Source organism: Gordonia sp. DT219 (genome assembly GCF_049847065.1).
Classification (GTDB): domain Bacteria; phylum Actinomycetota; class Actinomycetes; order Mycobacteriales; family Mycobacteriaceae; genus Gordonia.
In genome coordinates, this window is the sequence record NZ_JBNCNR010000023.1 from 1 (window position 1) to 55179 (window position 55179).

Genomic DNA, 55179 nt, shown 5'->3' on the forward strand with positions numbered 1-55179 from the left:
ACATATTTTTTGGTGGCTGATGATGGTCGGGTGTTTGCGGTGTCGTCGGGGGAGCCGCCGGCGGATGCGGTGGCCAGATTGTTGACGAACCGTTGAGCGCGTTGCGGATTCACGCCGCGGACAGAACAGTCCACCTGTTCGACGGTGATGACGTGGTCAGGCAGAGCGGCGCTCGCCGGGACTCACTCGTCCGGTAACAGACCGAGCCGGTCGGCGGTCTCGAGGATCGCGGTCTCGAGCCGCGAATGATGGGCGCGGGCGACGTCGAGCACGGTGGCGACGTCACGGGCGGCGAAGCCGTCGAGCATCGCCGCATGGTCGTCGTTGAGCAGCTGCTGCGTCGCCGCGCCGACGCTGCGCATCATCTGGAACGGCTCGGTCAGATTCCATGTCGACTCGAACATCGACAACAGACGCGGCATCCCGCACGGGGTGGTGAGACTGACGTGGAATTGCCGTGAGATGTCGTGAAACGACTTGCCGTCCTGCCACTTCGTCGCGGTCAACAGCTGCTGGTGCCAGTCGCGGGCACGGGCGAGGTCGGCGTCGTCGACACGTTCCACCGCCTGTGCGAGCGCGGCCTGTTCGAGAACGCCCCGCACGAAGTAGATCTCCTTGAGTTCGTCGGTCGACAGTGAGCTGACCCGGTACCCGGAATTGCGTTGGTGGACAACGAGTCCTTCTCCGACCAGGGTTTTGAGCGCCTCCCGCACCGGGATCGGACTCACGCGAAAGGCATCGGCGACCTCGCCCGGCGGTATGCCGGTACCCGGCGGCGCGCCGCCGGAGAGGATCAGCCGGCGCAACTCCTCCTCGATGTTGGCGTGGTCGTGTAACGAGCGCACCTCGACGAGTTTGGCGACCAGCGGGTTGGGGCGGCGACGGTTCATGACGTCTCCGAACCGTATTCGAAAGAGATACCTGTATCGCAGCCGAATTCGGCTTCGCGTGCCAGCCGCACCGACTCGGCGTGCGCGACGGCCGCCGACGGATGGCGGCGCACCCAGTCGGCGACGGATTCGGTCAGCCGCTGCTGATTATCACGTTTGACGATCTCATGGCCCTCGTCACCGAACATCAACAATTCGGCGACCCGGCCCCGCGAACGCAGCTCGTTCACGATCTGCTGGGACTCGCTGACCGGCACATTGGTGTCGTGGGCGCCGTGGATCACCAGCAGTGGTGCGCGCACCTCGTCGATCCGATGGATCGGCGACAGGTCACGCAGCAGCTCCCGATCCGATTCCGGATGACCGTATTTGGTGTAGGCCGCGACCGCGATCCACGGTTCGGTGTTGCGGAAGAACGACTCGAGATCGCTCATCCCGCAGATCGCGATGCCTGCGGCGAACAGTGTGGGGTGAAAGGTCAGGCACGCCAACGTCAGATACCCGCCGTAGGATCGGCCGGACGCGTAGAGGGCATCGGCATCGGCGATGCCGGAGTCGACCAGATATGCCGCGCAGTCGGCGGCGTCGTCGATGCCCGCGTACCGGCCGTAGCGGTCGTCGGCGTGGGAGAACAACCGTCCGTAACCCGACGACCCACGCACATTGGGCGCGAACACCCCGATCCCGGCATCGACGAGCGGTCCGAACAGGAACTGGTAGTCCGGCCGGGTCTGCGACTCGGGACCGCCGTGGAAATACAGCAGGTATGGCGTGGGCAGTCCGTCGGACTCTCCCGGCGCGTGCGGCGGGCGGAACAGCCAGCCCGACAACGGCATTCCGTCGCGGGCAGAGAACTCATGCAGCTCCGGACGCAGTGTGTGCGACGGTCCGGAGCCGGTCACCACGTCGTCACGCACCGGCATGACCTCGCGGGTCACGGTGTTGACCAGATGCACCATCGGCGAGCGCTGCGGACTCGACACGGTCACCGCGATCAAGGTGCCCGCAGCGCTGATCGACAACTGCGCGGCGACGTCGCCGGGCAGCGGGATCGGGTCGTGCAGTGTCTGGTCGGGCAGTGTCATGATCTGTAACTCGCTGTGGCCGTCGACATTCCACAGCATCGCGATCGTCGACTGGTCATGGGAGACCGCGAAGGCGTCCAGTCCACTGCCGGCACGCTCCGCCAGCACCCGGAACCGTGTGCCGGTGGCGGCCACCTCGACGCCGAGCAGACGCGGATACTTCGCATCGAAGTCGCTGCGGACCACCGCCTGGACCGAATCGAGGTCGCGGCGCGAGTCCTGCGGCGGATCGACGAACACCAGCGACGGATGATCGAAGCCCTGATCGAGGATGTAGCCGTCGTCGGTGACCGAGCCCGGATCGTTGGGCAGCAGGGTCGTCATCTCGATTTCGGGTTCGCCGTCGAGGGCGTCGTCGCCGGTGTGTACGCGGCGCCGCAGCAGCAGCATGTCGTGGTAGCCGCGCGGACCGACCCGCAGCAGCGTCGCACCCTTCCACGAGTCGACGAGGGCGCCGCCGACCCGGACGTCGAGGGTCTGGGTGGCGCCGGTGCCCGGGTGGACGCGCAGCGAATGCGCGGTGCCGTCGGTGGCGGTCGCGGTGATGAGAACCCAGTCGGCGTCCCAGCCGACGAGGGTGACGGTGCCGAACGACAGTCCCGCGCCCGGGGTGTAGGGATTGCCATCGGGCCGGAGCCCGGCGACACGGTGCGCCGTGTCGTCGCCGGGGTCGGTCGTCACCACCCACACCTGATGGCGTTCGCCGCCGCTGGGCGCGAGCTCGACCGCGAGCCACTGACCGTCACTGGAATGTTCGACCTTGCGGACCGGACCGGTCGCGGGTACCCGGACCCAGCGCAGCTCGCCGACGCCCTCGGTCGTCAGAACCCGTTGCGCGGCACGGGGATACCCGACTCCGTCGTCGACGATGTAGGCGAAGGCGGACCCGTCCGGGGACACCGACGGGCCATAGGTGTGCCACCCGGTCTCATCGAAGCGCACCGAGAACGCCGGCTCGGGGATGCCGCCCGTCGTGGCATCGCGCGCGTCGGCGCCGGTCGGAACGGGCGGGGTCACGGTGCGGTGAGGCCTTCCATGCTCTGCAACCACATCTCCAGCATCGCGACCTGCCACAGTTCGTTGCCGTCGAGGGTGGTGCGAATCCCGTTGGGGTCGGCGAACAATCGGTCGAGCGCGGCCGGCCGGTACAACCCACGGTCCTTCGCCGACTGCGTGTGCAGCGCGTCGCCGACCAGATCGAAGACCGGCCCCTCGAGGTGGCGGATACCGGGCACCGGGAAGTAGCCCTTGGTGCGGTCGATGATCGCCGACGGCAGCAGGGCCCGGCTCGCCTGCTTGAGCACGCCCTTGCCGCCGTGGGCGAGTTTGAGGTCGGGTGGGCAGGTGGCGGCGAGCTCGACGAACTCGTGGTCGAGAAACGGCACGCGTGCCTCCAGGCCCCAGGCCATCGTCATCGTGTCCACCCGTTTCACCGGGTCGTCGACGAGCATGATGGTGGTGTCGGTGCGCAGTGCGGCGTCGACGGCTGTTTCGGCGCCCGGTGCGGACTGATGCGCGTGCACGAACTCCCAGCTCGGGTCGTAGTCGTTGTCGCCCAACAGGTATGGGTCGGCGAGGATCGCGGTGATGTCCGCGTGCGACCGGTCGAAGAAGACCTCCCGATAGGCCTTGGTGGTCTCCGGCCGGGCGATGTCCCGCAGTGGCGGGTACCAGGAGTAGCCGCCGAGTATCTCGTCGGCACCCTGGCCGGACTGTACGACCTTGATCGACTTGCTGACCTCCTGGGAGAGCAGGTAGAACGCGACGCAATCGTGGCTGACCATCGGTTCGCTCATCGCGGCGATGGTGTCCGGGACCGCGGGCAGCAGCCGGTCGGTGCCGATGTGGATCTTGTGATGATCGGTACCGAAGGTGTCGGCGACCAGATCCGAGTACGCATATTCGTCCCCGGATTCGCCTGCCGCCGCATCGAATCCGATGCTGAAGGTGGCGAGGTCGGCCTGCCCCTGTTCGGCCAGCAACGCCACCACCAACGAGGAGTCGATACCGCCGGAGAGCAGGACCCCGACGGGCACGTCGGCGACCATCCGACGCCGCACGGATGTGCGCAGCGAGTCCATCAGCTCGTGCCCCCAGCGCTGCGCGTCCCAGTCGGCACGGTCGGGATGCGGGGCGAAAACCGGCTCCCAATAACGGTGTTCGGTGCTGCGCCCGTCGCGGGTGATGGTGCGCACGGTCGCCGGCGGCAGTTTGCGGATGCCGTTGTACATGGTGTGCGGAGCCGGCACCACCGCGTGGAAACTGAAGTAATGGTGCAGCGCAACGCGATCGATGGTGGTGTCGACGTCACCGGCCCGTAAGAGCGCCTGCACCGACGACGCGAACCGCAATCGGCCCGGCGTCTCGGCCAGGTAGAGCGGTTTGATACCCAACCGGTCGCGCGCCAGAGTGACCGTCCCCGAATCGGTGTCGGTGATGGCAAAGGCGAACATCCCGATCAGATGGTCGACGCAGTCGGCGCCCCACGCGTGGAAGGCCTTCAGGATGACCTCGGAATCGGCGTGCGAGAAGAAGCGGTATCCCTTGCCCTCCAGCTCGGTGCGCAACTGCTCGTAGTTGTAGATGCAGCCGTTGAACACGAGTGCCAGTCCCAGTTCGGGATCGATCATCGGCTGACCGCCGCGCTCGGAGAGGTCGATGATCTGGAGACGCCGATGCCCCAAGGCCACACTGCCTTTGACGAACAGGCCCCCGGCGTCCGGACCGCGCCGGGTCATCGCGCAGGTCATCGCGTCGACGGCGGCGACGTCGGGCGCCCGTCCGTCGAAGCGGATCTCGCCGCAGACTCCACACATGCGATCTGTCCTTCCGTCGACCTGGTCCTGGCATCGACACTGCCGGGCCGGCGAGTGAGGCGGATGACGTCTGCGCCCAGCCTAGGAGCTTCGACGCGCCGCGTCAGTGCGAACCGTGTGTCAGCGTGGCGTCACCCAGGTGGTGATGTCGGCGTGGACGACCTCGGTGCCGTCCGTGTCGAGGATGCGGATCGACACGACGACGTCGGTGCCGGTGGTGATGGCCGCGGTGTCGAGGGGCTCGGCGAGGCTCGCCTCGGCGGTCAGCCGGGTCGTGGCCTCGGCCAGGTACTGGGTGGACATTGCCTTGGGCAGCCAGCGATGTGAGGTCGGCAGCGTCGCCTCCATCAGCATGCCCATCGCCGCCTCGGCGAGGTTGCAGGCGGCGATCGCGTGGAAGGTGCCGATGTGGTTGTACACGCCGAACCATTTGGGGGCGCTGACCCGGCAGAAACCCGGCTCCATCCGTTCGACCAGGGGCAGCACGGTGCCGAAGTAGGGCACCCGCGCGACCATACCCAGCGAGAACAAGGCGTGGCCGAGAACGTTGTCCGGAAGCCGGCGGCGCAGGGCGTACGTCGCGGTCACTCCGGCAGCGGGTGCTTTGTCTGTCGTCATGGGCTCCGACGATAACCGCCCGGCCCCGGGCCGGGGCACACCTGGAATCGGTAGACGTGTGGTCGCGGTTTCCGCGACCGATGTCTACCGATTCGAGGATTCGTCGATTCGAACGATCGGCGCCGCCGTTATCGGTGGTCCGTGACGGCGGAGACGATAGGCTGCCAACATCAACGACGTCACAGTGCCGCGGGCGTCGGCATCGGGCGGGAGGTCGAGCGTGACATTCGGGAACCAGGGCGGGCCGGGTGAAGGTCAGAATCCGAATCAGGGTTTCGGGGCGCCGGGCTCCGGTCAGCCGGGATACGGCCAACAACCTAACTATGGTCAGCAACCGGGCTACGGCCAACAACCGGGCTACGGCCAACAACCGGGCTACGGCCAACAACCGGGCTACGGCCAACAACCGGGCTACGGCCAGCCGGGGCAGCCTCAGCCGGGATCGGGCCAACCGGGTTTCGGCGGACCGGCCGGGTCGCCGTTCGGCGCCCCGCCGGCCCCCGCGTCGAACTCGCTGGCGTCGCGGATCACCGCACCGCGATCGGGCCGCCCGATGCCGACGCTGATCATCGGCGCCGTGCTGGCGTTCTTCGGGTTGCTGATGGTGATCTTCAGCTTCCTGACATGGGCCACTGCCGAGTTGGACATCAACGAGTCGATCCCGGGGGCAGGGGCCATCAAGGGTTCGGTATCGGCATCGGTGACCGGACTCGGTTCGGAGTCGACCAATAACGATATTGACGTCTCGGGACTCCCCTCGCAGTACCAGAATCAGTTCAATCAGGAGTTCGAGAAGGAACTGAACTCCGGCGACAGCGGTGACGGCACCGCTGCGCCCGGAGTGTGGACGATCGTGTTCGGTGTGCTGCTGATCATCGGTGCGGTTCCGCTGATCCTGCGCAGATTCCCCGCGATCGCATCGATCGGTGCGGTGGTCATCGGGCTCGCCTCACTGATCGCGGTCGCGGTATTTCTCTCCGACCCCGGAGCTGCGGTCTCGGCCGACGGCAAGAGCCCGGCCGACGCGTCGACCGCCGGCGGGCCGGCCCCCGACGTATCCGCCGGATACGGCCTGTGGATCGTCTTCCTCGCAACCCTCGCCGCGCTGATCGCGGCCATCGCCGGGGTGGTGCTGTCCACGCTGCCGACATCCTCCGCGCCCGTGGCCGGCGGATTCGGCGGCGGTCCGATCGGCGGACAGCCCGCATTCGGTTCGACGCCAGGTCAGCAACCCGGCTTCGGTTCAGCTCCTGGCCAACAGCCCGGCTACGGTTCGGCTCCCGGCCAGCAGCCCGGTTTCGGGTCGGCGCCGGGTCAGCAGTGGCCGGGCCAACAGCCTGGTTACGGGTCGGGCCCCGGTCAGCAGTGGCCCGGTCAGCAGTAACCCAGGGCGGCAACTGAGGAGAACGCGGTCCGAGCATGTCGACGCCCACGGTGTACCACCTGCGCCGACAAGCCCGGGCCGCGTTCTAGCACGCCGGATGATCGGGCAGTGATCGGCGGATTTGAATCCCCACCCCGACCTGGTGCATACTTGTCGGGTTGCCTGGAACGGCGGACGCAGGAAAGCCTGCGTCCATCCCCCGGGTACATGACTCCCAGGCCCGGAAATCGGGGACTGGGCGTGTAACGCGTGGCCGTTCCCGGTTCACGGACTCGACACGCCCGACCGCGGGTGCCGGAGCAAATCGGCTCGTCCCCAGTGGCGAGCCAACGTACAACGACAGATGAACAGCGTCGATCCCGACTCTCACGCGGTGATCTATGTGCCCGCGGGCGGCCTGCGCCGGCCCAGGTGCGCGGTGTTTGTCTGTCGAGAACAACTGACGGAAGAGGACACAGCGTGGCGGGACAGAAGATCCGCATCAGGCTCAAGGCCTATGACCACGAGGCGATCGACGCTTCGGCGCGCAAGATCGTGGAAACCGTGACCCGTACCGGGGCACGCGTGGTCGGCCCGGTGCCGTTGCCGACCGAGAAGAACGTGTACTGCGTCATCCGTTCGCCGCATAAGTACAAGGACAGCCGCGAACACTTCGAGATGCGTACCCATAAGCGACTCATCGACATCCTCGACCCGACGCCGAAGACGGTTGACGCGCTGATGCGCATCGACCTGCCGGCCAGCGTCGACGTCAACATCCAGTAGGGCGGGGGCGAAGAGAATCATGAGTAATCAGAAGAGCATTGCAAACCAAGGTGCCACACGCGGGATCCTGGGCACCAAACTCGGCATGACCCAGGTATTCGACGAGAACAACCGCGTCGTTCCGGTCACCGTCATCCAAGCGGGCCCGAATGTCGTGACCCAGCTGCGGACTGCAGAGCGCGACGGTTACACCGCCGTGCAGGTCGCCTACGGCGCCATCGATCCGCGCAAGGTCTCCAAGCCCGTCACCGGCCAGTACGCCAAGGCGGGGGTCACCCCGCGCCGGCATCTGGCCGAGATCCGGGTGGCCGACGTCAGCGCACTCGAGATCGGTCAGGAACTGACCGCCGAGATCTTCGCCGACGGCGCGCTGGTGGATGTCACCGGTACGTCCAAGGGCAAGGGCTTCGCCGGTCCGATGAAGCGTCACGGCTTCTCCGGTCTCGGCGCCAGCCACGGCGTGCACCGTGTGCACCGCGCACCGGGTTCGATCGGTGGCTGCGCCACCCCGGGCCGCGTGTTCAAGGGCATGCGGATGGCTGGACGTATGGGTAACGACAAGGTGACCACACAGAATCTCGTCGTCCACAAGGTGGACGCCGAGGCCGGTCTGCTGCTGATCAAGGGAGCGATCCCGGGTCGCAGGGGCGGCATCGTGGTGGTTCGCGACGCCGTCAAGGGCAACACAGTGAAGGGTGGTGCGCAGCAATGAGCACCGAGACAGTGACCACACAGAGCACAACCAAGCTGACGCTGGACGTCAAGACCGCCGACGGCTCGACCAACGGAACCGTTGATCTGCCCGCCGAGCTGTTCGACGCCCCCGCCAACATCGCGCTGATGCATCAGGTCGTGGTGGCCCAGCAGGCCGCCGCACGCCAGGGCACGCACTCCACCAAGACCCGCGGCGAAGTCCGCGGTGGTGGAGCAAAGCCGTACCGGCAGAAGGGCACCGGCCGCGCCCGTCAGGGTTCGACCCGCGCACCTCAGTTCGCCGGTGGTGGCACCGTGCACGGTCCGCAGCCGCGCGACTACAGCCAGCGCACCCCCAAGAAGATGAAGGCGGCCGCGCTGCGCGGCGCGCTGAGTGATCGTGCTCGTAACGAGCGCATCCACGTCATCACCGAACTGGTTGCCGGACAGGCTCCTTCGACCAAATCGGCCCGCCAGTTCCTGGATATCCTCTCGGATCGCCGCAAGTTCCTGGTGGTGCTGGGACGTGAGGACCTGACCGCGTGGAAGAGCGTGGCGAACCTCGACAACGTGCTGCCGATCGCCGCCGATCAGCTCAACACCTACGACGTCCTCGACGCCGACGAGGTGGTGTTCAGCGTGGAGACGCTGGCTGCGTTCATCGCCGGCAACACCAAGACCACTGACAACGCAGAGGAGGCGTGAGCATGGCTATCCAGGCCAACCCGCGCGACATCATCCTGGCGCCGGTGATCTCGGAGAAGTCCTACGGGCTCATGGAGGAGAACGTGTACACCTTCCTGGTGCACCCGGACTCCAACAAGACGCAGATCAAAATCGCCATCGAGCAGATCTTCGACGTGAGCGTCGACAGCGTCAACACCGCGAACCGGCAGGGCAAGCGCAAGCGGACCCGCTTCGGCTACGGCCAGCGCCGCTCCACCAAGCGCGCCTTCGTGACGCTGACCGCCGACAGCAAGCCCATCGAGATCTTCGGAGGCTCGGTCAGCTGACCGGGACTCTTGGAATAGAGGGACTTTCACATGGCTATTCGTAAATACAAGCCGACGACCCCGGGTCGTCGCGGATCCAGTGGCGCGGATTTCTCCGAGGTCACCCGCGATCATCCGGAGAAGTCGCTGGTCCGTCCGCTGCACGGCCGCGGTGGCCGTAACGCGCACGGTCGGATCACCACCCGCCACAAGGGCGGCGGTCACAAGCGCGCCTACCGTCTGATCGACTTCCGTCGCAACGACAAGGACGGCGTCAACGCCAAGGTCGCCCACATCGAGTACGACCCGAACCGCACTGCGCGGATCGCGTTGCTGCACTACATCGATGGCGAGAAGCGCTACATCATCGCGCCGCGTGGACTCAAGCAGGGCGACGTGGTGGAGAGCGGCGCGGCCGCCGACATCAAGCCCGGCAACAACCTGCCGCTGCGTAACATCCCGACCGGTACCCAGGTCCACGCCGTGGAGCTGCGACCGGGCGGTGGGGCCAAGATGGCCCGCAGCGCCGGTGCCTCGATCCAGCTGCTGGGCAAGGAGGGCGCCTACGCGACCCTGCGTATGCCCTCCGGCGAGATCCGCCGCGTCGACGTGCGCTGCCGCGCCACCGTCGGCGAGGTGGGTAACGCCGAACAGTCCAACATCAACTGGGGCAAGGCCGGCCGTATGCGCTGGAAGGGCAAGCGCCCCACCGTCCGTGGTGTTGTGATGAACCCGGTCGACCACCCGCATGGTGGCGGCGAGGGCAAGACCTCCGGTGGTCGCCACCCGGTCAGCCCGTGGGGTAAGCCCGAGGGCCGTACCCGCAAGAACAAGGCCAGCGACAAGCTGATCGTCCGCCGCCGGCGTACCGGCAAGAACAAACGATAAGAAACAGGAGGAGGTAGAAGAATGCCACGCAGCCTCAAAAAGGGCCCGTTCGTCGACGACCATCTCCTGAAGAAGGTCGATGTTCAGAACGAGAAGGGCACCAAGCAGGTCATCAAGACCTGGTCGCGCCGTTCGACCATCATCCCCGACTTCATCGGTCACACCTTCGCCGTCCACGACGGTCGCAAGCATGTCCCGGTGTTCGTCTCGGACAACATGGTCGGGCACAAGCTGGGCGAGTTCGCGCCCACCCGCACCTTCAAGGGTCACATCAAGGATGACCGGAAAGCGAAGCGCCGGTAAGCCATGACTACTCAAACCGAGAACCCCACAGCGAAGGCGACCGCGAAGTTCGTTCGCGTGACGCCGATGAAGGCGCGTCGTGTGATCGACCTGATCCGCGGCAAGAACGTCGACGAGGCCCTCGACATCCTGCGGTTCGCTCCGCAGTCGGCCTCCGAGACGGTGTACAAGGTCCTCGCCAGTGCGGTGGCCAACGCCGAGAACAATCTGGACCTCGATCGACGGAGCCTGGTCGTTGCGACCGCGTTCGCCGATGAGGGTCCGACCATGAAGCGGTTCCAGCCGCGTGCCCAGGGCCGCGCCTTCCGTATCCGCAAGCGCACCAGCCACATCACCGTGGTCGTGGAGAGCTTGCCGGAGCAGGCCGGTGCCACTCGCGGACGCTCGCGTCAGCCGAAGAAGAAGGGAGCCTAGCAGTGGGCCAGAAAATCAACCCGCACGGCTTCCGTCTGGGCATCACCACCGACTGGAACAGCCGTTGGTACGCAGACAAGCAGTACGCGGAGTACGTGAAAGAGGATGTCGCCATCCGCAAGCTCCTGTCCACCGGACTCGAGCGTGCAGGCATCGCGAAGGTGGAGATCGAGCGCACCCGGGACCGGGTTCGCGTCGACATCCACACCGCACGTCCGGGCATCGTCATCGGTCGCCGTGGCGCCGAGGCCGACCGCATCCGTGGTGAGCTGGAGAAGTTGACCGGCAAGCAGGTGCAGTTGAACATCCTCGAGGTCAAGAACCCCGAGTCCGAGGCCCAGCTGGTGGCCCAGGGTGTCGCCGAGCAGCTCAGCAACCGCGTGGCGTTCCGTCGCGCGATGCGTAAGGCGATCCAGTCGGCGATGCGTCAGCCCAACGTCAAGGGCATCCGGGTGCAGTGCTCGGGCCGCCTTGGCGGTGCGGAGATGAGCCGCAGCGAGTTCTATCGCGAAGGTCGGGTGCCGCTGCATACGCTGCGCGCCGACATCGACTACGGACTGCACGAGGCGAAGACGACCTTCGGCCGCATCGGCGTGAAGGTGTGGATCTACAAGGGCGACATCGTCGGTGGCAAGCGTGAACTGTCGGCAGCGGCTCCGGCCGCCGAGGACCGTCGTGCGCGCCGGCCGAGCCGGCCCCGCCGCAGCGGTGCCTCGGGCACCACTGCCACGAGCACCGATGCCGGTCGCGCCGCGGAGTCTTCCGGCGGCGAGGCCGCAGTCGGAGCATCCGCCGGTGCAGAGAAGCAGGAGGGCTAGCAATGTTGATCCCACGGCGGGTCAAACACCGCAAGCAGCATCACCCGAGCCTGAAGGGTCAGGCATCGGGCGGCACCAAGGTGACGTTCGGTGATTTCGGCATCCAGGCACTGGAGAGCGCCTACATCACCAACCGTCAGATCGAGTCCGCTCGTATCGCCATCAACCGGCACATCAAGCGTGGCGGCAAGGTGTGGATCAACATCTTCCCGGACCGTCCGCTCACCAAGAAGCCGGCCGAGACCCGCATGGGTTCGGGTAAGGGTTCGCCCGAGTGGTGGGTGGCCCCGGTCAAGCCGGGCCGCGTGCTGTTCGAGATGACCTACCCGAATGAGGAGACCGCTCGCGAGGCCCTGCGTCGCGCGCAGCACAAGCTCCCGATCAAGACCCGAATCGTGACCAGAGAGGAGCAGTTCTGATGGGACTCGGAGTTGCCGCAGCCGAACTGCGTGACCTCAGTGACAACGATCTGGTCGACCGCTTGAAAGAGTCGAAGGAAGAGCTCTTCAACCTTCGTTTCCAGATGGCCACCGGCCAGCTCGACAACAATCGCCGTCTGCGGACCGTGCGTCGCGAGATCGCGCGCGTCTACACCGTGATGCGCGAGCGCGAGCTGGGTCTGGCGTCGGGACCGGATGGTGATGACGCATGAGTGAGGACCAGAAGGTGACCGATACCAAGGTACGTGCCAGCCGCAAGGAGCGGATCGGCTACGTCGTCAGTGACAAGATGCAGAAGACCATTGTGGTCGAGCTGGAAAGTCGTTCGCGGCATCCGCTGTACGGCAAGATCATCCGGACCACGAGCAAGGTCAAGGCGCACGACGAGAACGGCGTTGCCGGCGTCGGCGACCGCGTGCGGATCATGGAGACCCGCCCGTTGTCGGCGACCAAGCACTGGCGCCTCGTCGAGGTGCTGGAGAAGGCCAAGTAAGCCTGCTCGAAACGCAATGATATCTGTCCGCGGCCCGCTTCCCCTATGGGAGGCGGGCCGCAGACATATGTCGGGACCGGACGGACTGTCTGCAGCCGGGCAGTCCGGAACCGACCGACCGTGCGACCACGCCCGCGTCAGGCCGTGGCGATGAACCCGATCAGCATGACGACGCTGAACAGCAGACCGAGAACACCGACGGCGATGCCGGCGATCGCCAGGCCCCGTTTGTTCGTCGTCGGGGCCGTCCCGGGCGCCTGCTGCGCACGCGAGAGTCTCAGACTGCTGGTGCCGAAGTAGATCGCCACACCGCCCAATATGATTCCGCCGACGCCGAACAGGCAGCTGCCGACGAAGGACACCAGCGCGCAGATCAGCGACCACAACGCCTGATTGTCTGCACGACGGTTGGGCGCCGGCGGATACGCCGCAGGCGCACCGTAGGACGTGACCGCATACGACGCCGCCGGATAGGGCGGTGAGTACGGCGGTGGTGGATTGTGGCGCCCCGGTGAACTGGGTGGCGGGGTGTTCGCGGGCCGGGTGTTCGGGGGCGGGGCGTAGGGGGGCGGGGTGACACCCGGCGATGCCGGGGGCAGGGCCGAGTGTCCGGCCGTTTTCGACTTGGCGAGTGGGACCGGCGTCCCCGGGTCGGCGGCCGGCGCATGCGGCGATGAAGCGGAGCCGACCGGCGCAGGTGTGACGGTGGGCGCGGCCGGCGTGGTGGTGAGCGCGGCGTCGAGGTCGGCGGCGAACTCCGAGCACGTGCGATAGCGGCGAGCCGGGTCCTTTTCCAGCGCGCGCCCGAGTACCTGGTCCACCCGGCGCGACAGGTCGGGCCGGCGAGTCGTGATGGGCGGTGGCGGCTCGCTCATCTGTTGACGGATCAATGCGGCGACATTGGTGTTGGCGAATGGGGTTGCGCCGCTGAGTAACTGGTAGGCCGTACAGGCCAGCGAGTACTCGTCGGCGCGGCCGTCGAGTTTCTCGGCGGCCAGCTGCTCGGGCGAGGAGTACGCGAACGACCCGACGGTCAGGTTGGTGGCGGTCAACCGCGTCTCCTCGAGGATCGGACGCGCGATACCGAAGTCCGCGAGCAGCACGCGGCGGCGCTTCGTCGGTCCGGTGGCCTCGGTGAGGAGGACGTTGGCCGGTTTGACGTCACGGTGCAGAAGGTTCTGGGCGTGCGCGTGATCGAGGGCGTCGGCGACCGCGGTGACGATGTGGGCGACTTCGGCGCCGGGTAGGCCACCCGGGCGAGACGACAGGAGCTCGGCGCCGTCCTGTCCCTCGACGTAGCGCATGGTGATCCACAACTGGCCGTCGGACTCGCCGCGGTCGTAGACGTCGACGACGTTGGGGTGATCGAGACCGGCCGCGAGATCGGCCTCACGGGTGAAGCGACGGCGGAACGCCTCGTCGGAGGAGAGGTTCGCCGGCAGCACCTTGAGCGCGTCGCGGCGGGGCAGGCGCGGATGCCGGGCCAGATACACCTCGCCCATCCCGCCCGCACCGAGCACCCGAATGATCCGATATCCGGCGAACTCCTGACCAACTGTCAACGCCACGCCGCAAGTGTAGTGGGAGAGTGCGACATCTCCGGCGCCCGGCGCAAGAGCGCACGCCGATCAGGGGACGCCGGGCCGATCAGTCGGTGTGCCCGGCCACCCAGTCGATGACCTCCTCGGTCACCGGACGCGTGTCGGCGTCGAACTCGTGGTGCTTTTCCACAAACGCCGCGACCATCGGGCAGACAGCGACGATCACCTTGCCCTGCGCGCGCGTATCCGCGAGCGCCTCGGCGATGAGGATCGTCGCCAGCCCGCGTCCGCCGAACTTCTCGGCCACCTCGGTGTGGAAGAAGATGCGTTCGGTCGCGCCGTCGTGTTCCCGCTCGCGATAGACGGTGACGCCGGCGATCTGCTCGTCGACGCTGATCTGGTAACGCAGCGTGTCGGGAACGTGGGAGACGTCGGCGGTGGCGCCGGTTTTGTCGAGGGGCATGGGACCGAGGGTAGGGCAGATTCCGCGGGCCGGATCGGCGTGCGTGTCGCGGGGTGAACCCGTCAGTGGTATCGCTGAACCAGCGAGCCCCGGGAACTATCGGGCGGTGGCTGCGCGGCGATATCCGCGCAGCGCCGGAACGAGGCAGACCGCGATGATCGCGACCGACCAGATCGCCACCTTGACGAAGTTGTGTGCCACGGGTCCGCCGTCGGCCAACGACCGCATCACTTCGATCGTCGGTGTCATGGGTTGGTTGGCGACGATGGGCTGTAGCCATCCCGGGTAGGCCTCGATGGGGGAGAAGCCCGAGTTGAAGAACATCAAAACGCTGGAGATCAACGACAGCAGGGGGACCAGCGGCGCGGCCGGTCCAGCGCTCACTGCCAGGGCGAGGACGAGTGTCGCGTACGCGACACCGAACATCAGGGTGACGGCGACGATGCCGACGACCGAGGCGATGCCGCCGGTGATCCGGAAGCCCGTCGCCGTCCCTATCGCGAGCAGGAGCGCGGTCACGACGACGATGCGGACCACCTCGCTACCAAGACGCGAGGTGAGGTCGGCGGCGCGATGGATCGGTAAGACGTAGAGCCTGGTGAGAAGTCCGGTACCGCGTTCGGAGTTCAGACGCACGCCGGCGGCGACCGACCCGAACATCGCACTGACGAGGATGACCAGCGGCACGGTCGAGTAGGAGCTGTCCTGCCCGGTCGCCCCGCCGATGGCGTCGCCGAGCACCACCTTGAACATGAGCAGCGTGAGCACGGGAACCACGACGAGCTGGATGAGCATGCCCTTGTCGCCGACCATCACCGACACCTGACGCCACGTCAGGGCGCCGCTCTGCGTCGCCCACGCGCGCAACGACCGCTCGGATCGAGGGACCGTGACCGGCATCTGGGTGGTCATCGGCCCGCCTTTCTGGCCCCGAGTGCACCGAGTACCACCGCGGCGGCGGCCAGGCCGACGCACCACGACACCGTCGGCATGAGTATCGCCCGGGTGGCGCTGCCGTCGCCGAGTGCACGCATCGACGCCGCGAACTGCGAGATCGGCTGATTGCGCACGAAAGGTGCGATCCACTCGGGGAACTGGCTCTCGGGGACGAATCCCGTCGACATCATGCCGAGGATGAGGATGGGCAGTGAGAGTGCCTGACTCGTCGCCTCGGGACTGTCCGACAACAACCCGATCGCGTCGGCGATCGCCGCGATCACGAGTCCGACGACGAGGGCGACGGCGAACAGTCCGATGGTGTCGAGAACAGAGCCGTGCGCACGCCATCCCATCACGAGACTTGTCGCGGTGGCGCAGACGATCGACAGCACCAACAACAGTCCGTTGGTGCCGAGACGTGCGGTCACCGGAATCCATGAGCGCATGGGGAGGGTGCGGAACCGGGTGTGCACGCCCTTCGTCGCATCGTTCGCGGCGCGCATCGCGGCGGCGGACGCGACGAATCCCACCGACTGCAGCGCGATGATCGGCATCAGGAACTGTGCGTAGTCCATCCCGGGATCGGCGTTCATGATGGAGCGAAGGGGCAGATAGAAGCACACCGCGAGCAGGACGGGCGCGACGAACGCGAAGATGAACTCGCCGTTGCCGACGATACCGGCGACGCCGCGCCCGACGAGTACCCAGAGTTGCGTCAGGGCGCGAGGATGCGGCTCGGTACCCGACTGGGGGTCGGTATCGATCGCGGTGAGTCCCGTCGGCACCGCCTCGGTCATGCGCTGGCGCTTCCGTCGGAATGGTGTACGGCGTCGGCGTCGGCTGGGTCGTCGGCCGGGGCGTCGGGACCGGTGAGCGCCAGGAATGCCTCATCGAGGCTTGGGAGACGTAAAGTGATGTCGGACAACCGGATTCCCGCGAGCGTGGTGCGACGAACGATCTCGGCCAAGGTGTCGGCGCCCTCTGGAGCCGGCACCGACACGGCAACCGCCTCGACGTCGCGACCGGTCGTGTCGTCCGTGGGTGTGTCTGCGCGTGTGGCACCGAGGTCGCCGAGGCAGGCGCGTAGCGCTTCGAGTTCCTCCGGTGCGGTGGGAGTCACCTGATAACGCGATGCGCCGGTCGCCGCCTTGAGTTCTGACGCGGTTCCCGAGGCGATCACCCGTCCCTTGTCGATCACCACGATGTGGTCGGAGAGGAAGTCGGCCTCCTCGAGGTACTGGGTGGTCAACAAGATGGTGACGCCCTGATCGCGAAGCGCGGCGACGAGTCGCCAGACGTCCTGTCGGCTGCGCGGATCGAGACCCGTGGTCGGTTCGTCGAGAAACACCACCTCGGGCCTGGTGACCAGGCCACATGCGATGTCGATTCGACGCCGCATGCCACCCGAATACTTTCCGACGCGACGTTCGGCGGCGTCGGTGAGACCGAAGTCGACGAGCAGTTCGTCGGCACGATCGCGCGCCGCCCGCTTGGTCAGCCCCATCAGCCTGCCGAACAGGACCAGGTTGGCCCGGCCGCTGAGCGATTCGTCGAGCGCAGCGAACTGGCCGGTCAGCATGATGGACCGTCTGACCGCCGCGGCGTCGGCCACGACGTCGTGACCGGCGACGGTGGCCGACCCGTCATCTGGCTTGAGCAATGTGCACAGCATGTTGACCGTCGTGGTCTTTCCCGCACCGTTGGGCCCCAGGAGTGCGAGGATCGAGCCCTTGTCGACGCTGAACGTGACATCGTCGACGGCGATGTGCTCTCCGAAGCGTTTGTGCAGGCCATTCGCGGCGATTGCGATCTCGGAGGCGGCGCGGTGCCGAGCACGCGAGGTCGGGGCAACCGGTCGGCGGAACGGGTGTGCCATCCGGCACTCCTCTCCCCTGATGACTCGTCTGGACCGGTGGCGTGACCTGCAACCACACGGCGCGACCTGATCGACACTCGAGGCGACTTGTCCACTACGGACTGCCGGATCGACCAAAATGATCCGGTTACCGCATTGAGCGCAGAGTACATCCGGACCGTCGACACGATCCACTATTGCGCAAATCGATTCCTGGATGCGAGAAAAAGTATCCCGTTCGAGGGACATCTGTAACGACCTGGTGCGGATGCGCGATGAACGTCGAGGGTGGCGATTTTGTCAGCGTATCCGGCCCCGGTAATCATTTCTGAAGTACTACCTTTGATTGAATTATCGAGCGTTTGGTTCCGCGCAATTGGGCCCTTGAGTGAGACTGGGTCCGGTAATAGGATCGGTTCGAGGCCGGGCTGGCCATGGCCAGTCGACGCAGTCAGTTGGAATCGCGCCGAGTCGCCGACGACCCGGGAGTGAGGATATGCGCCAACAGCACCAGGTGGTCGATCGTGGTGATGTGGACACCAGTGGTTCGCCGATCGAGCTGACGGCCGCCCAGCGTGGCATGTGGTTCGCGGAAAGTCTTTCTGCCGACTACTCGGTCACCGTCGCGCAGTACGTCGACGTCCGCGATGGCGAGCGGCCCCTCGATGACGAGCTGCTTCGCCGGGTGATCCTGGAGGTCGGCCGCGAAACCGAGATGGCGTTCACGAGGATCGTCGAGACCGACGGTGTCCCCATGCAGGTTGTTGACCAATCGATCGACAACGATGTCGAGTTTGTCGATTTTCGAGACGAAACGAATCCAGTTGCTTCGGCTCGCGAATGGATGAATTCCGATTACCGCGTCGGCATGGATCTGCTGTCGGATCGGCTTGTGGTATCCGCACTGCTTCGGGTCGCTGACGATCGCATTTTCTGGTACGTCCGTGCGCATCACATAGCGCTCGACGGATATGCCGCGCTCACCATCGTTTACGAGATCCTGAATCGTTACAACGCGGCGGTCACCGGCGTCGAATATGTCCCGAAACCAGGGGCGAAGCTCGACGAACTGGTCGCCGACGACCAGAAGTATCTGACCAGCACCCGTCGGGCGGCCGACCGCGAATACTGGGCAGCCCGCGTCCACGATCTCCCTGAGCGCGTGACTCTCGCCCAACAACCGGCCGCGGTACCGCTGTCGCCCTGCAATGCGGTCGCCGCGGCCGAGATCGACGCCGCGCGCCAGCAGACCATCGGTCGGCTCGCCGCGTCTCTCAACAGTTCGGCAGCAGTGCTCCTGAGCGCGGGATTCTCGGCATTCCTGGCCCGGATGGCCGGCACCGACGACGTGGTGCTCAGCTTGCCGGTGACCGGACGTGCCACGGCGCGGATCAAGCGCGCGGCGGGCATGCTCTCGAACATGCTGCCGGTGCGATTCCGTGACGTGACCCGATTGTCGATGCGCGGTCTCGTGGAACAGGCGCAACTCGAGTTCACCGGTGTACTTCGGCATCAGCGCTACCGATTCGAGGACATCCGCATCGATGCGGGCCTGCAGGACGCCAACACCGCGTCGTTCGGGCCGATCGTGAACATGATGTTCTTCGACAAGCCCATCGAGTTGGCCGGCGCGACCGTCGACTATCACATCCTGTCCTCGGGAATCCTCGAAGATCTGCGGCTCAACCTCTATCAGGCGAGCCCCGGCGCTCGGATCGGCGTCGACCTGCACGGCAACCCGAACCTCTACGACGAGGCCGACCTGAGCCGGCACCTCGAGCGCTTCCTCGCGTTCCTCGACCGGGTCTTCGCGCAGTTGGACACGCCGATCGGTGACATCGATCTGCTGCTGCCCGGTGAGCGTGCGGATCTGCTCGGGCTCGGCGTGGGTCCGCTGCGGCCACTCCCGATGCCGTCGGCTCATCTGCTCGATGGTTTCGGGGCCGCGGTCAGCGAGACTCCGACGGCCATAGCCGTCGAGTTCGGTGATCGCCGGTGGACCTATCGGGAGTTCGACGAGTTGCGCTGGCGCATGGCGGCGACCTTGCGTTCGGCGGGGGTCGGCGAAGGCGATCGTGTCGTCGTCACCCTCGACCGTGGTCCCGCCCAGGTGGTCGCGATCTACGCGGTGCTCACGCTCGGTGCGGCGTACGTACCCGTCGACCCCGCGCAACCCGATCAACGCCGGATGCTGATCGCGGAGACCGTCGACGCACGAGTGGTGATCGACGACGAATACCTCATCGCCACAGCTTTCGATCCCGACGACGTCGCGTCGGGCCCCGACGGGCACGGGGAGTCGACCAGAACGACGGCCGGCGGCGGTTCGGCAGCCGCATACGTCATCTTCACCTCCGGTTCGACCGGCGTGCCCAAGGGTGTTCAGGTCGGTCACGAGGCCGTGCTGAACCGGCTCGCGTGGATGCAGGACAACTACGGCCTCGCGACCGACGATGTGGTGCTCTACAAGACGCCGTTCACCTTCGACGTCTCGGTGTGGGAACTGCTCTGGGCGCTCGGGCAGGGCGCGCGACTGGTGATAGCCGAGCCCGGGGGCCATCGTGATCCGGCATATCTGCGCGAGCTGATCATCTCGCGCGGGATCAGCGTGTTGCACTTTGTTCCGTCGATGCTCGACGTGTACACCGAGGTGCTGGCGAACGAGGGCCACACGACGCTCCTGCCCTCGGCGGTGCGGTACGTGTTCACCTCGGGGGAGGCACTCCCGCGACATCTCGCCGAGAGGGTGATCGAGGGTTCCGAGGCCGATCTGGTCAATCTCTACGGCCCTACCGAGGCCGCGGTGGACGTCACCGAGTACCCGGTCGGCAACGACGACGGCCCGGTCCCGATCGGCGGCCCCGTTGCCAACACCAGGGTCCACGTACTCGACGGTGCATTGGCCCCGGCGCCGGTCGGGGTGGCAGGTGAGCTCTATCTCGCCGGTATCCAGCTCGCGGACGGCTACGTGGGGCGTCGCGGGTTGACCTCCGAGCGGTTCGTCGCCGATCCGTCGGGTCCGGCGGGCACACGGATGTACCGCACGGGCGATCTGGTCAGATGGACGCAGGACGGCACCCTGCACTATCTGGGGCGCACAGACTTCCAGGTCAAGATCCGCGGACAACGCGTCGAACCGGGCGAGATCGAAGCCGTGCTCGATGCCATGCCGGGTGTCGAGGCGAGCGCGGTGGTGCCGCGTACCGATCTCGCGGCCGGACCCGTGCTCGTCGCCTACCTTCGATCCGGCAGCACGGAGGTCGCCGATGCCGCGGAGGTCACCGAGAGTGCGGCACTGGCGTGGTGCCGGCAGCATCTGCCCTCACACATGGTGCCGGTTGCGGCGATGCGGCTCGAGCAGTTCCCGTTGAATTCGTCGGGCAAACTCGACCGCAAGCGTTTGCCGACCCCGGAACCCAACCGCTCGGTCGAGTACGTCGCGCCGCGAACGCCGATCGAACTCGCACTCACCTCGTTGCTCACCGAGTTGCTCGGCGTTGAGCGGATCGGCTTGCGCGACAACATCTTCGCGTTGGGTGGCGATTCGCTGCTTGCGGCACGTCTCGTGTCGCGGGCACGTAGCGACCGAGATCTCCGGGTCGATCTGACCACGGTCTTCTCGGCTGTCGATGTCGGCGGGATCGCCGAGCGGACCGAGTTCGGGGACGCGCCGGAGCGGGTCGAGCTGCGTCGAGTCGAGCGGCAGGGCGTCATCCCGCTGTCACACGCACAGACACGACTGTGGTTCGTCAACCGGATGGACTCCGGCGCCGCCACCTACAACATGCCCGGTGCCGTCCGACTCGGTCACGAGGTGGATGTCGACGCATTGCACGCGTCGATCGAATCACTGGTGGAACGTCATGAGACGCTGCGAACCCGATTCGGATCGCACCTCGGCGAGCCCGTGCAGGAGATTCTGACGACCCGCGAGGCGATGGAGTTCCTCGACACCGAGGTGTTCGACGCCGTCGATCGTCTCGACGAGCTGATCGCCGCCGAGGCGGCACGTGGGTTCGATCTCGTGCACGAGATCCCCTTCCGGATCCGCATTCTGCGTGATCGTGACGGATACGTCGTCGTCACCGTTCTGCACCACATCGCGGGTGACGGCTTCTCGCTGCAGCCGTTGATCCGCGACCTCATGGTCGGCTACACGAGCCTGCGCGACGGCAAGGGCCCCGGACTCGATCCGCTGGAGGTGCAGTACGCCGATTTCGCGATCTGGCAGCGCGCACTGCTCGGCGAGCTGGAGTCGCCCACACCGCGCGCGGCCGAGGGATTGGCGTTCTGGCGTGCCGAACTCGCCGACATGCCCGACCTGCTGATGCTTCCCACCGATCGGCCCCGGCCGCATGTGGCCACCGGAGCGGGCGGCTACGTCGACGCCGATCTCGACGCCGACATCGCGATGAGCATCCGGGGTCTTGCGCGAGACCACGGCGTCACGCCGTTCACCGTGGTGCACACGGCGCTGGCGATCCTGCTGTCGCGGTGGGGGGAGGTCGACGAGGTGTCGATCGGCACTGCCGTGGCGGGCCGAGACGAACCGGCCACCGCGCAGCTGGTCGGGATGTTCGTCAACACGGTGGTGTTGCGCACGGCGGTGTCGCCGACAGACACGGTGGCCGATCTGCTGGGCCGCGCCCACGGGACCCGAACCCGCGCCGTGCGGCACGCCGACATACCGTTCGAATGGATCGTCGACGCCCTCAGCCCGGAGCGTTCCGCCTCGCACACCCCGCTGTTCCAGGTCGCGCTGACGATGCATCCGGGGCACGCGAGCACCCTGCACCATTTCGACGAGTCGGCACGACTCCTCGACGCGCGAGTGCCTTCGGCGAAGTTCGACCTGTCGATCACGGTGACCGATCAGGCCGACGCGGGGGGCTATCACCTCGAATTCTCCTACGCGACCGATATTTTCGAGCACCGCACCGCCGAACGTGTTGCCGCGCAACTGGAGTTGGTGCTACGCGCCATGGTGCAGGCGCCGGTCCGCACCGTCGGCACCATCGACATCGTCGCCGACGAGGATCGTGGCGAACTGATCTCCGGGGGCGAGGGGTTCGCCGCACCTGCGCTGCTACGTGACCTCTTCGGTGCGGGTGCACAAGTGGCCGACCCCCACTCTCTTGCCATCGCCGGGTCCTCGGAGATCACGTGGTCGATGCTCTCGGCCCGATCCAACCAACTGGCGCGTGAACTCGTGTCGACCGGTGTCGGTCCCGGTGACATCGTCGCGATCTGCATTCCGCGCTCACATCAGTCGGTGATCTCGATGCTCGCGGTCGCCGCATCGGGTGCGGCATTTGTCAGCATCGACCCGACCTTGCCCGCCGCGCGTATCGCCGAGATGCTCGCCGACAGTGGAGCAACGGTCGGGTTGAGCGTCACCGATCACGCTTCGCGCCTCCTGGACAGCGCGACATGGCTGGTGATCGGTCACGAGGACACGGAATTCCGGCTGGCAGGCCACAGCGGTGCGCCGCTGCGGCCCGAGGAACTCGTGCGTACACCGCGACTCGACGACCTGGCGTACCTGATCTACACGTCCGGCTCGACGGGGCGGCCCAAGGCGGCTGCGCTGAGTCACCGAGGACTGTCGAACGTCGTCGCCAACCAGCGATCGATTCTGCAGCTGACCGAGGAGTCGCGTGTATTGCACGTGGCGTCACCGAGTTTCGACGCATCGATCTTCGAGATCGTGATGGCGCTCGGTCAGGGCGCGCGACTGGTGATCAGTCCCGCCGGGGTGTTCGGGGGCGACGAGCTGGCCTCCCTGATCCGGGATCAAGGAGTGACCCACGCGGTGATGACCCCGTCGGCACTGGGCACCATCGAGCCGGCGGCCGTGCCGAAGCTGCGGCGGGTCATCAGTGTCGGGGAGGCGTGCCCGCCGGACCTGATGCGACGCTGGGCGCGGGCCGGACGACGGTTCCACAACCTCTACGGGCCCACGGAGGCCAGCATCTGGGCGACCGCGGCCGGCCCGATGACCGAGCACGACGAGGTCTCGATCGGTGGCTCCATCCCCGGTGTCGGTGCCGTGGTACTCGACCGTGCGCTGCGGCCGGTACCCACCGGCGTCCCGGGCGAGCTGTATCTGCGTGGCGTGCAACTCGCCCGTGGATACCATCGCCGCAGCGACCTGACAGCATTGCGATTCGTCGCCGACCCGCATGCACCCGGTGAGCGGATGTATCGCACCGGTGATCGCGTGATCCGCACCGTCCGTGGCGATCTGCGCTACCTCGGACGTACCGATTTCCAGCTCAAGATCCGGGGTCTGCGTATCGAACCGGGCGAGGTCGAGGCCGCGATCGTCGATCACCCGCTCGTCGCCGACGCGGTATGCCTCGGCGTGCGCGCACCCAACGGCGACGACGTGTTGGTGGCCTACGCGACTCTGGCCGAGGGAGCGAGCGCTGATCCCGCACACGTCCTCGAGCATGCGGCCACCCGGCTGGCGGGCTACATGGTGCCCCACACACTGGTCGTGGTCGACGAGTTCCGGCTCACCACCTCGGGGAAGATCGACCGAAAGTCATTGCCCGCGGTGGATTTCGGTACCGCAGCGCCGTACCGGCAACCGGGGTCCCAACTGGAGATGGTGGTCGCAGGCGTCTTCGGTCAGGTCCTCGGACTCGAACGCGTGTCCGCCGATGCCGACTTCTTCCACCTCGGCGGCAGTTCGCTCTCGGCGACCAAGGTCACCGCTCGTCTGGCAGCACTGTTGGACCGCGAGGTTCCGGTGAAGCTGCTCTTCGAGCGTCCGACGGTGTCCGCACTCGCCGCGGCGTTGACGTCGGGACCCACCGGCCACGGGGTGCCGGCGCTCCACGCGCGCAGCCGCACCGAACTGGTGCACGTGTCCGGCATGCAACGCGGACTCTGGCTGATCAACAGAGCCGAACCCGAATCCGCGGCATACAACGTCGCGATGGCGCTGCGGCTGTCCGGTGACCTCGACGTTCCCGCACTTACCCGCGCCACGATCGACCTGGGCCGACGTCACGAGGCGCTACGCACGGTCTACCCGATGATCAACGGTGAACCGGTGCAGGTGATCATGCCCGCCGACGCGCTCGACAGCGAGGTGACGCTCGAGGTCCGCGACTCGGACGGGTCGCGCAGCAGTGAGATCGCCCAGATCACCGGCGCGGCCTTCGACATCAGCGTGCGCCCCCCGGTTCGCGTGGTGCTGTTGCGGGTGTCGGCCGACGAGCACGTCCTGGTCTTCGTGGTCCACCACATCAGCGCCGACGGTGCGTCGATGATGCCGCTTGCACGCGACCTCATGGCGGCCTACGCCGCCCGGCACGGTGGAGCCGAGCCGGCCTGGAAGCCCCTGCAGGTGCAGTACGCCGACTTCAGCATGTGGCTCTCCGAACGACTCGCCATGGTCGACGACGGGGTGTCCGAACAGGAACGCCAACTGAACTACTGGGAACAACGGCTGTCGGGCCTGCCGGAGATCCTCGAGCTCCCGGCGAGCAAGCCGCGCCCGAAGATCCCCGACTTCGACGGCGCCGCAGTCGATTTCGAGATCCCTTCGGACGTGGTCGGCAAGCTCGACGAGATCTCCCGTAAGCACCACACGACCCAGTTCATGGTCACGCACGCGGTCTTCGCGGTGTTGCTCGCACGATTGTCGGGTCGCGACGACATCGTCATCGGCACCCCGTTCGCCGGTCGTGGTGAGCCGCTGGTCGAGGACGTCGTCGGGATGTTCGTGAACACCCTTGCGCTTCGTACCCGGGTGGACGGGGCCGAATCGTTTCTCGAGTTGCTCGATCGCGTCCGGGGTGACGATCTCGCCGACATGTCGCACGCTGCAATCCCTTTCGATGAGGTCGTCGCGCGGCTCATGTCCCGGCCGCCCACCGCACACAACCCGGTCTTCCAGGTGATGCTCGCGTACCAGAACGTCGAGTTCCCCGTCCTGCGACTCGACGGGCTCACCGTGGAACCCGTTCCCGAAGAACTGACGTCGGCAAAAGTCGACCTGGCGCTGACACTTTTCCCCGGTGATCCGGAGCGCGAGGCCAGGGGCGGTGCGCTGCGTGCGCAATTCGTCTACGCGACGGCTCTTTTCGATGAGGAGACGGTGAGCCGGATGGCGGCTCGGTACGTCCGGCTGCTCGCTGAACTCGTCGACGACCCGGAGCGGGCCGTGGGTGACGCCGCCATGGCCATCGACGCCGACCATGCCCACGATCGCACCGATCACGACGAGCAGATTTCGTTGTTCGACCTCATCGCCGCGGCCGCGACCTGTGATCCGGGCGCGTCGATCCTGCCCGATATGTGTGGGGTGAGTTTCGGTGATCTGAGCGCCCACGCCTCGGCGTTGAGTGCTGTTGTTCCCGACGGTGATTCGGCGCTGACGATGGCTCTCATGACGTTGGTTCCCGGACTCGCCACCGCGAGCCCGGACGAGTTGGACGACGTCCTGGGCTCACTGCACATCCGTGCGCGCGCGGCCGTCGCGCGCGACAACTCCACCCCTGCAGATCCCATCTAGCCGGAAGGTCTTCAGACAGCCGTGACGGGAATCGACGCGAACGCAAAGGAAACCTGCTCGGGGTGGGGTCACCGTCCCGGCACTCGTGATCTGATCGCGGTGACGGCACGGACCGCACCGGAGGTCCTCGCGCTGTCATCGTCGACGGTGAGCCTGACGTTCGGTGAGCTCGAGGCGCGCGTTGCGCCCATGGCGACCGTGTTCGCCGGACGCGGAATCCACGGAGATGCCGCTGTCGCCGCCACGATCGCTCCGTTGGTCACCACGCCCGGTGCCGACCCGGCGGCGTCGGCTGCTCTCACGCAGGAACGCCTGCGGGGTGTGCGTACCGCGGCCGTCGACACACTTGGCGGTGACGACTGGCAGTCGCTACCCGGTCTGTTCCGACTTGCGGTGCGGCGCTTCGGCGCTCGGCTCGCGGTCACCGACACTGCGGGCGCCGGGCTGACCTATCGTGAGCTCGACGAGCGCTCCGACGCGGTCGCTCGCGGTCTGCTCGCATCCGGTGTGGCGCAGGGGTCGGTGGTCGGTCTCGCCACGTCTCGCAGCGTCGACATCATGGTGGCGATCCTCGGCATACTGAAGGTCGGTGCCACCTACCTTCCGCTCGACACCTCACATCCGGGCGATCGGCTGCAGATGATCGTCGACGACGCGGCCCCGGTCGTGGTCATCGCGGATCCCGGCGGCCACGCGACTCTCGACGCCCTCGGAGTCGGCCGCACCACGACCGCCGACCTCGGCGAGCGCGGGCACGATGGGTCACCGGCGTTGCCTGCTGCGCTCGACCCGCGTCTGGGGGCCTACACCATCTTCACCTCCGGCTCCACCGGCCGCCCCAAGGGAGTCGTCGTCGAACACCGGTCGGTGGTGGCGTTACTGGCTGCCGCGCAACAGCATTACGGCTTCACCGAATACGACGTCTGGACCATGTTCCACTCGTATGCCTTCGATGTCTCGGTGTTCGAGATGTGGGGCCCCCTGTTGTTCGGCGGACGACTGCTCGTCGTGGACTACCTGACGACGCGCAGCCCGGTGGAGTTCGCTGCGCTGCTCGCCGAGCAGTCGGTGACGGTGGTGTCGCAGACGCCGTCGGCGTTCTACCAGCTCGCCGCAGCCGTGCGGCCGCGTGGCGAGGCCACCGTGGCATCCGATGAGATGCCGTCGTCGGTCCGGTACATGGTGTTCGCCGGCGAGGCGCTCGACTTTGCACAGGTGACGCGGTGGTATTCCGATCGGATGGCCGGCCGGGGAGGGCCCGGTCCATTGCTGGTCAACATGTACGGCATCACCGAGACGACGGTGCACTCGACCTTCCGTGCGCTTGATCCCGAATTCGTGTCGACTGCAAAGGGTTCCGACGTCGGCGATGGTCTGCCGGGACTCACGGTCCGCGTACTCGACGACCGGCTGCGGCCGGTGCCCGACGGAATGCCCGGCGAGATCTACGTCAGCGGAACCCAGGTGACGCGAGGGTATCTCGGCCGCCCCGAACTGACCGGTGTGCGCTTCGTCGCCGATCCGTTCGCCGGCGCCGGCCAACGGATGTATCGCAGTGGCGACGTCGCGATCCGACACGGCGACACCCTCGAGTACCTCGGACGATCGGATGCACAGATCAAGCTGCGTGGCTTCCGCATCGAACTCGGCGAGGTCGAGGCGGCCTTGCTGTCCACGCCGGGGGTGGACGCCGTCGCGGTCGCGGTCATGGCGCGCGACAACGGAATCGAACAACTCGTCGGCTACGCCGTGCTCGCCGGCAATGCCGAAAGTGCAGACAAGGCAACCAAGGCCGACGTGTCGCCGACACTGATCAGGTCCAATGCCGCGGCGTTGCTGCCCGAATACATGGTCCCGGACGTGGTGATGCTCCTCGATGAACTGCCGCTCACGGTGAACGGCAAACTCGACCGCCGCGCGCTCCCCGAACCCGAGATCGTCGCCGACGCCGCGTACGTGGCCCCGGGCACCGAGACCGAGAAGATGCTCGCCGAGATCGTTGCGGACGTGCTCGATCTCGAACGGGTCGGCGTGGCCGACTCGCTGTTCGACCTCGGTGGCAACTCACTCGCCGCCGCGCGCATCGTCGGGCGCGCGGGCGAGGCGCTGGGGGTGGGCCTCTCGGTGCGCGATGTGTTCGACGCACCGACGGTTCGCGGGCTGGCCGAGTTGTCGGCCCAGCGTGCCGCGGGTCTGCCCGAGGTGGTTGCCCTGCCACGACCCGCACGAATTCCGTTGTCGTTCGCGCAGAGTCGCATGTGGTTCATCAATCAGTTCGATACGTCGTTGCCGACGTACAACATCCCGGCACTGCTGCGGTTGGCCGGTGACCTCGACGTGCGCGCCCTGCGCTGCGCGCTGACCGATGTGATCGAGCGCCAGCAAGTGCTGCGGACCACGTTCCCCGCCGTCGACGACGAGCCCGTCCAGGTGATCGGCGGGGTCGACGAGATCGACGAGCGACTCGAGTGGCTCGAGGTCGACTCGTGGTCGCAACTGCAGAAGGTTGCGGTGTCGGGCTTCGATGTGACCACCGGCTGGCCGGTCCGTGCCGCGCTCTTGGCGGAGTCGCCGGGACGCTGGGTGTTCGCGTTGGTGATGCACCACATCGCGTCCGACGGTGAGTCGCTGCGCCCGCTCGTCACCGATCTCATCACGGCCTACCTGGCCAGAACTGCCGGGGTCGCGCCGGAATTCGAGCCGCTGGAGATCCAGTTCGCCGATTACGCCATCTGGCAGCACGAGGTCCTCGGCTCCGCCGACGACGCGGATTCGATCATCGGTCGTCAGCTCGGCTACTGGATCCGGCAACTGCGTGGATTGCCGGACGTGCTGGACCTGCCCACCGACCGCCCTCGCCCGGCGGTGGCATCGATGCGCGGCGCGCGTACGTCCTTCACCGTCCCGGCGGCGGTGACCGACGGCGTGGCCGAGCTGGCACGTGATTCCGGCGTCACACCGTTCATGGTCGTACACGCGGCGCTGAGCGCATTGCTGGCCCGACTTTCGGGGACCGACGACATCGCAATCGCGACGCCGATCGCCGGCCGCGGGCAACGTGTCCTCGATCCGCTCGTCGGCATGTTCGTCAACACCCTCGTGTTGCGTGTGGGAGTCGATCCGGCACTGACGTTCGCGCAGTTGCTCGACCGTGTGCGCGGAGTCGATCTGGAAGGGTTCGCGCACGCCGACCTGCCGTTCGAGTCGGTCGTGGAGGCACTCGATCCGCCACGGTCGGAATCGTTTGCGCCGCTCAGTCAGGTCATGCTCACCTTCGACCAGTCCGCGATGCCCGAACTCGCCGCGCGAGGTGTTGCCGCCGCACGACTGCCGGGCCTCGACGTGGAGCCAATCGATGTCGACGACATTTCCGCCAAGGTCGATCTGACGTTCGCGCTGCGAGACACCGGCGACGGCTGGTCCGGCGAACTCGTCTACGCCACAGACATTTTCGACGCCGAGACGGCTGAGTCGATCGCCCGCAGGTTCACTCGTCTGCTGACCGAGACCACCGAACAACCGGCACTGCCGGTCGGCCGCTCCCGGTTGCTCGATGATCGCGAGTACGACGAACTGTCATCGGTGTCCGGCGGCACCGGCGCGACACCACAGTTGTTGGCGGATGTTCTCGTCGACGTGGCGAGGCGTCATCCCGACGATGTCGCGGTCACCGACGCGTCAGGTGACGTGGCGACCTACGCCGAGCTCGACGCCCGTTCGGATGAGTGTGCACGTTGGCTGATCGCCCACGGCGTCGGCACCGAAACGCTCGTGGCACTTGCGATTCGGCGGTCGGTCGACCTGCTCACCGCCTTGTGGGCGGTAACCAAGGTCGGTGCCGGCTACGTACCGATCGATCCCGACTATCCGGCGGACCGCATCACCTACATGCTCACGGACTCGGGTGTGGCCCTCGGTCTGACGACGCCGACAGTGCGCGACACGCTGCCCTCGTCGGTCGCGTGGTCGCTCATGTGCGACGTCGTCGGCGACCGGCGGGACCCGGCCGTCGGTTCGGCGGCCGGTCACCTACGGCCGGACGAGCTGGTGCGCCCTCGCCATCTCGACGCGCTCGCCTACGTGATCTACACGTCCGGGTCGACGGGGCGGCCCAAGGGGGTGGCGATCACCTACCGGGGTATCGGCAACTATTCGGCGGACCTGGCCCGCTATCGGGCAGACGGCGGTTCGGTGGTGATGGGATATTCGTCCCCGAGCTTCGACGCCTCGATCCTCGAGTGGCTGATCGCGTCGACGGGGGGAGCGATGCTCGCCTACCGGCCCGAAGGTGCGATCGGCGGAGAACTGCTCGAAGAGTTCATCCGCGAGGCCGGGGTCACGCATGCGTTCATGACGCCGACGGTGGCGGCGACGATCGATCCCGGAATGGTCCCCGGACTGCAACTCCTCGCATCCGGAGGTGAGGCGTTGTCGCAGCGACTCGTCGACGACTGGGCCGACAAGGTCGCGTTCTTCAACGCCTACGGTCCCACCGAGACATCGGTTGCGGTGGCGAACAGCAAACGCCGCGGGGGTGTTCCGGTGCGCATCGGGGGGCCGATCGGCGGTGTGGAGTTGTTCGTCCTCGACGACACGCTGCAGCCGGTTCCGGTGAACGTACCCGGTGAGCTCTATGTCCGTGGCGTGGCGCTGGCCCGCGGGTACCTCGGCCGGGCCGACCTGACGGCCGCCCGCTACGTCGCGGACCCCTTCGGCAACACCGGTGATCGGCTCTACCGCACGGGCGATGTGGTGCGGTGGCGCCGTTCCGAGTACGGCGATCTCGAACTCGAGTATTCCGGCCGCAGCGATGACCAGGTGAAACTCCGCGGTCTGCGGATCGAGCTCGGCGAGGTCGAGGCAGGGCTCTCGTCGCACCCGGACGTGTCGGCCGCGGTCGTGATCGGTGTGGGTGGCTCGGTGGCCACCGCACTCGCCGGCTATGTGGTGGCACCCTCGGGACTCGATGTGTCCGCGGTGCGTGAGCACCTCGAACAGCGATTGCCCGCCCATATGGTGCCCGCGCACATCATCGTCCTCGATGCGCTTCCGCTGACGCCCGTCGGGAAACTCGACAAGCGCGCGCTGCCGGCCCCCGAGACGCCCGACGGAGACGACTACGTCGCACCGGCGTCGACCGCGGAACGTCGGTTGGCGGCGGTGGTGGCCGGAATCCTGGGAATCGAACGGGTCGGTGTCACGGACTCGTTCTTTGCGCTCGGCGGGGATTCGATCATGTCGATCAGGCTCGCCTCGGCGGCGCGGGATGCCGGGCTGGCGCTCACCCCACGGGACATCTTCGAACACAAGACGATTCGAGCGATGGCCCGCGCAGGTGGCGATGGGCGGGCGGCCGTGGCGCTCCTGGCCGAACCGGACGGCGGCGGCGCGGGTGAGGTGCCGCTGAGCCCGGTGGTGCAGTGGCTGCTCGAGATGGCGGGGGAGCCCGAGCGGCTCAGCGACTTCTCGCAGTCGGTGGTCATGGTGGCTCCCGACGATCTGGATCCGACGATGCTCGCGTCGGTCCTCGACGCCGTCGTCGCGGCGCACCCGATGCTCGCATTGCGGCTCCGGCACTCCGACGACGGGTGGGGTCTGCTCGCGGGAGTGCCCGAGTCGCGAGCGGCAACGCACGCCGTGCATGCCGACACCGGTACCGGCTCAGCAGAGTTCGACGAGCTGATCCGCGCCGAACATGCGGCGGCGCTGGGTCGCCTCGACCCACTCGCCGGCCGCGTGGTCGCCGCCGTCCTCGTGTCCGGAAATGATGGCGCGCGCGTCATCCTCGCAATCCATCACCTCTCCGTCGACGCCGTGTCGTGGCCGATCATCATCGAGGACGTCATCACAGCGTGGGGCGCACTGAGTTCGGGGACTCCGAGCGCGTTGCGACCCGAGGTCACCTCGGCACGAGCCTGGCAGCATGCGCTCGCCACCACGGTGCAGGCCGACGGCGAGGTCGACTACTGGCTCGCGCGGGTCGGGCACCGCACGCCCGGCTTCGACGACGCGGCCGCCCTCGGTCGGACGGCACCCGAACCGGTGACCGTCGAACTCGATCCGGAACTCACCGAGGCTGTCCTCGGAGATCTGCCGAAAGCGTTCGGCGCCGCCACAGCTGACGTGCTGAGCGCCGCGCTGGCGCGTGCGGTCCGCGCATTTCAGGATGGTCGCGGGCGGCCGGTGCAGGGTCCGGTGGCGATGGTGACCGAGGGGCACGGACGATACGAAGACGTCCTTCTCGACGGCGCGGAACCACGCCGGGCCGATCTGTCGCGCACGGTGGGGTGGTTCACGACCATCGCGCCGCTCGTCATCGACCCGGGCGAGGACGCGATTCACGCCGTCAAGGCCGCAAAAGAGGAACGGCTGAGTCGTCGTGCCAGCGGCCTCGGGTTCGGGCTCCTGCGAGGTGATGCACGAACTCCGTTGTGGCACTGCGCGCTTCCGGCCATCGCCATCAACTATCTCGGCGCGGTCGGTCAGGGTGCCGCGCAGGACGACGACACCGTGATCCCCTTCGCGGTCGACATCACTGCGCCCGCACTGGCGTCGACAGTGTCCGGACTGATGCCCGCGACGAACGCGCTCACCGCCAATATCACGGTCCGCCCGGATGAACGTGGACGTGCACTGTCGGCGGAGTTCCTGTACGCGCAGGACGTGTTGACCATGCCCGACGTCGCCGACCTTGCCGCGGCATGGCTGCGTGAGCTCGAGGCGCTGCGCACCGAGCTGGACGCCATCGGCGATCCCGGACCGTCCCCGTCGGATCTACCCGGAACCGGTATCACCCAGGCGGATATCGACGCGCTGACGGCGGCGTATCCCGGCTCCGCGCTCTGGCCGCTGACGCCGTTGCAGCACGGCTTCGTCGTGCAGTCGGCGCTGGCCGGCGCCGGTGCCGGTGCCGACAACGCCGTGGATGTCTATGTGGGGCAGACGGTTCTGCGTCTTGGGGCGCCCGTCGACGAGAATCGCCTGCGGCGCGCCGTCGGCGGGTTGTTCACCCGGCATCCCGCCTTGCGGACGAGCTATCTGCAGACCGCGGGCGGCGCGGTGGTCGCTGTCGTGAATCCGTCCGTCGAGGTGCCATGGCGCATCATCGAGCTCGGCGAGGCCGACGAGGTGGGGCGGCACGCGGCGGTCGACGACGTGGTCGCCGCCGAGCGGGTCACGCCGTTCGACCTCGCGGCACCCCCGTTGCTACGGGTCGTGGTGATCCGGGACGCGGGCGGCGTGACCGTGGTCATCACCAACCATCACATCCTGTTCGACGGCTGGTCGGGGCCGCTCGTTCTCGCGGATCTGCTGGCGCTGTACGTCACCGGAGCGACCTACACCGGGGGACAGCACGCCCCGACAGACGATTTCGGCGACTTTGCGCGGAGCGTCGCCGGCGCCGACCACGCGGCCGGATTGGCTGCCTGGCGTGAGGTGCTCGCGGCGGTCGACGGACCGACACTCGTTGCACCGGGCGCGACGGCCACCACCGACGCACTGCCGCGCAACCGCGCGGTGCCCGTCGACCCACGGCTCGTCGCAGCCCTCGAATCCGTGGCACGAGAACAGGGTTCGACACTGGCGACGGTTCTCCAGTTCGCGTGGGCGGTGTTGTTGTCCCGGGTGACGGGTCAACGCGTCGTCACCTTCGGCGAGACCGTTTCGGGACGACCCGCGGACCTCGACGGTGTCGAGTCGATGGTGGGGCTTTTCATCAATACGTTGCCTGCGGTCGTCGACGTCGATCCGTCGATGCCGATCGCCGACGTACTTGCCGCACTAGGGGAGTCCAAGGTCGCGGTGCTCGACCACCAGCATCACGGGCTGCCCGGACTGACCGCACTGACCGGGGTGGAGGGCGACCTGTTCGACACGTTGACGGTGCACGAATCGTATCCCGTCGACATCGAGTCGCTCTCGACCGACTCGTCGACCACCGGGCTCGACCTCGCCGAGGTGGTGGTCAGTGATTCGACGCACTTCCCGTTGAACATGGTCACCTCGCCGACGGGTGACGGCGGATTGACGATCACCCTGAAGTACCTGCCGAGCGCGTTCGACGGGGAGCAGATCGAGGTCTTTGCCACCGCACTCGAGGTCATCCTGTGCACCGTTGCCGGGCAACCGCGGTCGTTGGTCGCCGATATCTCGCTGGTGGACGACGACGAGCGCGCCACGATCCATCGGTGGTCGGTCGGGCCGCAGGTCGGGGTCCCGGTGACCACGGTTGCCGATGCTGTTGCGGCGCAGGTGGTTCGGTCGCCGGGCGCGCCTGCGTTGTGGTGTGCGGGTCGGGTGGTGTCGTATGCGGAGTTCGGTGCTCGGGTGGCGGTGTTGGCGCGTGAGTTGATTGCGGTGGGGGTGGGGCCGGAGGTGGCGGTGGGGGTGTCGTCGGAGCGCTCGGTCGAGTTCGTGGTGGCCGTTCATGCGGTGGTCGCGGCGGGTGGACAGTATGTGCCGTTGGACACCGCGGCGCCGCTCGAGCGGGTTGGGTACATGGTGGAGACCGCTGGCGTGGGTGTGGTGTTGGTCGCCGCCGGTGAGGTTCCCGCGGCCGTTGCCGAACTCGGCGATCGCGTGCGGGTGGTCGAGGTGGATGCGTCGGGGTCGGTGGATGTGTCGGTGGCTGCGGTGTCCGATGCCGAGCGGTTGTCGTCGTTGTCCGGTGATGCGGCGTTGTACACGTTGTTCACGTCGGGGTCGACGGGCCGGCCCAAGGGTGTGACCGTGTCGCACCGCTCGGTGCTCAACAGATTGTGGTGGGGACTCGGTGAGTACCCGTGGGCGGCGGGCGATCGGGTGGTGTTGAAGACGCCGGTGACCTTTGATGTGTCGGTGCCCGAGTTGTTCGCGCCGTTGATGTCTGGTGCGCAGGTGGTGGTGGCGCGGCCGGGTGGTCATGCGGATCCGTTGTATCTGGCGGAGTTGATCGGTGCGACACGGGCGACGTCGGTGCACTTCGTGCCGTCGATGTTGTCGGTGTTCCTGGATGTGGTTCCGGAGCAACGGGTTCGGGAACTCGACTCGTTGCAATGGGTCTTCTGTTCTGGCGAGGCGCTTGGGCCTGCCACCGTGGCTGCTGCTCATCGATTGTTGCCCGGCGTGTCGATCCACAATCTGTTCGGCCCGACCGAAGCCGCCGTCGAGGTCGGTCATGCCGAGGTCACCACACGAGATCGGTTGATCCCCATCGGGATTCCCGTGGCCAATACGTCGATGTATGTGTTGGATGCGCGGTTGGGTGTGGTGCCGCCCGGGGTTGCGGGTGAGTTGTATCTGGGTGGTGTGCAGGTGGCGCGGGGGTATGCGTCGCGGGCGGGGTTGAGTGCGGAGCGGTTTGTGGCGGATCCGTTTGGTGGTGGGGGTTCGCGGTTGTATCGGACGGGTGATCTGGTGCGGTGGGGTGTTGGTGGGGAGATCGAGTATTTGGGGCGTACGGATTTTCAGGTGAAGTTGCGGGGGCAGCGGATGGAGTTGGGTGAGGTGGAGGCGGTGGTTGCGGCGGCGCCGGGTGTGGTGCATGCGGTGTGTGCGGTGGTCGATGGTGGTGGTGGGCAGCAGTTGGTGGGGTATGTGTCGCCGGGGTCGGTGGATGTGGGTGTGGTGGGTGAGTATGTGGCCGGGGTGTTGCCGGGGTATATGTGTCCGTCGGTGTGGGTGGTGACCGATGAGTTGGTGGTGAACAGTGCGGGGAAGTTGGATCGTCGGGTGTTGCCGCCGGTGGTGGTGTCGCAGGTGGGGTTCGTGGCGCCGGGGTCGGTGGCGGAGGTGTCGGTGGCGTCGGTGTTCGAGCAGGTGTTGGGTGTGTCGCGGGTGGGGTTGGGGGAGTCGTTTTTTTCGTTGGGTGGTAATTCGTTGTCGGCGATGCGGGTGGCGGCTCGGGTGGCTGATGTGTTCGGGGTGTCGGTGTCGGTGCGGGATGTGTTCGATGCACCCACCGTCGAAGAACTCGTCGACCTCGTGACCACGCGGGACCACGGCCTGACACCGATCGAGGCCGTGTCGCGACGGCCGGCAGAGATCCCGCTGTCGTTCGCGCAGTCCCGGATGTGGTTCATCAATCGGTTCGAGCCGGGCAGCGCAACCTACAACATCCCCGCGTTTCTCCGGCTGAGCGGGACACTGGACCTCGTCGCCCTGCGTCGCGCAGTCGAGGACGTCGTCGCCCGCCACGAGGTACTGCGCACGACATTCCCCGCCGTCGACGGGACACCGGTACAGGTGATACACCCCGCCCACCGGGTGGCTGCGGAGCTCGATTGGGCCGTCGTCGCCGACTCACAAGAGCTCTCCGAGGCGGTGACCACCGGGTTCGACGTCACCGAATCCTGGCCGCTGAGGGTGCGCGTGTCGCCGGTGGGCCCCGACGAACACATCGTGGCGCTCGTCGCCCATCACATCGCCGCAGACGGCCAGTCGATGCGCCCGCTCGTGGCCGATCTGGTGACCGCCTACCTTGCCCGCGCGGCGGGTGAGACACCGGACTTCGCCCCGCTGGCAGTGCAATTCGCCGATTACGCGATATGGCAGCACGAGGTCCTCGGTGATCCCGCCGACCCGGAATCGGTGGTGGGGCGACAGTTGACGCACTGGGTTGCCGAACTGAGCGGCCTTCCCGACGTCATCGATCTGCCGGCAGATCGGCCGCGTCCGGCCGTCGCCTCACATCGCGGTGCCCGCATGCAGATGGCCATCCCCTCTCACGTCGCGGCGCGAATAGCCGCGACGGCCGCCGATCGTGGCGTCACGGCGTTCATGGTCGTCCACGCCGCACTCGCGGTGCTGCTCGCGCGACTGTCCGGAGGTACCGATATCGCCGTCGCGACACCGGTTTCCGGCCGTGGGCGGGCCGTACTCGACCCGCTCGTCGGGATGTTCGTCAACACCCTCGTCCTGCGCTCCGACGTCGATCTCGGTGAGTCGTTCGCCGATCTCCTCGACCAGGTGCGAGTGGCCGACCTCGACGCATTCACCCATGCGGACGTCCCGTTCGAGACCATCGTCGACGCGCTGGACCCGGTGCGCTCCGAGGCCTTCGCGCCGCTGGCTCAGGTCATGCTCTCGACGGAGTCGGGTATGACCGCAGACCAGACGGTGCGCGTCGACTCGCTGGAGGTGGCGCCGGTCGCGGTTCCGAGCGTTTCCGCGCAACTCGACCTCGCCGTCACGGTGACGACCGCACCGCACGACGGCGACTGGCAGTGCTCGATCGTCTATGCCACCGACCTGTTCGACGACGCGACCATCTCGGCCTTCGCAGATCGTTTCATCGCATTGTTGGACGGACTCACCGCGGCGCCGGACACCGCCGTCGGAGACGCGCCGCTGATCTCGCCTGCCGAGACGGCCGCCGTCCTGGATGCCGGGACCGGACCGATCGCTGCGCCCATCACCGACACGGTCGCTGATGCTGTTGCGGCGCAGGTGGTTCGGTCGCCTGGTGCGCCTGCGTTGTGGTGTGCGGGTCGGGTGGTGTCGTATGCGGAGTTCGGTGCTCGGGTGGCGGTGTTGGCGCGTGAGTTGATTGCGGTGGGGGTAGGGCCGGAGGTGGCGGTGGGGGTGTCGTCGGAGCGCTCGGTCGAGTTCGTGGTGGCCGTTCATGCGGTGGTCGCGGCGGGTGGACAGTATGTGCCGTTGGACACCGCGGCGCCGCTCGAGCGGGTTGGGTACATGGTGGAGACGGCCGGTGTGGGTGTGGTGTTGGTCGCCGCCGGTGAGGTTCCCGCGGCCGTTGCCGAACTCGGCGATCGCGTGCGGGTGGTCGAGGTGGATGCGTCGGGGTCGGTGGATGTGTCGGTGGCTGCGGTGTCCGATGCCGAGCGGTTGTCGTCGTTGTCCGGTGATGCGGCGTTGTACACGTTGTTCACGTCGGGGTCGACGGGCCGGCCCAAGGGCGTCACCGTGTCACACCGGGCGGCGGCCAACCGCTTGTGGTGGTGCATCGGCCGCTTCGCACTGGCCGACACCGATCGGGTGGTGTTGAAGACGCCGGTGACCTTTGATGTGTCGGTGCCGGAGTTGTTCGCGCCGTTGATGTCTGGTGCGCAGGTGGTGGTGGCGCGGCCGGGTGGTCATGCGGATCCGTTGTATCTGGCGGACTTGATCGGTGCGACACGGGCGACGTCGGTGCACTTCGTGCCGTCGATGTTGTCGGTGTTCTTGGATGTGGTTCCGAAGCAACGGATTCGGCAACTCGACTCGTTGCGATGGCTGCTGACCTCCGGTGAGGCACTGCCCGCGGCTGTCGCACTCGAGGCACACGCACTGTTGCCGGACACCAGCATTCACAACCTGTACGGTCCCACCGAAGCCGCGGTCGACGTGACGGACGTCGACGTGACCGGAGCCGACCACGTCACCATCGGCAGGCCGGTCCAGAACACCACTGCCCATGTGTTGGATGCGCGGTTGGGTGTGGTGCCGCCCGGGGTTGCGGGTGAGTTGTATCTGGGTGGTGTGCAGGTGGCGCGGGGGTATGCGTCGCGGGCGGGGTTGAGTGCGGAGCGGTTTGTGGCGGATCCGTTTGGTGGTGGGGGTTCGCGGTTGTATCGGACGGGTGATCTGGTGCGGTGGGGTGTTGGTGGGGAGATCGAGTATTTGGGGCGTACGGATTTTCAGGTGAAGTTGCGGGGGCAGCGGGTGGAGTTGGGTGAGGTGGAGGCGGTGGTTGCGGCGGCGCCGGGTGTGGTGCATGCGGTGTGTGCGGTGGTCGATGGTGGTGGTGGGCAGCAGTTGGTGGGGTATGTGTCGCCGGGGTCGGTGGATGTGGGTGTGGTGGGTGAGTATGTGGCGGGGGTGTTGCCGGGGTATATGTGTCCGTCGGTGTGGGTGGTGACCGATGAGTTGGTGGTGAACAGTTCGGGGAAGTTGGATCGTCGGGTGTTGCCGCCGGTGGTGGTGTCGCAGGTGGGGTTTGTGGCGCCGGGGTCGGTGGCGGAGGTGTCGGTGGCGTCGGTGTTCGAGCAGGTGTTGGGTGTGTCTCGGGTGGGGTTGGGGGAGTCGTTTTTTTCGTTGGGTGGTAATTCGTTGTCGGCGATGCGGGTGGCGGCTCGGGTGGCTGATGTGTTCGGGGTGTCGGTGTCGGTGCGGGATGTGTTCGATGCACCCACTGTCGAAGAACTCGCAGCGGCCATCGAGGGTCGCGAACAGGTGCTGCCACGTGTGACCGCGGTGGCGCGACCCGCGGTGGTGCCATTGTCCCCGGCTCAGTCCCGGATGTGGTTCATCAACCGATTCGATCCGACGTCGGCGTCGTACAACGTGCCGATCGTGTTGCGTCTCAAGGGAACCCTCGACGTCGACACCCTGGCTGCTGCCGTCGGTGACGTCGTGGAGCGCCACGAGGTATTGCGCACGATCTATCCGGCAGACGGTGACGGCCCCGTGCAGCGGATCGTCGCCGCGGCGCAGGCGCGCGAGATGGTGGACTGGAGCACCGCGCGAGAACACGAGGATCTGATCACCTCGGCGACAACGGGCTTCGACGTCACGCGGCAACTACCGATCCGGGGCCGTGTGCTGCCGGTCGGGGACGACGAGTACGAACTCGCCCTCACCGTTCATCACATCGCCTTCGACGGCGGGTCGGTTCCGGTCCTCGTCGGCGATCTTCTCTCCGCCTACCTTCACCGCGCCGACCCGACAGTCGCGGCGCCGGCCCCGCTGCCGGTGCAATACGCCGACTACGCACTCTGGCAGCAGGCGGCGCTCGGCAGCGTGCATGATCCGTCGAGCCCGATCGGTGCCCAGATGGACTACTGGCGAACGCAACTCGCAGCGCTACCGGTGGTCACCGACCTGCCGATGGACCGTCCACGGCCGTCGGTTCGTGACACCGCCGCCGGCGTGGTCACCGTGCCGGTCGACGACACGTTGGCCACGGGCATCGAGGCGTTCGCCCGAGATCATGAGATCACCGAGTTCATGGTCTTGCATGCGGCGCTGGCGATCATGGTGTCCCGCGAGGCCACCACCGGTGACGTGGTGATCGGAACCCCGATCACGGGCCGCACCGATTCCGCGCTGACCGATCTCGTCGGCATGTTCGTCAACACCCTGGTCCTGCGCACCCGGGTCGAGCCGGCGCACACCGTCGCCGACTTCGTCGGCGCCGTTCGTAGCACCGATCTCGATGCCTTCGCACACGCGGACGTGAACTTCGAAGACCTGATCGACGAGTTGTCGCCTGCGCGCTCCACCGCATTCGAGCCGCTCGTGCAGATCGCCTTCACCCACGTCTCGGGTGACGTCGATCCGCGGACCCGGATCGATGCGGCGGGACTGATCGCCGAACCGCTGGACATCGCTGCGCCCGCAGCCAAGTTCGACCTCACCATCGGCGTGGCGGGCCGTCGCGGTGACGAACCCATGGCGGCTGAATTCATCTATGCCGGTGCATTGTTCGACGAATCGACGGTCCGTGCTCTCGCCGACCGGTGGTTGACGATACTGGAAGCGATGGTCGTCGACCCGAACGTCGCCGTGGGCGACATCGACCTCGCCACCGGCGACGAGGTGGTGACATCACTCGCGGTGCGTAGCCGTCAGTCGCTGGGCACCGACGGTGTCGCGCCCGACGGCGGTGTCTCGACACCGCGTGTTCTCGTCGACATCCTCGCCGACCGCCTGATCAGCCCGAGGAGACCGGCGCTGATCTGTGGTGACGAGGAGATCGACTACGCCGAGTTCGAGAAGGCGACCAACCGCGTCGCCCGGCGGTTGATCGCCCGGGGCGTAGGGCCGGGCGGGGTGATCGCGGTCGGTATGCATCGATCGATCGCCTCGGTTGTCGCCGCGTTCGGGGTGTTCCGAACGGGGGCGGGCTACGTGCCGATCGCGCCGTCGTATCCGGCAGATCGGATCGCCTTCATGCTCGCCGACTGCGGTGCGACCCTGGGAATCGGCGATCGCGACATCATCGACGGCTTCGGTGAGTGGCCGTGCACGTGGCTCGACATCGCGTCCCTGATAGGGCCGGGAGTCGCCGACGGCCCCATCACGAGCGACGAGCGGCGCGCGCCGGTCAGGCTCGACGACCTCGCGTATCTCATCTACACCTCCGGCTCCACCGGGTGGCCCAAAGCCGTCGGGGTCACCCAGCGCGGCGTCGCGAATCTCATCGACGCGCTCGCGGAGATCTCCGGCACCACGGCGACGGCAGATGACGTCCGGGTGTTGCACGTCGCGTCGCCGAGTTTCGACGCGTCGGTTCTCGAAATGCTGTGGGGCATCGGCCTCGGACACACCCTGGTCATCGCGGGGGCCGACGAATACGCCGCCGACGCCCTCGGCGGCGTCCTCGAACGCGGGGGTGTCACCGAGGCGGTCATCACGCCGACGGTCCTCGCAACCGTCGATCCCCGCTTCGGCGCGACATTGAGAAACCTCGCATCAGCGGGTGAGGCGTGCCCGGCCGAACTGATGGACAAATGGGCGTCGGCCCACCCCGACCTCCGGACGCTCAACCTCTACGGCCCGTCGGAGACCACGGTGTGGGCGACGGCGGCGGTGGTGCGGCGCGGGCTCCCGGTGACCATCGGGCGCCCGATCCGCGGTTTCGCCGCATATGTTCTCGATTCGCGACTCCATCCGGTGCCTCCGGGCGTGACGGGCGCGCTGTATCTCAGTGCCGACGACTCGCTCGCGCGCGGTTACCTCGGACGTGCGGGACTCACCGCGAAGGCGTTCGTCGCGGACCCGTTCGGCTCGGCCCCGGGCGCGCGCATGTACGCGACGGGTGACGTCGTCCGGGTCACCGGGGACGGCGAGTTGGAGTACGTCGGCCGCATCGATACGCAGGTCAAGTTGCGCGGACTGCGAATCGAACTCGGTGAGATCGAGGCGGCACTCACCGCACATCCCGACGTCGACGCTGCGGTGGTGATCGGTGTCGGTGGGGCGGCCGCCACCGCGCTGGCCGGCTACGTGGTGGCACCCGCCGACATCGATGTCGCCGGAATCCGTGACCGCGTCGCCGAGCGGCTCCCGTCCCACATGGTGCCCTCGAGTCTGACCGTGCTCGATGCGCTGCCGCACACCCCCGGCGGCAAGCTCGACACGAGTGCCCTGCCCGAGCCCGTCGAGGAAGAGCAGCAGCATCGCAGTGTTCCGCCGGCGACCGAAGCCGAGGAACGCGTTGCCGCGGTATACGCCGAGGTGCTCGGTACCGACCGGGTCGGCGTCACGGAGAGCTACTTCGATCTCGGCGGCAACTCGCTCTCGGCCACCCGGGTCGCTGCGCGCGTGTCCGAGGTGTTCGACGCCGACATCACCGTTCGCGACCTGTTCGAGCAGCCGACGGTACGGGGCCTCGCGGCACTTGCGGTGCAGCGTGAGCCCGGTCTCCCCCCGGTCGTGCCCGTCGCACCGCGACCTGCCCACATCCCGCTGTCGTTCGCGCAGGCGAGGATGTGGGTGATCAACCAGTTCGATCCGACGGTGAGCACCTACAACGTGCCGGTGCTGCTCAGACTCGGCGGCGACGTCGACGTGGCGGCGCTGCGGGCAGCCGTCGTCGATGTGGTTGTGCGTCACGAGGTCCTGCGGACGGTGTTCCCCGCAGTGGACGGTGTTCCGGTGCAGAGCATCGGCGACGTCGACAGCGTGTCGGTTCGACTCGACTGGGCGGTCGTCGATTCCGCGGCGGAACTCGAATCCGCCGTGACCGACGGCTTCGACGTCAGCGTCGAGCGGCCCCTGCGGTGCCGCCTCTGGCAGGTCGGCCCCGGCGAGTACGTGTTTGCCTTGGTGGCCAACCACATCGTGGCCGACGGCGAGTCGATGGGTCCCTTGGTCGGCGACATGATGACGGCCTATGCGGCGCGGGCCGCCGGCTCGGCGCCACGATTCGCGCCGCTGCCGGTGCAGTTCGCAGATGTGGCAATCTGGCAGCACGACGTACTCGGTCACCCCGACGACCCCGCGTCGGTGGTCGCCCGCCAGTTGTCCTACTGGGAGCGCGCGTTGGCGGGTGTGCCGGATGTACTCGAACTGCCGATGGACCGTCGGCGACCGCTCGTCGCCTCCGAGCAGGGCGCGCAGGTCGGGTTCGAGATACGCGCGTCGATCGCGAGCCGGGTGACGGCAGTGGCACGCGAGTACGGGGTGACGCCGTTCATGGTCATCCATGCGGCTCTCGCTGCTCTCCTCTCCCGGCTGGCCGCCTCGACCGATGTGACAGTGGGAACCCCAATTGCCGGTCGCGGGCAACGTGATCTCGATGCGCTGGTCGGCATGTTCGTCAACACACTCGTGCTGCGCAGCGAAGTGGACCCGAATGTGTCGTTCGCCGATCTGCTCGCCGCGGTGCGGACCACCGACGTCGATGCGTTCGCGCACGCCGACGTGCCGTTCGAGGCCGTGATCGATCGCCTCGACCCGGTACGTTCGGAAGCCTTCGCCCCGCTCACCCAGGTACTGCTCACGTTCCACCAGACGGTGCCACCCGAGATCGCGGCCAACGTGAACACCATAAACAGTGTGAGCGGCATAAACGTTGCCGGAGCGCAGATCTCGGCCATTGCGCCGGAGCACACACCGGCAAAGGTCGATCTCACGTTCGGTATCGCCGCCGGTCCCGACGGCGAGCCCTGGACGGCCCAGATCGTCTATGCCACAGACCTTTTCGACGCGCCGACCGTCGACGCCATCGCTGATCGTCTCGTCCGGCTGCTCGACGCCTGCACCGCCGATCCCGACCTGATGGTCGGCGACGCCGTGCTGCTCACCGACTCCGAGGCCGCGACACTCGCGGCGCTGCCCGCCCCGGTGACCGAGACCCCGCGCACCGACCTGACTCTGGTCGAGGTGTTCGCCAGATCGGTGCGCGCACATGGGGACCGGACCGCGGTCGGCGCCGGTGGCCGGTCGCTCGTCTACCGGGAACTCGACGCCAGATCGACCGCAGTGGCCGCCGCGCTCGCCGAAGGGGGTGTCGCGTCGGGAGACCTCGTCGGCGTTGCCACCGCGCGCACCGTCGACCTGGCAGTCGCCATCCTGGGTGTGCTGAAGGCAGGTGCCGGCTACCTGCCGCTCGACACGACGAACCCGGTGCGACGACTGGCCTACATCGTCGACGACGCCGCGGTCGACCTGATCATCACCGATGCGGCGACGGTCGATCACGAGCTCTTCGCCGCGCTGCCGGATACCGTGGCGGCGGTCGACGTCGACGATCTGGTGGCGCAGGGGGCAGGTCTGTCCGCACCGGCGCCGAGCATCCGACCCGACTCCGGCGCGTACGTCATCTACACCTCCGGATCCACGGGTATGCCCAAGGGCGTGGAGATCACCCACCGCGACGTGCTGACCCTGATCGACACCACCGCTGCGGACTTCGATTTCGTCGCCACCGACGTCTGGACCATGTTCCACTCGTATGCATTCGACTTCTCGGTCTGGGAATTGTGGGGTCCGTTCGCGACGGGTGCGCGTCTGGTCATCGTCGATCGGGATGTCGCTCGCGACCCGGACGCGTTCGTCGAACTCCTCGCTCGCGAGGAGGTGACGGTGCTGAACCAGACGCCGTCGGCCTTCTACCAGCTCATCGACGCTCGCCGGCGCGTCGCACCCCGTCTCCGGTTGCGCTACATCGTGTTCGGCGGGGAGGCGCTTGCGTTCGATCAGGTCGACCGGTGGTTCACCGAGAACCCCGCGGACACAGCGCAACTGGTCAACATGTACGGCATCACCGAAACGACGGTGCACGTGAGTATCCGGCCCATGGACCCGGTGTCGGTCCGCGGCGGCGACAGCTCGCTGATCGGGCGGCCGTTGAGGTCGTTGGGAATTCACGTCCTCGACACGCGTCTGCGTCCGGTGCCGCCCGGCGTCGTCGGCGAAATCTATGTCACCGGAGGACAATTGGCGCGAGGCTACCGCGGACGGCCAGATCTGAGCGCCACGCGGTTCGTTGCCGACCCGTTCGATCCGGGCGGTGTGCGCATGTACCGCACCGGCGATCTCGCGCGTCGCGTCGGCGACGACATCGAGTATGTCGGGCGCGGTGATGCGCAGGTGCAGTTGCGCGGCTTCCGCATCGAATACGGCGAGGTCGAGACCGCTCTTGCTGCGTCCCCGGGCATCAATGCCGCCGCGGCGATGGTCATCGACATACCCGGACGTGGTGAGCAGCTCGTCGGATATGTGGTCGGTGATCAGATGGATACGGTCGACGTCGATGTCGTCCGCGGCGTCGTTGCGCGCGCGGTGCCGGCGTACATGGTGCCCGCCATCATCACCGTCACCGACCGGCTGCCGCTGACCGCGAACGGCAAGTTGGACCGGAAAGCCTTGCCGCAGCCCGTGTTCGACAGTGCCGGTGGCGACACCGTGCCGATGTCACCCGCAGAGGAGGCCCTGGCCGGTCTCGTTTGTGGTGTCCTCGGCGTCGAGAGCGTCGCGATGACCGACTCCTTCTTCGCGCTCGGCGGCGACTCGATCCTCGCCATCACGCTCTCGTCGGCCGCGCGGGCGGCCGGTATCCCGATCTCGCCGCGCGACATCTTCGAGCACAAGTCGGTGCGCGCCCTGGCAGCGGCATCGGCCGCGGACGCGCGGCAACTCCCGATGCTGGCGGAGCCGTCGGACGGGCCGAGGGGACCGGTGCCGATCTCGCCGGTGGCCGCGTGGATGATCGAGTTGTCGGACGGGCCAGACGATTTCGCCGACTTCTCCCAGTCGATGACACTGGTCGCGCCGGAGGGCCTCGACACCGAGACGCTGCGAGGACTCCTCACCACGGTGGTCGCCGCGCACCCGATGCTGTCGTCGACGCTTGCCTACGTCGATGACGAGTGGGTTGCGACAGCGGGGTCCGATGCCTCACCGAGCGTCGTCGACGAACGCGTCGACTCAGCTCTCGACAGCCCGGAATTCCTTGTGGCCGTGCGCAGGGCGCACGCGCGGGCGCTGCACGAGCTGTCTCCGGCCGACGGGGTGTTGGTGTCGGCCGCTCACGTGGCGGCGTCGGACGGCGCCCGGGTGGTGCTCGCGATTCATCACCTCGGCGTGGACGCGGTCTCGTGGCCGATCCTCATCGAGGACGTCATCACCGCATGGGCCGCGTGGAACGCGGGCGACGAGGCGACGCTGCGTCCCGAGGTCACCTCGGCACGAGCGTGGCACCGGGCGCTGGCCGAACACACGCCGGATCACGCAACGGAAGTGGACTACTGGCGCCGGCGCGTCGACCGCGAGCCCACCGATCTCGGCGTCACCGTCGACCGCGACCGGGACCGGTTCGCCACCCTGTCCACGGTGACTGTCCGCGTCGGGCCCGCGGAGACGGAGGCGTTGCTCACCAGCGTCCCCGAGCGGTTCGGCGGACATGTCAACGACGCCCTGCTCGGTGCGTTGGCCCGCGCGATCAGATCGTGGCAGCGCGCGCGGGGAATCGTCGACGACGCCGCGGTATCGGTGCTGGTCGAGGGCCACGGGCGCTACGAGGACGTGCTCGCGCACGGTTCGGCGCCGAGCACGGCCGACCTCTCCCGCACGGTCGGATGGTTCACGTCGATCGCGCCGGTGGCGCTCGATCCGGGAGCCGACATCGTGCACGCCGTGAAGGCCGCCAAGGAGGAGCGCCTCGGTCGACCCGGGCACGGTCTGGGATTCGGGCTTCTGAGGCTCGATCCCGGCTCACCGCCGGCGCAGACCGCGCTACCGGGCATCGCGTTCAACTATCTGGGGGCAGGGGTCCGCGGCGGCGACGACGATGCGGCAGTCGTGCCGTTCACCGCCGACCCGGCGGCACCCGCGCTACCGGCGTCGGTGTCGGGACAGATGGTCGCGATGAACACCCTCTCGGTCAACGTCGGGATCGCGGGGACCGACGGTGGCCGCGAACTGTCGGCGGATCTCGTGTTCCCGAGCGGCGCATTCTTCCGTTCCGACATCGAGGAGCTCGGTGCACGGTGGACGGCCGAACTCGCCGCCGTCACCGTGGCGGCGGGGCGTTCGGGCGGCCCGGGACCGTCGCCCTCGGACGTGCCCGGTACCGGTGTCACCCAGGACGACCTCGACGAGCTCGCGCACCGATTCGGTTCGGCCGACATCTGGCCGATGACGCCCCTGCAGAAGGGCCTCCACGTCCAATCGCAGCTCGCGGGCGACGATGCGGTGGACGTCTACGTCGTACAGGCGATTCTGCACCTGGGCGGGACGATCGACGTCGACAGACTTCGCCGCGCGACCGAGGCGCTCTTCGAACACCACAGCGCGCTGCGTTCGGCGTTCGTGCGCTGCGCAAGCGGCGCTGTGGTCACGGTCGTCCCGGCGACGGTCTCGGTGCCATGGGAGGTCGTCGAGGTGCCGGCGACGTCGACTGTCGATGACATGGTGCAGGAGCACGCCGACATCGAGCGACGCCGCGGATTCGACCTCGAGTCCGCTCCGCTCATGCGCTTCAAGCTCGTGCGACACGGCGAGAGCGCGCACTTGATCGTCACCAACCACCACATCCTGATCGACGGGTGGTCGGGTCCGCTCGTACTCGCCGACCTGCTCGCGCAGTACGCGACCGGGTCGACGTACACGGGGACACAACCCGGGGGCGGCGACTTCGGTGACCATGCGCGCCGCGTCGCCGCCGCCGACCCGGAGGCAGCTCGAGCCGCATGGCGCGAGGTCCTCGCGCCGCTCGACGCTCCGACCCTCGTGGCGCCCGGTGTGTCCGGTGCCGGCGAGATACTCCCCCGCGATCGCGGCACGGTCCTCGACGAGGAGACCGTCACCGGGATCGAGCGACTCGCCAGAACCCAGGGGGCGACCGTGGCGACGGTGCTGCAACTCGCCTGGGCCGTGCTCCTGTCCCGGCTGACCGGGAATCGGGTCGTCGCATTCGGTGAGACCACCTCTGGCCGCCCGGCCGACCTCGAGGGCGTGGCGTCGATGGTCGGATTGTTCATCAACACCGTGCCCGCGGTCGTCGACGTCGACCCGGGTGCGCCCGTCGCGGACGTGCTCGGGCATCTACAGCAGGCCAAGGTGGCCGTGCTCGATCACCAGCACATCGGACTGACGGAACTGATGGCGCTGGCCGACGGCCCGCTGCAGTTCGACACGCTCACGGTGCACGAGTCGTACCCGGTGGACGGCGACTCGCTGGCGGGGGCCGATTCCGCACGAACCGGCGGCCTGCAGATCCTCGACTTCGACGGCACCGACGCCACCCACTATCCGCTCAACATGGCGACCGCTCCGCTGCCGGGAGGAAGGATCTCGCTCACGCTGAAGTATCTGCCTGCGGCGTTCGACGATCACCAGGTGGAGGTGTTCGGCCGAGCACTGGTCGAGATCTTGCACCAGATGGCGGCCGACCCGACGCGGCTCACCGCAGACATCACGATGGTGTCCCCCGCGGAGTCGGCTCTGCTCATGCCGGTCGACGGTGGCGCCGGGTCCCGGCCGCGGCTACTCGCCGACCTCTTCGCCGAGGCTGCAGCGGCATATGGACCGCGCACGGCCGTCAGCGACGCCGCCGGCGCGAGGTTGACCTACGCCCGACTCGACGCCGACTCCAATCGGCTTGCGCGCTGGCTGATCTCGCGTGGGATCGGCGCCGAATCGCTGGTCGGTCTGGCGATCGGGCGTTCGGCCGACCTGCTCACCGCGATCTGGGCGGTCGCCAAGACCGGTGCCGGATATGTGCCGATCGATCCGGACTATCCGGCCGAACGAGTCGCGACGATGATCGAGGACTCGGGTGCGGTGCTCGGCTTGACGCGTTCGCGTTCGCTCCCGTCGCGTCCGGGACTCGCATGGATCGACCTCGACGACCCGTTCGTGTCCCGCGAGATCTCCTCGCATCCGGACGTGGCCGTCGCGGCGGGTGAGCTGTTGGCTCCGGTGCGGCCGGAGAACGTGTCCTACGTCATCTACACCTCGGGATCGACCGGCAGGCCGAAGGGCGTGAGCGTCACCCACTCCGGCCTCGCGAACTACGCCGCGGTGGAGTCGTCGTGCTTCCCCCCGGCCGATCGGCCGGTGGTACTCGGCTTCGCGTCACCGAGCTTCGACGCCTCGGTGCTGGAATATCTCCTCGCCGCGACGCTCGGCGCCGAGATCGCCTACCGGCCCGCCGACGCGGTCGGCGGCGAGGCGCTCGAGGATTTCATGCGGATCCGAGGGGTGACACACACGTTTCTCACGCCGACCGTGCTGTCGACTCTCGACCCGGCAACGCAGCCGGATCTGACCGGCGTGGCGGTCGGAGGCGAAGCCGTCCCGTCGTCGATCATCGACGGCTGGTCAGAGCACGTCAGTCTCCACAACATCTACGGCCCGACCGAGACGACGATCAGCGTGACGTTCTCGCGGCCGATGTCTCCCGGCGCTCGGGTGCTGCTCGGTGGTCCCATCGTCGGCGCGGGACTCGCGGTTCTCGACGCCCGTCTGCATCCCGTGCCCGAGGGGGTCTCCGGCGAGCTCTACATCACCGGACCACCGCTCTCTCGTGGCTACCTCGATCGACCGGGGCTGACCTCGGAGCGGTTCGTCGCGCACCCCAACGGTGCACCGGGGGAACGGATGTACCGAACCGGCGACGTCGTCCGCTGGCAGCGAGACGAGACCGGCGAGCTCGCCCTCGAGTACTCGGGCCGCAGCGACGATCAGGTCAAACTGCGGGGTTTGCGGATCGAGCTCGGCGAGATCGAAGCGGCCCTCGCGAGCCATCCTGCGGTCGGGTCCGCGGTCGTCATCGGTGTCGGAGGTGCGGTGGCGACCGCGCTCGCCGGCTATGTCGTGCTCGATTCCCCGGTGCTCGATTCCCCGGTGCTCGATTCCCCGAGGGCAGAGGGACCCGATGCGGCGACCTTGCGGCAGTTCCTCTCGCAGCGGCTTCCCGCGCACATGGTGCCCGCGGGCATCACCGTGCTCGATGAGTTTCCCCTGACTGCTGTCGGCAAGCTCGACAAGCGCGCACTTCCCGAACCACGGGTGTCGGCCGGCCTTCATGTGGAGCCGTGCGGGCCGGTCGAGGCGTCGGTGGCGGAGGTCTTCGGCGAGCTCCTCGGCGTCGAGGACGTCGGTGCCACCGACAGCTTCTTCGACCTCGGTGGTGACTCGTTGTCGGCGACGCGCGCACTCGGTCTCTTGCGTAGCAGGCATGGCGATCACCTCGAACTCGGATGGTTGTTCAACGATCCGACGCCGCGCGGTATCGCGGCGCGTATCGAGAGCACGGCGGCAGCTGCGGACGAGGTCCTCATCGAACTCGCACGGGGATCGCAGGCGCCCCTGTTCTGCGTACATCCCGCCGGTGGACTCGCGTGGTTCTATGCAGGGTTTGTGCCCTACCTGGACGATCGCCCGGTGTACGGACTGCAGGATCCGCACGCGGTGTCGGGTGAGCCGTTCGCGTCGTCGGTGGAGCAGCTGGCGGGAAGGTACCTCGCCGAGATCCGGCGCGTGCAGCCCCAGGGTCCGTATCACCTCCTCGGCTGGTCGCTCGGCGGGTACGTCGCCTACGCGATGGCCACGCAACTGCGAGCGGCTGGTGAGCAGGTGGCGTTCCTCGGTGTGATGGACTCGGCACCGGTTCCCGCCGAACCGGCCGACGGTGTGGCGTCGACGGAGCGGGTTCGTCCCGGCGGCGAATTCGTCGGCGACTTCCTGGGGGGCTGGCGCGCCCTGTTCGATCTCGGGGAAGATGTCGCGGCGAGTTCGGCCGATGAGGTCGCCGCGATCGTGCGGGACCGGATCGCGTCGATGGGGCTGCTGCGCGATGAGCAGGTGCAATGGGTGATGGACAGCTTCGCCGGCGGTGAGCAACTGGTCGAGCGTTTCCGTCCGGACCCGTTCGACGGCTCGCTGCTGGTGTTCACGGCGACTCGCGACAAGGAAGACCCATCCGCGCTCGCGCGGTCGTGGGAACCACACGTCGGCGGACGCGTTCTCAACGTAGACGTCGACGCCGATCACCTCGGCATGGCGAATGCGGATGCTCTCGCAGTCATCGGGCCGGTCCTCGCAGCGCGGCTGTCGGAGAACACGCACGACGATGCCGCGCCCGAAGCAAGCGTGCACGCACCGACAACGAACACCTCGAAGACGATGGTGAGGAAAGGAAGCGACAATGACGAACCCCTTCGATGACGAGAACGGACGATTCTTCGTCCTGGTCAACCACGAGAACCAGCACTCCCTCTGGCCGACGTTCGCCGACATCCCGGACGGATGGACCACGGTGTTCGGCGAGGACAGCCGCGCCGCGTGCCTGGAGTATGTCGAGAAGAACTGGACCGATCTGCGCCCGCAGAGCCTGATCGACGCGATGGAGGCCGACGAGGCGGCCAGAAAGAACGGCTGAGGCTCTCGTCGGGCGGGACGGCTCAGCTGCACTCGTGTCACAGCCGTATTCCGCTTTCACATCAGCCTCAACAACATCGATCCCTTCGCCCGTTCCCTCGGCTAACGTCTCGAGTAGACGCCGACCCGTTATGTGATACGTCACAAAGTCTGCTGTGTGCTACTCGCTTCGTCGCCTGTGGGGCGATGCTGAGTAACGCAACGGTCCTTGGATTGACGGGGAGGTTGATCAAGGGATGACGACGACTGCGACCAGCCGGAGCGGGGAGTACTACATGAACGAGTTGCTGGCGGACATCTGTAGCCGCGCGGAGACGACGCCGTCGCTCCCCGCGGTTCGTTTCGGCGGCCGGATGGTGACCTACGGTGCACTCGGTGCGGCCATCGATTCATACGAGCCGGTGCTGCGACGTCACGGTATGTCTCACGAGGCGGCGTTCTACGCCGCGATACTGCACTCGATCCCGGCGCTCGCCGACATCACCGATCCCGATGAGCAAGGACGCAATCTCGACCAGATCGTCACCTGGCTCGCCCGGCACCTGCCGCCGTCGGCGAATCATCTGCAGGTTGCCGGCTGATCCGACGCCCGACTATCCGGTGCCGTAGACGATCCGGTGCCGTAGATCGGTGTCGCCGGGTGACCCCGATCTACGGCACAAGGATCTACGGCACAAGGGGTCTACAACACAAGGGGAATCGGGGAACGTCAGAACAGCGCGCCCACCATCAGCACGGCCGCCAGGATGGGTAGTCCGATCACGGCGCTTCCGGTTCCCAGCACCACCCCGGTCAATGCCTGGCCGGTACCGCGGCATCCCGGCTCCCGGCGGATCGTGCGGATGCTGACCACGCCCAGGACGACGGCCACGACGCCGAGCAGTCCACCGAGCCCGAGTGCCACCGTCAGCGGCACCGCCGCGAGGCCACACACCATCGAGGCCGTCGCGGCCGGAGTCGTCCGGGTGCGCGGATAACTCACCGGCCCGGCGGTGTGGGGCCGGGCGATCACGGGGCCGGCGACCAATGGCGCATCGAGAACTTCGCGTCCCCACATGTCGCCGACCGCGGGCAGCGGACCTTCGGCCCGGGCCACGTCGAGCCAGTCCGGTGAGCCGTAACCCGTGCGCCGATTCTCGCCGGCCATTTCGGGCGCCGCCATCGGCCGGACCTCGATCGGGTCGTCCTCGAGATCGTCGACGAGCGGCCAGCGCAGATGCCGGTCGGTCGCGTTCGGTGCGATCGGATGAGTTCGCTGATCCGTCGCCACGATGCCTCCCTGGTGTCTGTGTCCGGCCCAACGAGCTCCGGTGCTGATGCCGCCATGGTAGGCGACCGGGTGCGACGGGTGGGCCCGAAGCTGCGCGGTGTCTGGTTGTGCGGTGTCTGGTTGCGGCGCCGACGGGAGAAGCAGTGAGGTCAGTGGCCGCCGGAAAACGACTGCAGGAATGTGACCGCGTCGCCACTGAGCTTCCAGTTGCCGTCGACCTTGACGAACTTCATCTGGAGCCCGGCGGCCGAGTGGGGGCCACCGACGTCGAAGGTGACCAGCGCCGCGTCGTTGCCGTCGGCTGCGACCTTGGTGACCTTGTAGGTGTAGCCCATGTGCGTGGACCCCTTGGCAAATGCCTGGATGGCCGGTTTGGTGAGCGGGTTTCCGGTGTCGACGACGCTGTCGAGATCGGCGCTGGAGGTATCGGGGTTCAGCGCCTTGTCGAGGATGGCCTGGGCCGCGGCGGCGTTGAGATCGGCCGGTGCGGGCGCGGCGCTGCCCGAGGTGCCGGCGGCACTCGACTCGGTGCCGGCCGCAGTCGTGGTGGCCGCAGTCGTGGTGCTCGCGGTCGTGGCGGAGGAGTTGTCGTCGTTCGAGCACGCGGCGGCGGTGAGGACGGCAGCACCGGCCAGGGCGGCCGCGGCCACGGACTTCCGAAGCTTCATCATCTTGTCTCCCATCGAGGATTGGTAAGCCCACACTAACTGACGCAGGTCAACAGCCCTATCGGCCGCAAGACTCGGGCGGGAATTAACCGGACCGTGGTCCGGTTACCTCCGATGACAGTTCTTCCACCCACAGGAGGCGTGCCATGCAATTCGGACTCTTCAGCGTCAGCGATATCACGGTGGATCCCACGACCGGAGTCGCGCCGACCGAACACGAGCGCATCAAGGCCGTCGTCGAGATCGCCAAGAAGGCCGAGGACATCGGTCTCGACGTGTTCGCCCTCGGTGAGCACCACAATCCGCCGTTCTTCTCGTCCTCGCCGACGACCACCCTGGCCTACATCGCCGCACAGACCGCCCGGTTGCAGCTGTCCACGGCGACCACGCTGATCACCACCAACGATCCGGTGAAGATCGCCGAGGACTTCGCGATGCTGGCCCACCTGGCCGACGGCCGGGTCGACCTCATGCTCGGACGCGGCAACACCGGCCCGGTCTACCCCTGGTTCGGCCAGGACATCCGGCAGGGCATTGCGCTGGCGATCGAGAACTACCATCTGCTGCACCGGCTGTGGACCGAGGACGTCGTCGACTGGGAAGGACGGTTCCGTACCCCGCTCACGTCGTTCACCTCGACGCCGCGTCCGCTCGACGACGTCGCGCCGTTCGTGTGGCACGGCTCGATCCGCAGCCCGGAGATCGCCGAGCAGGCCGCCTACTACGGCGACGGCTTCTTCGCCAACCACATCTTCTGGCCCGCAGAGCATTCCCGGCAGCTGATCAACTTCTACCGCGAGCGCTATGAGCACTACGGACACGGCAAGGCCCATCAGGCCATCGTCGGTCTGGGTGGACAGTTCTTCATCCGCAAGAACTCCCAGGACGCCGTCGAGGAGTTCCGGCCCTACTTCGACAACGCACCCGTCTACGGACACGGTCCGTCGCTGGAGGAGTTCAGCCGCGAGACGCCACTGACCGTGGGCAGTCCGGCACAGTTCGTCGACCGCACCCTGTCGTTCCGCGAGACCTTCGGCGACTATCAGCGCCAGCTGTTCCTCGTCGACCACGCGGGTCTGCCACTCAAGACGGTGCTCGAGCAACTCGACGAGCTCGGCGCGGTGCTGCCGGAGTTGCGCAAGGGCTTCGCGCAGGGCCGACCGGCCGACGTACCCGATGCGCCGACGCACGCCGCGCTGGTGGCCGCCCGCAACGCCGGAAGCGGTGCGCGCGAGAATGATTCATCGGAGCAGACGCAGGAGGTGCAGGCATGATCCGGCTCGTGGCGGTCAACGCCGGGCTCGGTGAGCCCTCGTCGACCCGGATGCTCACCGACCGGCTGAGCGCCGCGGTTACCGCCGCGCTCGGCGCGGACCGGGTGGCGACGACGACGATCGATCTGCGCGACCTCGCGGTCGACCTCGGGCGGTCCATGGCCGCGGGCTTCGCCTCCGGTGCGGCCCGCGCGGCCGTCGACACCGTGGGGGACGCCGACGCCCTGATCGTGGCGACCCCGGTCTTCAACGCGTCCTACTCGGGATTGTTCAAGTCCTTCTTCGATCTCGTCGACGTCGACGCGATGACCGGCAAGCCGGTGCTGATCGCCGCAACCGGTGGCAGTCCGCGACATTCGCTGGTCCTCGATCACGCCCTGCGGCCGTTGTTCGGCTATCTGCGCACGGTGGCCGTACCGACGGGAGTGTATGCGGCCGCAGAGGATTGGGCTGGCGGCTCCGGTGACACGGCAAGCCTGGGCGACCGGATCGGCCGTGCCGCACGTGAACTCGCGGCACTCCTCGACGTCGGCGCCCAACGGCGGGCGACGCCGCGGGCCGAGCCGGCCGGTCCCGGTCGGAACGCCATATCCGACGCCGAGTCGGCGGGCATCGCGAATTTCGCGCGGCTGCTCGGCGGCGTCGGCTGAATCTGCTAGTGCGGCGTGTTTGAAGTTGTTGGACGGTAGGCTTTCGCGAGGATTTGTTCGGCGGTTTTCGTCCAGACGAATG

Annotated in this window: 29 protein-coding genes; 18 read left to right on the forward strand and 11 right to left on the reverse strand. The window is 67.4% G+C overall.

The window, feature by feature from the left end:
* Positions 1-182 precede the first annotated feature (182 nt).
* From ACPXB3_RS18840 to ACPXB3_RS18855, 4 genes are all read right to left on the reverse strand, one after another.
* On the reverse strand, positions 183-890 hold the full coding sequence (locus ACPXB3_RS18840; protein ID WP_425706877.1) for a GntR family transcriptional regulator: 708 nt from the start codon (positions 888-890) through the stop codon (positions 183-185).
* A complete protein-coding gene (locus ACPXB3_RS18845; RefSeq protein WP_425729015.1) occupies positions 887-2992 on the reverse strand; it encodes an alpha/beta hydrolase family protein in 2106 nt (701 codons plus the stop codon). Before ACPXB3_RS18845 ends, ACPXB3_RS18840 begins: the two co-directional genes overlap by 4 nt.
* Positions 2989-4791 carry an N-acetylglutaminylglutamine amidotransferase gene (locus tag ACPXB3_RS18850; RefSeq protein ID WP_425729017.1) on the reverse strand — a complete coding sequence of 601 codons (1803 nt, stop codon included), beginning with the start codon at positions 4789-4791 and terminating at the stop codon, positions 2989-2991. Before ACPXB3_RS18850 ends, ACPXB3_RS18845 begins: the two co-directional genes overlap by 4 nt.
* Before the next feature lie 120 nt (positions 4792-4911).
* Entirely contained in the window at positions 4912-5409 is a 498-nt protein-coding gene (locus ACPXB3_RS18855; RefSeq protein WP_425729019.1) for a hotdog fold domain-containing protein, read from the reverse strand.
* A gap of 220 nt (positions 5410-5629) precedes the next feature.
* Between ACPXB3_RS18855 and ACPXB3_RS18860 the strand changes: the two genes are divergently transcribed.
* The 12 genes from ACPXB3_RS18860 to rpsQ all read left to right on the forward strand — a co-directional run bounded on the left by ACPXB3_RS18860 (position 5630) and on the right by rpsQ (position 12599).
* Positions 5630-6793, forward strand: a complete 1164-nt coding sequence (locus ACPXB3_RS18860; RefSeq protein ID WP_425729021.1) for a hypothetical protein — start codon at positions 5630-5632, stop codon at positions 6791-6793.
* Positions 6794-7252: 459 nt separating this feature from the next.
* A complete protein-coding gene (gene rpsJ / locus ACPXB3_RS18865) occupies positions 7253-7558 on the forward strand; it encodes a 30S ribosomal protein S10 (protein WP_003938093.1) in 306 nt (101 codons plus the stop codon).
* 19 nt (positions 7559-7577) lie between these two features.
* Positions 7578-8270, forward strand: coding sequence for a 50S ribosomal protein L3 (gene rplC, locus ACPXB3_RS18870; RefSeq protein WP_425706882.1), 693 nt, complete (start codon positions 7578-7580; stop codon positions 8268-8270).
* 11 nt (positions 8271-8281) lie between these two features.
* The gene (gene rplD, locus ACPXB3_RS18875) at positions 8282-8956 is read left to right on the forward strand and encodes a 50S ribosomal protein L4 (RefSeq protein WP_425706897.1); all 675 of its coding nucleotides are present in this window, start codon (positions 8282-8284) and stop codon (positions 8954-8956) included.
* 2 nt (positions 8957-8958) lie between these two features.
* Positions 8959-9264 carry a 50S ribosomal protein L23 gene (gene rplW, locus ACPXB3_RS18880; RefSeq protein WP_425706883.1) on the forward strand — a complete coding sequence of 102 codons (306 nt, stop codon included), beginning with the start codon at positions 8959-8961 and terminating at the stop codon, positions 9262-9264.
* A 30-nt stretch (positions 9265-9294) separates the two neighbouring features.
* Positions 9295-10131, forward strand: a complete 837-nt coding sequence (gene rplB / locus ACPXB3_RS18885) for a 50S ribosomal protein L2 (RefSeq protein WP_425706884.1) — start codon at positions 9295-9297, stop codon at positions 10129-10131.
* Between the two features lie 21 nt (positions 10132-10152).
* Positions 10153-10434 (forward strand): 30S ribosomal protein S19, encoded by a 282-nt coding sequence (gene rpsS / locus ACPXB3_RS18890; protein WP_006332376.1) that lies wholly within the window; start codon positions 10153-10155, stop codon positions 10432-10434.
* Positions 10435-10437: 3 nt separating this feature from the next.
* Positions 10438-10848 carry a 50S ribosomal protein L22 gene (gene rplV / locus ACPXB3_RS18895; RefSeq protein WP_425706885.1) on the forward strand — a complete coding sequence of 137 codons (411 nt, stop codon included), beginning with the start codon at positions 10438-10440 and terminating at the stop codon, positions 10846-10848.
* Between the two features lie 2 nt (positions 10849-10850).
* Positions 10851-11666 carry a 30S ribosomal protein S3 gene (rpsC, locus tag ACPXB3_RS18900; protein WP_425706886.1) on the forward strand — a complete coding sequence of 272 codons (816 nt, stop codon included), beginning with the start codon at positions 10851-10853 and terminating at the stop codon, positions 11664-11666.
* Positions 11667-11668: 2 nt separating this feature from the next.
* Entirely contained in the window at positions 11669-12085 is a 417-nt protein-coding gene (rplP, locus tag ACPXB3_RS18905) for a 50S ribosomal protein L16 (RefSeq protein ID WP_425706887.1), read from the forward strand.
* Entirely contained in the window at positions 12085-12318 is a 234-nt protein-coding gene (gene rpmC / locus ACPXB3_RS18910) for a 50S ribosomal protein L29 (protein ID WP_425706888.1), read from the forward strand. Before rplP ends, rpmC begins: the two co-directional genes overlap by 1 nt.
* Positions 12315-12599, forward strand: a complete 285-nt coding sequence (gene rpsQ, locus ACPXB3_RS18915) for a 30S ribosomal protein S17 (RefSeq protein ID WP_425706889.1) — start codon at positions 12315-12317, stop codon at positions 12597-12599. Before rpmC ends, rpsQ begins: the two co-directional genes overlap by 4 nt.
* Positions 12600-12736: 137 nt before the next feature.
* On the opposite strand, the gene ACPXB3_RS18920 is transcribed toward rpsQ, so the two are convergent.
* The 5 genes from ACPXB3_RS18920 to ACPXB3_RS18940 form a co-directional block, all read right to left on the reverse strand.
* Entirely contained in the window at positions 12737-14167 is a 1431-nt protein-coding gene (locus ACPXB3_RS18920) for a protein kinase domain-containing protein (RefSeq protein ID WP_425729023.1), read from the reverse strand.
* A gap of 79 nt (positions 14168-14246) precedes the next feature.
* Positions 14247-14603 carry a GNAT family N-acetyltransferase gene (locus ACPXB3_RS18925; RefSeq protein ID WP_425706891.1) on the reverse strand — a complete coding sequence of 119 codons (357 nt, stop codon included), beginning with the start codon at positions 14601-14603 and terminating at the stop codon, positions 14247-14249.
* Positions 14604-14699: 96 nt separating this feature from the next.
* Positions 14700-15515 carry an ABC transporter permease gene (locus ACPXB3_RS18930; protein WP_425706892.1) on the reverse strand — a complete coding sequence of 272 codons (816 nt, stop codon included), beginning with the start codon at positions 15513-15515 and terminating at the stop codon, positions 14700-14702.
* Positions 15512-16339: an ABC transporter permease gene (locus ACPXB3_RS18935; protein ID WP_425706893.1), complete on the reverse strand. Its 828-nt coding sequence runs from the start codon at positions 16337-16339 to the stop codon at positions 15512-15514. The genes ACPXB3_RS18930 and ACPXB3_RS18935 overlap by 4 nt, the downstream gene beginning before the upstream one ends.
* Positions 16336-17418 (reverse strand): ATP-binding cassette domain-containing protein, encoded by a 1083-nt coding sequence (locus ACPXB3_RS18940; protein ID WP_425729025.1) that lies wholly within the window; start codon positions 17416-17418, stop codon positions 16336-16338. The genes ACPXB3_RS18935 and ACPXB3_RS18940 overlap by 4 nt, the downstream gene beginning before the upstream one ends.
* Before the next feature lie 475 nt (positions 17419-17893).
* On the opposite strand from ACPXB3_RS18940, the gene ACPXB3_RS18945 reads away from it, so the two are divergent.
* From ACPXB3_RS18945 to ACPXB3_RS18960, 4 genes are all read left to right on the forward strand, one after another.
* A complete protein-coding gene (locus ACPXB3_RS18945) occupies positions 17894-25924 on the forward strand; it encodes an amino acid adenylation domain-containing protein (protein ID WP_425729027.1) in 8031 nt (2676 codons plus the stop codon).
* A 21-nt stretch (positions 25925-25945) separates the two neighbouring features.
* The gene (locus tag ACPXB3_RS18950) at positions 25946-51022 is read left to right on the forward strand and encodes a non-ribosomal peptide synthase/polyketide synthase (protein ID WP_425729029.1); all 25077 of its coding nucleotides are present in this window, start codon (positions 25946-25948) and stop codon (positions 51020-51022) included.
* Positions 51003-51236, forward strand: coding sequence for an MbtH family protein (locus tag ACPXB3_RS18955; RefSeq protein ID WP_425704466.1), 234 nt, complete (start codon positions 51003-51005; stop codon positions 51234-51236). The genes ACPXB3_RS18950 and ACPXB3_RS18955 overlap by 20 nt, the downstream gene beginning before the upstream one ends.
* A gap of 235 nt (positions 51237-51471) precedes the next feature.
* Positions 51472-51816 carry a hypothetical protein gene (locus ACPXB3_RS18960; protein WP_425704467.1) on the forward strand — a complete coding sequence of 115 codons (345 nt, stop codon included), beginning with the start codon at positions 51472-51474 and terminating at the stop codon, positions 51814-51816.
* Between the two features lie 128 nt (positions 51817-51944).
* On the opposite strand, the gene ACPXB3_RS18965 is transcribed toward ACPXB3_RS18960, so the two are convergent.
* Together ACPXB3_RS18965 and ACPXB3_RS18970 are read right to left on the reverse strand one after the other, a co-directional pair.
* Positions 51945-52505, reverse strand: a complete 561-nt coding sequence (locus ACPXB3_RS18965) for a DUF4190 domain-containing protein (RefSeq protein ID WP_425729031.1) — start codon at positions 52503-52505, stop codon at positions 51945-51947.
* 149 nt (positions 52506-52654) lie between these two features.
* Positions 52655-53188, reverse strand: coding sequence for a hypothetical protein (locus ACPXB3_RS18970; RefSeq protein WP_425729033.1), 534 nt, complete (start codon positions 53186-53188; stop codon positions 52655-52657).
* 131 nt (positions 53189-53319) lie between these two features.
* Here ACPXB3_RS18970 and ACPXB3_RS18975 point away from each other — a divergent pair, with 131 nt between their 5' ends.
* On the forward strand, positions 53320-54447 hold the full coding sequence (locus ACPXB3_RS18975; RefSeq protein ID WP_425704470.1) for an LLM class flavin-dependent oxidoreductase: 1128 nt from the start codon (positions 53320-53322) through the stop codon (positions 54445-54447).
* Positions 54444-55097, forward strand: a complete 654-nt coding sequence (locus tag ACPXB3_RS18980; protein ID WP_425704471.1) for a CE1759 family FMN reductase — start codon at positions 54444-54446, stop codon at positions 55095-55097. Before ACPXB3_RS18975 ends, ACPXB3_RS18980 begins: the two co-directional genes overlap by 4 nt.
* The last annotated feature ends 82 nt before the right edge of the window (positions 55098-55179 follow it).

Excerpts from the sequence above, each read along its gene's own strand:
- ACPXB3_RS18850 (WP_425729017.1), bottom strand. The coding sequence starts at position 4,791 with ATGTGTGGAGTCTGCGGCGAGATCCGCTTCGACGGACGGGCGCCCGAC.
- rplP (WP_425706887.1), top strand. The coding sequence starts at position 11,669 with ATGTTGATCCCACGGCGGGTCAAACACCGCAAGCAGCATCACCCGAGC.
- ACPXB3_RS18980 (WP_425704471.1), top strand. The coding sequence starts at position 54,444 with ATGATCCGGCTCGTGGCGGTCAACGCCGGGCTCGGTGAGCCCTCGTCG.
- ACPXB3_RS18935 (WP_425706893.1), bottom strand. The coding sequence starts at position 16,339 with ATGACCGAGGCGGTGCCGACGGGACTCACCGCGATCGATACCGACCCC.
- ACPXB3_RS18955 (WP_425704466.1), top strand. The coding sequence starts at position 51,003 with ATGACGAACCCCTTCGATGACGAGAACGGACGATTCTTCGTCCTGGTC.
- ACPXB3_RS18855 (WP_425729019.1), bottom strand. The coding sequence starts at position 5,409 with ATGACGACAGACAAAGCACCCGCTGCCGGAGTGACCGCGACGTACGCC.
- rpmC (WP_425706888.1), top strand. The coding sequence starts at position 12,085 with ATGGGACTCGGAGTTGCCGCAGCCGAACTGCGTGACCTCAGTGACAAC.
- ACPXB3_RS18940 (WP_425729025.1), bottom strand. The coding sequence starts at position 17,418 with ATGGCACACCCGTTCCGCCGACCGGTTGCCCCGACCTCGCGTGCTCGG.
- ACPXB3_RS18960 (WP_425704467.1), top strand. The coding sequence starts at position 51,472 with ATGACGACGACTGCGACCAGCCGGAGCGGGGAGTACTACATGAACGAG.
- rplW (WP_425706883.1), top strand. The coding sequence starts at position 8,959 with ATGGCTATCCAGGCCAACCCGCGCGACATCATCCTGGCGCCGGTGATC.
- ACPXB3_RS18930 (WP_425706892.1), bottom strand. The coding sequence starts at position 15,515 with ATGACCACCCAGATGCCGGTCACGGTCCCTCGATCCGAGCGGTCGTTG.
- rplC (WP_425706882.1), top strand. The coding sequence starts at position 7,578 with ATGAGTAATCAGAAGAGCATTGCAAACCAAGGTGCCACACGCGGGATC.
- ACPXB3_RS18975 (WP_425704470.1), top strand. The coding sequence starts at position 53,320 with ATGCAATTCGGACTCTTCAGCGTCAGCGATATCACGGTGGATCCCACG.
- rplV (WP_425706885.1), top strand. The coding sequence starts at position 10,438 with ATGACTACTCAAACCGAGAACCCCACAGCGAAGGCGACCGCGAAGTTC.
- ACPXB3_RS18970 (WP_425729033.1), bottom strand. The coding sequence starts at position 53,188 with ATGGGAGACAAGATGATGAAGCTTCGGAAGTCCGTGGCCGCGGCCGCC.
- rpsQ (WP_425706889.1), top strand. The coding sequence starts at position 12,315 with ATGAGTGAGGACCAGAAGGTGACCGATACCAAGGTACGTGCCAGCCGC.
- rpsS (WP_006332376.1), top strand. The coding sequence starts at position 10,153 with ATGCCACGCAGCCTCAAAAAGGGCCCGTTCGTCGACGACCATCTCCTG.
- ACPXB3_RS18945 (WP_425729027.1), top strand. The coding sequence starts at position 17,894 with ATGCGCCAACAGCACCAGGTGGTCGATCGTGGTGATGTGGACACCAGT.
- rplB (WP_425706884.1), top strand. The coding sequence starts at position 9,295 with ATGGCTATTCGTAAATACAAGCCGACGACCCCGGGTCGTCGCGGATCC.
- ACPXB3_RS18840 (WP_425706877.1), bottom strand. The coding sequence starts at position 890 with ATGAACCGTCGCCGCCCCAACCCGCTGGTCGCCAAACTCGTCGAGGTG.
- ACPXB3_RS18925 (WP_425706891.1), bottom strand. The coding sequence starts at position 14,603 with ATGCCCCTCGACAAAACCGGCGCCACCGCCGACGTCTCCCACGTTCCC.